General features: G+C 64.8%; 43 protein-coding genes (2 of these 43 cut by a window edge). 22 read left to right on the forward strand and 21 right to left on the reverse strand.

Features of this window, described 5'->3' with window-relative positions; translation table 11 throughout:
* Positions 1 to 906: the 5' portion of an NAD(P)-dependent alcohol dehydrogenase gene (locus MKD49_RS14580; protein WP_039783185.1), read on the reverse strand. It extends 144 nt beyond the left edge of the window; 906 of the gene's 1,050 nt are visible here — the first part of the coding sequence; it begins with the start codon at positions 904 to 906; the stop codon falls past the left edge of the window.
* A 371-nt stretch (positions 907 to 1,277) separates the two neighbouring features.
* Here MKD49_RS14580 and MKD49_RS14585 point away from each other — a divergent pair, with 371 nt between their 5' ends.
* Positions 1,278 to 2,291, forward strand: coding sequence for an XdhC family protein (locus tag MKD49_RS14585; protein WP_252696636.1), 1,014 nt, complete (start codon positions 1,278 to 1,280; stop codon positions 2,289 to 2,291).
* A 104-nt stretch (positions 2,292 to 2,395) separates the two neighbouring features.
* Here the strand turns inward: MKD49_RS14585 and MKD49_RS14590 are convergent, their stop codons facing one another.
* The 5 genes from MKD49_RS14590 to MKD49_RS14610 all read right to left on the reverse strand — a co-directional run bounded on the left by MKD49_RS14590 (position 2,396) and on the right by MKD49_RS14610 (position 9,227).
* Entirely contained in the window at positions 2,396 to 3,754 is a 1,359-nt protein-coding gene (locus MKD49_RS14590) for a cytochrome c (RefSeq protein WP_252696637.1), read from the reverse strand.
* Between the two features lie 18 nt (positions 3,755 to 3,772).
* Positions 3,773 to 6,025, reverse strand: a complete 2,253-nt coding sequence (locus MKD49_RS14595) for a molybdopterin cofactor-binding domain-containing protein (protein ID WP_252696638.1) — start codon at positions 6,023 to 6,025, stop codon at positions 3,773 to 3,775.
* Positions 6,022 to 6,636, reverse strand: a complete 615-nt coding sequence (locus MKD49_RS14600) for a (2Fe-2S)-binding protein (RefSeq protein ID WP_134223783.1) — start codon at positions 6,634 to 6,636, stop codon at positions 6,022 to 6,024. Before MKD49_RS14600 ends, MKD49_RS14595 begins: the two co-directional genes overlap by 4 nt.
* A gap of 264 nt (positions 6,637 to 6,900) precedes the next feature.
* Positions 6,901 to 7,965, reverse strand: a complete 1,065-nt coding sequence (locus MKD49_RS14605; protein ID WP_134134292.1) for an aldose epimerase family protein — start codon at positions 7,963 to 7,965, stop codon at positions 6,901 to 6,903.
* Positions 7,962 to 9,227 (reverse strand): DNA-binding transcriptional regulator, encoded by a 1,266-nt coding sequence (locus tag MKD49_RS14610; protein WP_209569452.1) that lies wholly within the window; start codon positions 9,225 to 9,227, stop codon positions 7,962 to 7,964. Before MKD49_RS14610 ends, MKD49_RS14605 begins: the two co-directional genes overlap by 4 nt.
* A gap of 324 nt (positions 9,228 to 9,551) precedes the next feature.
* On the opposite strand from MKD49_RS14610, the gene xylF reads away from it, so the two are divergent.
* The 7 genes from xylF (at position 9,552) to MKD49_RS14645 (ending at position 18,687) form a co-directional block, all read left to right on the forward strand.
* Positions 9,552 to 10,568, forward strand: a complete 1,017-nt coding sequence (xylF, locus tag MKD49_RS14615) for a D-xylose ABC transporter substrate-binding protein (RefSeq protein WP_034330283.1) — start codon at positions 9,552 to 9,554, stop codon at positions 10,566 to 10,568.
* Between the two features lie 108 nt (positions 10,569 to 10,676).
* Entirely contained in the window at positions 10,677 to 12,233 is a 1,557-nt protein-coding gene (xylG, locus tag MKD49_RS14620; RefSeq protein WP_252696639.1) for a D-xylose ABC transporter ATP-binding protein, read from the forward strand.
* 25 nt (positions 12,234 to 12,258) lie between these two features.
* Positions 12,259 to 13,449, forward strand: a complete 1,191-nt coding sequence (locus tag MKD49_RS14625; protein ID WP_199725046.1) for a sugar ABC transporter permease — start codon at positions 12,259 to 12,261, stop codon at positions 13,447 to 13,449.
* A 76-nt stretch (positions 13,450 to 13,525) separates the two neighbouring features.
* The gene (locus tag MKD49_RS14630; protein ID WP_252696640.1) at positions 13,526 to 14,317 is read left to right on the forward strand and encodes an SDR family NAD(P)-dependent oxidoreductase; all 792 of its coding nucleotides are present in this window, start codon (positions 13,526 to 13,528) and stop codon (positions 14,315 to 14,317) included.
* A 33-nt stretch (positions 14,318 to 14,350) separates the two neighbouring features.
* Positions 14,351 to 16,135: an IlvD/Edd family dehydratase gene (locus tag MKD49_RS14635; RefSeq protein ID WP_252696641.1), complete on the forward strand. Its 1,785-nt coding sequence runs from the start codon at positions 14,351 to 14,353 to the stop codon at positions 16,133 to 16,135.
* A gap of 1 nt (position 16,136) precedes the next feature.
* Positions 16,137 to 17,063 (forward strand): amidohydrolase, encoded by a 927-nt coding sequence (locus MKD49_RS14640; RefSeq protein WP_252696642.1) that lies wholly within the window; start codon positions 16,137 to 16,139, stop codon positions 17,061 to 17,063.
* 118 nt (positions 17,064 to 17,181) lie between these two features.
* Positions 17,182 to 18,687 (forward strand): GGDEF domain-containing protein, encoded by a 1,506-nt coding sequence (locus tag MKD49_RS14645; protein WP_252696643.1) that lies wholly within the window; start codon positions 17,182 to 17,184, stop codon positions 18,685 to 18,687.
* Here the strand turns inward: MKD49_RS14645 and MKD49_RS14650 are convergent.
* On the reverse strand, positions 18,668 to 19,840 hold the full coding sequence (locus tag MKD49_RS14650; RefSeq protein ID WP_252696644.1) for a serine hydrolase: 1,173 nt from the start codon (positions 19,838 to 19,840) through the stop codon (positions 18,668 to 18,670). The two genes, MKD49_RS14645 and MKD49_RS14650, sit on opposite strands and share 20 nt — an antisense overlap.
* 252 nt (positions 19,841 to 20,092) lie before the next feature.
* Here MKD49_RS14650 and MKD49_RS14655 point away from each other — a divergent pair, with 252 nt between their 5' ends.
* Together MKD49_RS14655 and MKD49_RS14660 are read left to right on the forward strand one after the other, a co-directional pair.
* Positions 20,093 to 21,394: a UDP-N-acetylglucosamine 1-carboxyvinyltransferase gene (locus MKD49_RS14655; RefSeq protein WP_252696645.1), complete on the forward strand. Its 1,302-nt coding sequence runs from the start codon at positions 20,093 to 20,095 to the stop codon at positions 21,392 to 21,394.
* A 616-nt stretch (positions 21,395 to 22,010) separates the two neighbouring features.
* Positions 22,011 to 36,836, forward strand: coding sequence for an adhesin (locus tag MKD49_RS14660; protein WP_252696646.1), 14,826 nt, complete (start codon positions 22,011 to 22,013; stop codon positions 36,834 to 36,836).
* Positions 36,837 to 37,060: 224 nt separating this feature from the next.
* On the opposite strand, the gene MKD49_RS14665 is transcribed toward MKD49_RS14660, so the two are convergent.
* Positions 37,061 to 38,158 (reverse strand): hypothetical protein, encoded by a 1,098-nt coding sequence (locus MKD49_RS14665; RefSeq protein ID WP_252696647.1) that lies wholly within the window; start codon positions 38,156 to 38,158, stop codon positions 37,061 to 37,063.
* A 359-nt stretch (positions 38,159 to 38,517) separates the two neighbouring features.
* Here MKD49_RS14665 and MKD49_RS14670 point away from each other — a divergent pair, with 359 nt between their 5' ends.
* Positions 38,518 to 39,189, forward strand: coding sequence for an HAD family phosphatase (locus tag MKD49_RS14670; RefSeq protein ID WP_134224220.1), 672 nt, complete (start codon positions 38,518 to 38,520; stop codon positions 39,187 to 39,189).
* A gap of 10 nt (positions 39,190 to 39,199) precedes the next feature.
* On the opposite strand, the gene MKD49_RS14675 is transcribed toward MKD49_RS14670, so the two are convergent.
* Positions 39,200 to 39,775 (reverse strand): TMEM175 family protein, encoded by a 576-nt coding sequence (locus MKD49_RS14675; protein ID WP_199725047.1) that lies wholly within the window; start codon positions 39,773 to 39,775, stop codon positions 39,200 to 39,202.
* Complete coding sequence (locus MKD49_RS14680; RefSeq protein ID WP_252696648.1) at positions 39,772 to 40,473, reverse strand: YoaK family protein; 702 nt, start codon at positions 40,471 to 40,473, stop codon at positions 39,772 to 39,774. Before MKD49_RS14680 ends, MKD49_RS14675 begins: the two co-directional genes overlap by 4 nt.
* A gap of 314 nt (positions 40,474 to 40,787) precedes the next feature.
* Between MKD49_RS14680 and MKD49_RS14685 the strand changes: the two genes are divergently transcribed.
* The 3 genes from MKD49_RS14685 (at position 40,788) to MKD49_RS14695 (ending at position 42,552) form a co-directional block, all read left to right on the forward strand.
* Entirely contained in the window at positions 40,788 to 41,408 is a 621-nt protein-coding gene (locus MKD49_RS14685) for a response regulator transcription factor (protein WP_121041011.1), read from the forward strand.
* A gap of 489 nt (positions 41,409 to 41,897) precedes the next feature.
* Positions 41,898 to 42,113, forward strand: coding sequence for a hypothetical protein (locus tag MKD49_RS14690; RefSeq protein WP_252696649.1), 216 nt, complete (start codon positions 41,898 to 41,900; stop codon positions 42,111 to 42,113).
* 10 nt (positions 42,114 to 42,123) lie between these two features.
* The gene (locus MKD49_RS14695; RefSeq protein WP_252696650.1) at positions 42,124 to 42,552 is read left to right on the forward strand and encodes a hypothetical protein; all 429 of its coding nucleotides are present in this window, start codon (positions 42,124 to 42,126) and stop codon (positions 42,550 to 42,552) included.
* A gap of 12 nt (positions 42,553 to 42,564) precedes the next feature.
* Here MKD49_RS14695 and MKD49_RS14700 read toward each other — a convergent pair whose 3' ends face one another.
* The 5 genes from MKD49_RS14700 to MKD49_RS14720 all read right to left on the reverse strand — a co-directional run bounded on the left by MKD49_RS14700 (position 42,565) and on the right by MKD49_RS14720 (position 47,404).
* The gene (locus tag MKD49_RS14700) at positions 42,565 to 43,434 is read right to left on the reverse strand and encodes a helix-turn-helix domain-containing protein (RefSeq protein WP_252696651.1); all 870 of its coding nucleotides are present in this window, start codon (positions 43,432 to 43,434) and stop codon (positions 42,565 to 42,567) included.
* A gap of 149 nt (positions 43,435 to 43,583) precedes the next feature.
* Entirely contained in the window at positions 43,584 to 44,117 is a 534-nt protein-coding gene (locus MKD49_RS14705; protein ID WP_252696652.1) for a Dps family protein, read from the reverse strand.
* Between the two features lie 5 nt (positions 44,118 to 44,122).
* Positions 44,123 to 44,950 (reverse strand): alpha/beta fold hydrolase, encoded by an 828-nt coding sequence (locus MKD49_RS14710; RefSeq protein ID WP_252696653.1) that lies wholly within the window; start codon positions 44,948 to 44,950, stop codon positions 44,123 to 44,125.
* A gap of 135 nt (positions 44,951 to 45,085) precedes the next feature.
* On the reverse strand, positions 45,086 to 45,508 hold the full coding sequence (locus MKD49_RS14715) for a DoxX family protein (RefSeq protein ID WP_121041017.1): 423 nt from the start codon (positions 45,506 to 45,508) through the stop codon (positions 45,086 to 45,088).
* Positions 45,509 to 45,520: 12 nt separating this feature from the next.
* Positions 45,521 to 47,404: an amidohydrolase gene (locus tag MKD49_RS14720; RefSeq protein WP_252696654.1), complete on the reverse strand. Its 1,884-nt coding sequence runs from the start codon at positions 47,402 to 47,404 to the stop codon at positions 45,521 to 45,523.
* A 294-nt stretch (positions 47,405 to 47,698) separates the two neighbouring features.
* Between MKD49_RS14720 and MKD49_RS14725 the strand changes: the two genes are divergently transcribed.
* From MKD49_RS14725 to MKD49_RS14745, 5 genes are all read left to right on the forward strand, one after another.
* A complete protein-coding gene (locus MKD49_RS14725; protein ID WP_039783146.1) occupies positions 47,699 to 48,388 on the forward strand; it encodes a hydrolase in 690 nt (229 codons plus the stop codon).
* Positions 48,389 to 48,472: 84 nt separating this feature from the next.
* Positions 48,473 to 48,640, forward strand: a complete 168-nt coding sequence (locus tag MKD49_RS14730) for a DUF1427 family protein (RefSeq protein WP_252696655.1) — start codon at positions 48,473 to 48,475, stop codon at positions 48,638 to 48,640.
* 13 nt (positions 48,641 to 48,653) lie between these two features.
* Positions 48,654 to 48,896 (forward strand): DUF1427 family protein, encoded by a 243-nt coding sequence (locus tag MKD49_RS14735; protein WP_034334045.1) that lies wholly within the window; start codon positions 48,654 to 48,656, stop codon positions 48,894 to 48,896.
* An 18-nt stretch (positions 48,897 to 48,914) separates the two neighbouring features.
* Positions 48,915 to 49,310 carry a response regulator transcription factor gene (locus MKD49_RS14740; RefSeq protein ID WP_227022537.1) on the forward strand — a complete coding sequence of 132 codons (396 nt, stop codon included), beginning with the start codon at positions 48,915 to 48,917 and terminating at the stop codon, positions 49,308 to 49,310.
* A 65-nt stretch (positions 49,311 to 49,375) separates the two neighbouring features.
* Positions 49,376 to 50,932, forward strand: coding sequence for a sensor histidine kinase (locus tag MKD49_RS14745; RefSeq protein ID WP_252696656.1), 1,557 nt, complete (start codon positions 49,376 to 49,378; stop codon positions 50,930 to 50,932).
* Positions 50,933 to 50,944: 12 nt separating this feature from the next.
* Here MKD49_RS14745 and MKD49_RS14750 read toward each other — a convergent pair whose 3' ends face one another.
* The 4 genes from MKD49_RS14750 to MKD49_RS14765 form a co-directional block, all read right to left on the reverse strand.
* Positions 50,945 to 51,847 (reverse strand): AraC family transcriptional regulator, encoded by a 903-nt coding sequence (locus MKD49_RS14750; RefSeq protein WP_252696657.1) that lies wholly within the window; start codon positions 51,845 to 51,847, stop codon positions 50,945 to 50,947.
* A 111-nt stretch (positions 51,848 to 51,958) separates the two neighbouring features.
* Positions 51,959 to 52,597, reverse strand: coding sequence for an FMN-binding negative transcriptional regulator (locus tag MKD49_RS14755; RefSeq protein WP_252696658.1), 639 nt, complete (start codon positions 52,595 to 52,597; stop codon positions 51,959 to 51,961).
* Positions 52,598 to 52,642: 45 nt separating this feature from the next.
* Complete coding sequence (locus MKD49_RS14760; RefSeq protein WP_252696659.1) at positions 52,643 to 53,227, reverse strand: nucleotidyltransferase family protein; 585 nt, start codon at positions 53,225 to 53,227, stop codon at positions 52,643 to 52,645.
* Positions 53,228 to 53,234: 7 nt separating this feature from the next.
* On the reverse strand, positions 53,235 to 53,684 hold the full coding sequence (locus tag MKD49_RS14765; RefSeq protein WP_252696660.1) for a PACE efflux transporter: 450 nt from the start codon (positions 53,682 to 53,684) through the stop codon (positions 53,235 to 53,237).
* A gap of 149 nt (positions 53,685 to 53,833) precedes the next feature.
* On the opposite strand from MKD49_RS14765, the gene MKD49_RS14770 reads away from it, so the two are divergent.
* The gene (locus tag MKD49_RS14770) at positions 53,834 to 54,745 is read left to right on the forward strand and encodes a LysR family transcriptional regulator (RefSeq protein ID WP_034331312.1); all 912 of its coding nucleotides are present in this window, start codon (positions 53,834 to 53,836) and stop codon (positions 54,743 to 54,745) included.
* Between the two features lie 273 nt (positions 54,746 to 55,018).
* On the opposite strand, the gene MKD49_RS14775 is transcribed toward MKD49_RS14770, so the two are convergent.
* Positions 55,019 to 55,990, reverse strand: a complete 972-nt coding sequence (locus MKD49_RS14775; protein WP_252696661.1) for a 3-hydroxyacyl-CoA dehydrogenase NAD-binding domain-containing protein — start codon at positions 55,988 to 55,990, stop codon at positions 55,019 to 55,021.
* A gap of 178 nt (positions 55,991 to 56,168) precedes the next feature.
* Here MKD49_RS14775 and MKD49_RS14780 point away from each other — a divergent pair, with 178 nt between their 5' ends.
* Both MKD49_RS14780 and MKD49_RS14785 read left to right on the forward strand, forming a co-directional pair.
* A complete protein-coding gene (locus MKD49_RS14780) occupies positions 56,169 to 56,327 on the forward strand; it encodes a hypothetical protein (protein ID WP_209583395.1) in 159 nt (52 codons plus the stop codon).
* Positions 56,328 to 56,339: 12 nt separating this feature from the next.
* A complete protein-coding gene (locus MKD49_RS14785) occupies positions 56,340 to 56,969 on the forward strand; it encodes a hypothetical protein (protein ID WP_252696662.1) in 630 nt (209 codons plus the stop codon).
* Between the two features lie 113 nt (positions 56,970 to 57,082).
* Here MKD49_RS14785 and MKD49_RS14790 read toward each other — a convergent pair whose 3' ends face one another.
* Positions 57,083 to 57,671, reverse strand: the 3' portion of a protein-coding gene (locus MKD49_RS14790; protein ID WP_084319776.1) for a porin. 482 nt of this gene lie beyond the right edge of the window; 589 of the gene's 1,071 nt are visible here — the last part of the coding sequence; its start codon lies beyond the right edge, outside the window; the stop codon is at positions 57,083 to 57,085.

Here is a 57,671-nt window from a genome sequence, read left to right on the forward strand (position 1 = left end):
CTCCTGGGTTTCGGGGATGCCGCCGATCAACGAACCGGCCAGCGAACGGCGCTTCATGATGAGGCTGAAGACATTCGGCGACGGGTGCGGCGTGGCTGGTGCGCCGACCAGGGTCATGGTGCCTTCACGCTTCAGCAGCGAGAGGAAGGCATCGAGATCGTGCGGTGCCGCCACGGTGTTGAGGATGAAGTCGAAGCTCTTGGCATGCGCGGCCATCTCTTCGGCATTGCGCGAGACCACCACTTCATCGGCACCCAGGGCCTTGGCATCGGCACGCTTGGAATCCGAGGTGGTGAAGGCCACCACGTGCGCACCCATGGCGTGCGCAATCTTGATGCCCATGTGGCCGAGGCCGCCGATACCAACCACACCGACCTTCTTGCCGGGACCGGCACCCCAGTGGCGCAGCGGCGAATAGGTGGTGATGCCGGCACACAGCAGCGGGGCCACGGCGGCCAGGTCGGCTTCCGGATGGCGGACCGTCAGCACGTAGCGCTCGTGCACCACGATCTGCTGCGAGTAGCCACCCATGGTCCAGCCGGGGGCGTCATCGGTCTTGCCGTTGTAGGTGCCGACCATGTTGTCGCAATAGTTTTCCAGGCCTTCTTCGCAATCCGGGCAGGTCTGGCAGCTGTCGACGATACAGCCCACGCCGACCAGGTCACCGACCTTGAATTTGCTGACGTGGTTGCCGACAGCGGCGACACGGCCCACGATCTCGTGACCGGGGACACAGGGGTATTGGGTGCCAGCCCATTCGGAACGGACCTGGTGCAGGTCGGAGTGGCAGATGCCGCAATAGGCGATGTCGATCTGCACATCGTGCGGGCCGGTGGCACGGCGGGTGATTTCCAGATGTTCGAGTGGCTTGTCGGCGGCGTGTGCGCCATAAGCGTGGACTGGCATGGGGATCTCCTCAGTAAACGGGCCAATAAGCTGGCGTTGAGAAAGAACAGGTCAGGGGTGGGCAACCTGTCTTGAAAATGGATGATTGTGGCGTCTTGCAGCGCGCGAAGACAGACCTATTTCGCGATGATTCTTGCCTGAAATTCCGGGACCATCGCGAAGACAAGCGCGTCATTCCCGCGACATCCGCTTCCGTGTGCCCCGGCAACACGGCGCTCGCACACACTGCGTGCGAGCTTGCAGATTCTGCCTCATCATTGGTACCGGGATTAGCGGGACCGGGCTTAATTGGTCTATAAGCCCGGCTAATTAGTTCCTGTGCCGATGTCATGGCAGACTGGACCTCCGATCGAACGTAAACTGATGCCGCAATGAACGATACTTCCGACCTCAAGGTCTTGCGCGCCCTGCGCGAATGGCGGCGCAATGGGCGCAGTGCGCTGCTGGCCACCGTGGTTTCGACCTGGGGCTCGTCGCCGCGTCCGGTCGGCTCGCAACTGGCCATCCGTGACGATGGCCGGCTCATCGGTTCGGTCTCCGGCGGCTGCATCGAGGATGACCTGCTGTTCCAGTACCTGCGCCAGCGCCCCGCCACATGGGGCCAGGCAGGATCACCGCAACAGGTGCGCTACGGCATCGATGCCGATGAAGCGCATCGCTTCGGCCTGCCCTGCGGTGGCACGCTGACGCTGCTGCTCGAATTCGATCCTGCGCTGAACATGCTGGACGAACTGGTGAGTACGCTGGAACGTGGCCAGCTGGTCTGTCGCCGCGTCGATTGCCATGATGGCAGCAGCCGCATCGAGGTCAGCGAGTCACCGGCCGAACTGCTGTTCGATGGCAATACGCTGCGCCATACCATGGGGCCGGATTACCGGATGCTGTTGATCGGTGCCGGCATGCTGGCCGAATATCTGGCGACGATGGCGCTCTTCAACGGCTTTGCGGTGACGATCTGCGATCCGCGTTCGGAATACCTGGGCAGCTGGTCGGTGGAGGGCGTGCGCATCGTCACCGACATGCCCGATGATGCGGTGCTGGATTTCCGTCCCGATCAGCGCAGCTGCGTCATCGCCCTCACCCATGATCCCAAGCTGGATGACCTGGCACTGCTGGAAGCGGTGGCCAGTCCGGCGTTCTATGTCGGCGCCATCGGTTCGCGCCGCAACAGTGCTGCGCGCAAGGACCGCTTGATCACCCACTTCGAGCAGACCGAAGAAAGCCTGGCGCGCCTGCGCGGGCCCATCGGGCTCTATATCGGCAGCAAGACGCCTTCCGAGATCGCGGTGAGCGTGATGGCCGAGGTGCTGGCCGTCAAGAATGGCGTGGCCTTGACGCCGGTGCATTCGGTCGCGGCCATGAAGACGGCCGGTACCGCGTTTTAAGTTTTCATCCTCCGCGCCAGCTTTTCCTCTTTCCTCCCGTCATGAAAAAAGGACCACTGCCTGCAAAGGTCAGCGGTCCGAACGGGACTTCATGAAAAAACGATTCAGCGCATCTGCAAGACGATGGGATTGCTGCTGGCCGGATTGGTACGGTCGCGCAGAGTCTTGACGTCGTCCACCTTGACCGCACCGCCATGATTGCCCCAGCTGCTGCGAATGAAGCTGAGCACGTCGGCAATCTCGGCATCGCTCAACTGGCTGCGGAAGGGCGGCATGCGATACGAATCCGGTACGCCATCAGCCACCACGCGCACCGAGCCATTCAAGGTCACGTTGATGGCCGAGGCATCCTCCTTGGCCAGCGAGGAGACGGCACCGGCCAGCGGCGGAATCCACGGCGCACGCCCGCGACCATCGACCGCATGGCAGGCCGCGCACTTGGCCATGTAGGTGCGTGCAGCGGGGCTGTCCAAGCGTTGTGCGGCCAGGGCGGTGGTGGTGCCGTTATCGTATTTCCACGGTTCCCCATCGCGCTTGGGATCGCCCGGCAGCGACTTCAGGTAACGGGCGATGGCCTGCAGGTCGGAGTCGCTCAGGAATTGCGTGGAGTTGTTGAAGGCATCGGCCATGGAACCGAACACCACCGCGTGCTGGTTGCGGCCGGTCTTGAGGAATTGCACGACCTCGGCTTCACTCCAGCGGCCGATGCCGGTGTTGACGTCGCCACGCAGGCTGGGGGCATACCAGCCATCGAGCAGCGCACCGGACAGGTACAGCGGATGGCCGCCGTCCAGCCCCTTCTCGTTCATCGCCGGGCCGCGCGGCGTATGGCAGCTGCCGCAGTGGCCCGCGCCCTGCACCAGGTAGGCACCGCGATTCCAGAGGGCATCCTGTTTCGGATCGGGCTGATAGGGATGCGGACTGGTAAAGGCCAGGTTCCAGAACGCCAGCGGCCAGCGCATGTTGAGCGGCCAGGGGATGTCGCTCTCCTGGTTGGCCTGCACCACCGGTTTCACGCCATGCATGAAGTAGGCATAGAGCGCGCTCACATCCTCATCCGACATCTTGGCGTAGGACGGATAGGGCATGGCCGGATAGAGCCGGTGCCCATCGCGTGCCACACCGTGACGCAGCGCGCGGTCGAATTCGGCCAGGCTGTAGTCACCGATGCCGCTGCCGCGGTCGGGCGTGATGTTGGTGGCGTAGATGGCACCGAGCGGAGTGGCCATCTCCAGGCCACCGGCGAAGGGCTTGCTCTTGGGGGTGCTGTGGCAGGCCACGCAATCGGCCTGGCGCGCTACATACTCGCCGCGCTGGATCAGCCCGGCGGAGGGTGGCGGCGGCGCAGCGGCGCCGTCGAAGGGCGAGGCCGGGGTGCGCAGGGCGACCCAGGCTGCGGCGATCAGCAGCGCGGCGAGGATCAGCAGGAAGACGCGCAGCTTGCCGTTTTTTTGATCAGTCATGGATGCGTCAGTCTGCCATCAGGCCTTGAAGGTGTAATGCGACAGCGGCATGCTGCGAATGCGCTGGCCGGTCAGGTGCGAAACCGCATTGGCCACCGCCGGCGGCACGGCCGGCAGGGGCGGCTCGCCGATGCCGCCCATCTTGGCACCGCTCTCGATGATCTTCACATGCACGCGCGCCATGCGCTGCGGCGGCAGGATGGGATAGAGATCGTAATTGCGCGCCACCCGTGCGCCCTCCTTGTAGACCACTTCTTCCAGCAGCACCTGCGACAAGCCCAGCGTGACGGCTCCGTTGACCTGGGCCTCGACAATGGCCGGGTTGACGATGCGGCCCGGATCGATGGCTTCCCAGATGTCATGCACGCGCACCTGGCCGTTCTCGATGGAGACTTCGGCAATGGCTGCGGTCTCGGTACCGAAGGCTTTGGCCATGGCCACACCGCGCGCACGGCGCGTGCCGTCGGGGGCGGTGAAAGGACCGCGCTTCCATCCACCGGAGAGATCCACGGCCGCCTTGAGCAGCGTGGTCAGGCGATCATTTCCCTGCAGCAGGCGCAGGCGCACATCGAGCGGATCCTGGCCGCCCTTGTCGGCGATCTCGTCGAGGAAGGCTTCGTAGAAAAAGTCATTCATCGAATTGCCGACCGAGCGCCAGTAACCGACGATGGGCGGATTCTTCACGAAACGCTGGCCGATGCGCTTGTGGGCAAACTGATAGGACTTGCCGGCCAAACCTTCCAGCGCAGTGGGGTCGATCTTGTTGCGCTTGTTGGCAATCGATTCGGTCGGCCCTTCGGTGGCGCTGATGGCTTCGATGGCGATGGGGAAACCCTTGTCATCAAGACCGGCACGGAATTGCACCACCGCCATCGGACGCATGGTGTCGCGGGCGAATTCTTCCTCGCGGCTCCAGATCACCTTGACCGGGCGGCCCACGGCCTTGGCCAGCTGGATCGCCTGCGGGAAGGGCATGGCCGTCTCGTACAGGAAGTGCCGGCCGAAGAAGCCGCCCAGCAAGGGCGAATGGATGGTGATCTTCTCCGCAGGCAATCCGGTCTGCTTGGCGATGGCGGCCTGGAACATTTCCGGGGCCTGGTTGGGCAGCCACATCTCCAGCGTGCCATCGGCATTGAAGCGGGCCGTGGCCGAAGGCGGTTCCAGCTGGGCATGATTGAGGTACTGGCTGCGGTAGCTGGCTTGCACCACGGTCTTGGCACCGGCCAGGGCCTTGGTCACATCGCCTTCGGTCTCGGCTTCATCGACGGCCGCAGTGGACTTGGCCAACTGCTCGGCAAACCCTTCGGTGGAAAAGTCGGCCGGCACATAGCGGCGATCCGGTGCCGGGCCGGGGTCGCTCCAGTCCACCTGCAGCGCTTCCACCGCACGCTTGGCATTCCACCAGCGCTCGGCCACGACGGCGACAGCGCCCGGCAGGCGATGCACCGAATGCACGCCGGTCATCTTGCGTACCTCGGCTTCATTGCGGATGCTGCCGACCTCCAGGCCCAGGCGCGGTGCGTGTTGCACGGCGGCCTGCAGCATGTTCTCGACCTGCGTGTCGATGCCGTATTGCGCGCGGCCCGTGGATTTGTCCAGCACGTCGAGCCGGGCCGACGGCTTGCCGATCCAGCGGAATTGTTTGTCGTCCTTGAGCTTGATGGTCTCCAGCGGCGGATTGGGCAGGTCCAGCGCCTTGGGTGCGAGTTCGCCGTAACTGATCGAGCGGCCGCTGGCCGCATGCACCACACGGCCGGGCTCGGTGGTGAGGCTGTCCAGCGGCACCTGCCATTGATTGGCGGCCGCCTGCAGCAGCAGGTGGCGCGCCAGTGCGCCCACACGCCGCATGGTCGGATAGCTGGTACGCACCGACATGCTGCCGCCGGTGATGCGGATGCCGATGTCCATCACTTTGTACTGGTCATTGGCGGGCGCGTTGTGGACCACGAAACGTGCGGGGTCGGCATCGAGTTCTTCGCCGACGATCTGCGCCATGGCCGTGAAGATGCCCTGCCCGCCTTCGACGAAGGGACTTTGCAGGTGGATGCTGTTGTCGGGTCGGATTTCCAGGAAGGCCGGCACGCGCGTGCCGGGCGCTGCCGGCGCGGCATTGGCCTGGGCGCGTGCATTGCCGGCCGGCAAGGTGAAGCCGACCACCAGCGAACCGGCGGCGGTGCCGGCCGAGGCCAGCAGGAAGCGGCGGCGCGAGACGTTGACCGGCTCACCATCCGGCAGCAATTCGTTCAGTGGAAGATCGTGCGGCTGGTTCATGCTTGCTCCTTGCCGGCCTTGGCCTTCTGGGTCTTGCTCCACTGGATGGCGGCGACGGCCCCCACGCCGACCACAGCGGCAGCGGCCACGGCGGCCTTGTTGACGCCATCGGCGCCGGCCGGTGCAGCGGGCGTGGTGGCCGCAGCAGCGGCTGCAGGTGCGCCCGTGCCGCCGGAGAGCTCATGCATGGCGGCCTTGATGGCGTTGTAGGTGCCGCAACGGCAGAGGTTGACCATGGCGCCGACGATCTGTTCGTCGCTGGGCTGGGCCACCTGTTTCAGCAAGGCGGTCGCAGCCATCACCTGGCCGGACTGGCAATAGCCGCATTGCGGCACCTGGTGCCGGACCCAGGCATCGACCACTTTCTGGCCGACCGGATCGGCGGTGACCGCCTCGATGGTGGTGACCTTGCGTCCGGCCATGGCGCCGACGGGCATGACGCAGGAGCGCAGCACCTCGCCATCGACCATCACGGAACAGGCCCCGCACTGGGCCAGGCCGCAGCCGTATTTGGTGCCGGTCATGCCGAGTTCATCGCGGATCACCCACAGCAGGGGGGTCTCGGCATCGGAGGTGATCTGGTAGGTCTTGTCGTTGATCTGGAGTTCCATGGTTCCTGCCATCGGGGTTGAGAACGCAAGCCAGCGCGGACGGGCGCTCTGGAGGGGAAGTGAAGGACGCAGCAAGGCGACACTAAACAATATCCCCGCATGATGGAGCATCACGCGGGGACTGATTAGCTGAGCCGGGCTTAATGGGGATATTAGACGAGCTAATGAATTCTCGTCGGGAGATGAAGGAATTTACCTTAGGGAGGGGGGCAAGTCAGAGGAAGGGCGGCGAAATTTTCGGGGGTATTCACGCCTCCCTCCTGGTCAGTCCCGCACCCCCAGACGATACACCGTGGTCTGCCGATACACCTGCCCCGGCCGCAGGATCACCGCTTCGCGCAGCGGCGTGTTGACCTGGTCCGGATAGGACTGCGCCTCCAGGCAGAAGCCATCATGGATGGCATACGGCTGCTCGCCCCGCCCCTGTACGCCGGAAAGGAAATTGCCGCTGTAGAACTGCAGCCCGGTCTCGGTGGTGGAGACGCGCAATTCACGCCCCGACCCCGGCTCGTAGACGCTGGCCACTTCGCGCAGGGTCTGCGCCACACGGCTCTGGCCCGGCTGCGGTTCGTGTTCGCTGCGCAGGCAATAGCAATGGTCGAAGCCACCGGCCAGCTTCAGTTGCGGATCCGGCCAGTCCAGGCGTGGACCGATGGGGGCCGGCTGGCGGAAATCAAACGCACTGCCGGCCACATCGGCGCGGCCTTCCGGAATCAGCCTGGCATCGACCTGCAGGTAGCCATCGGCCTCGATGGCGATGATGTGGTCGCGGATGTCGGAGGTGCCGCCATTGAGGTTGAAATACGCATGCGAGGTCAGGTTGATGGGCGTGGCCGCATCGCTGGTGGCGGTGTAATCGATGCGCAACTGGCCCTCGTCATCCAGGCGGTACAGCACCGACGCCATCACCGTGCCCGGAAAACCCGCCTGCCCGGCCGGCGAGACCAGCATCAGGCGCAGGCCTTCCGGATCGGGCTGCACCTGCCAGCGCTGGGCATGGAAACCTTCGCGGCCGCCGTGCAGGTGGTTCTCGCCTTCATTGCAATCGACCTGGTGCGCCACGCCGTCGAGTTCGAAACGGCCGCCCGCGATGCGGTTGCCCCAGCGCCCGACGATGGCGCCGAAATACGCCGGGTTGTGCGCGTATTGCTCGACCCGCTCAAAGCCCAGCAGGACATCGGCCTCGCGGCCATAGCGATCAGGTGCCCACCAGTTGACCATGGTGGCCCCCAGGTCGCTGATGGTCACGCGCATGCCGGTGTGGTTGCGCAAGGTGTAGAGACGGATGCCGTCCGCAGAAGTGGTGTGGGAGAGGGTGAAGTGCGTCATTTTGTGGTGGTAAGAAGGGAGGGCCCCGTGGTTTTCTTCTTGGGCCGGACGGCAGGGGCGGACGGTGCAGCCGAGCGCTCCAGTCCGGCGGCGAATTGTTCCTGGTACTCCCTGGGCGTGCAGCCCAGTTCGCGTTTGAAGACGGCGTGCAGGTATTGCACGGTGGTGAAGCCGCAGCTGACGGCGATCTCGGCCGCATGGCTGCCGGCCTGCTCCAGCATGCGCTTGGCGGCTTCCAGCTTGAAGCGGAGGATCTCGTCATGCACGCTGCGGCCGAGCTCGCGGCGGAAATACCATTCCAGCGACGAGCGTGAAATGCCCACGTAATCGGCCACCTGGTCAGTCTTGATGCCCTGGCAGGCGTACTGGCGGATGAAGTGCAGCGCCTGCATCACGTGCGGATGGTTGCGCACCTCATGGCGGCTGGAGGCCAGCACATTGATGCCGACCGGCGGCACCATGATGCGCGTGTCCGGAAAGCGCGCCCCGTGCAGCATCTGGTGCAGCAGGTGCGCAGCGGTGCGGCCCATCTCCACGCTGCCCTGGATCACCGAACTCAAGGGGATGCGCGTCAACACGCGGGCCAGCGGATCATTGTCGATGCCGATCAGCGCCACCTGCTCCGGCACCGCGATGCCGGCGAACAGGCAGGCCTGCAGCAACTGCCGCGCCCGCGCGTCGGTGACGGCGATGATGCCCACCGGCTTGGGCAGGCTGCGCACCCAGGCGATCTGCTGCTCCACGGCGGCGTCCCAGGATTGCGCACTGGTGCCCACGCCGCGATAGATGTGGCCGGTGATGCCATCAGCACCGGTGAGGTCGGTGAAGATGCGCTCGCGCTCCTGCGCCCAGCGGTTGCAGGGCGACTCGGGCAGGCTGAACAGGGCGAAATGCTGCAGGCCGGCTTCGATCAGGTGATCGTAGGCCAGCTTGACCATCTTGTAGTTGTCGGTGGCCACATAGGGCCGGTTGGCCGGATATTGCGAGGGGTCGGCATAGGAGCCGCCGATGGCCACCACCGGCAGCTGCACGCCTTCCAGCGCGGCGGTCGTCACCGGATCGTCGAAGTCGGCAATGATGCCGTGCCCGGCCCAGCGCTCGATACCCTGCGGGCGGCAGCGGAAATCCTCCTCCAGGTACAAGTCCCAGGAGGCACGGGTGCTGCTGATGTATTCGCCGATGCCGGAAATGATTTCCCGATCGAAGATCTTGTTGCCATTGAAGAGCAACGCAATCCGGTGCACCGTGGGGGTTTTTGCCACGCTGTGTCTCCTGGTTGCCGGCGTCGTCAGGCGCGCCGTTCTTGTATTCGTCGAATTGTAGCGAGCCATCGTCGAAATGACGGATATGTGCTCCTGCAACAAAAAGAATCACTAAGCCGTTTGGTGAATTTCGTAATTGTAGAGGGGATTGGCCCGGCGCTAGTATCCCCCTCGCACCATCATGCGGCGTAGACCATTCCTGACAAGCTCGGCCCCACGCGCCCTTGGAAGCGATTGCCCCAAAACGGGCCACCGGTTCCACCCGGTCACGCCGCTTCAAAAATCATAATCAATTCAAATTCAATTCAAATCGGAGACTGGACTATGAAGGCAATGCTGAAGAAGACCGTATTGGCGCTGATGACCGTGACCACCCTGTCCATGGTGGCCGGCAGCGCCATGGCCGACGCCAAGAATCCCAAGATCGGTTTTTCCATCGATGACCTGCGTGTGGAGCGCTGGGCGCGCGACCGCGACTTCTTCACCGCCGCCGCTGAAAAGCTGGGCGCCAAGGTCTATGTGCAATCGGCCGATGCCAGCGAGCAACGCCAGATCTCCCAGATCGAGAACCTGATCTCGCGCGGCGTGGACGTGATCGTGATCGTCCCCTTCAACGCCACGGTCCTGACCAACACCATCAAGGAAGCCAAGAAGGCCGGCATCAAGGTGCTGTCCTATGACCGCCTGATCCTGAATGCCGACGTCGACGCCTACATCTCCTTCGACAACGAGAAGGTCGGTGAAATGCAGGCCGAGGGCATCCTGAAGGTCAAGAACAAGGGCAACTTCTTCCTGCTGGGCGGCTCGCCCACCGACAACAACGCCAAGATGTTCCGCGAAGGCCAGATGAAGGCCCTGAAACCCTACATCGACAAGGGCGACATCAAGATCGTCGGCCAGCAATGGGTCAAGGAATGGAATCCGACCGAAGCCCTGTCCATCGTCGAGAATGCGCTGACGGCCAACAACAACAAGATCGATGCCATCGTGGCCTCCAACGACGGCACCGCCGGTGGCGCGATCCAGGCCCTGGCAGCGCAGAAGCTGGCCGGCAAGGTGCCGGTCTCGGGCCAGGATGCCGACCTGGCTGCGGTCAAGCGCGTGGTGGCCGGTACCCAGACCATGACCGTCTACAAGCCCCTGAAGCAGATCGCCACCGAGGCAGCCAACCTGTCCGTGCAACTGGCCCGCAACGAGAAGCCGACCTACAACGCCCAGTATGACAACGGCTTCAAGAAGGTCGACAGCCTGCTGCTGAAGCCCATCCTGCTGACCAAGGAAAACGTCAAGGTCCTGGTCGATGACGGCTTCTACACCCAGGCCCAGATCGACGGCCGTTGATTCCTGAGTGACGAACGCCGGCTCCCGCAACGGTAGCCGGCGTCGCTCTCTGCGCCCCCGGCATGGCCGCCGGGCGCAGGCTCCAGAGGCTTCTTGGAAAGAACAGGCATGTCCGAGTATCTGTTAGAAATGAAAGGCATCGTCAAGAGCTTTGGCGGTGTGCGTGCCCTGGACGGCATCGACATCAAGATCCGCCCCGGCGAATGCGTGGGCCTGTGCGGTGAAAACGGCGCGGGCAAATCCACCCTGATGAAGATCCTCTCCGGCGTCTATCCCCATGGCACCTGGGATGGCGAAATCCTGTGGGACGGCAAGCCGCTGCAGGCCCATTCGGTGCGTGACACCGAAGCCGCCGGCATCGTCATCATCCACCAGGAACTGATGCTGGTGCCCGAGCTGTCGGTGGCCGAGAACATCTTCATGGGCCACGAGATCACCCTGCCGGGTGGCCGCATGAACTACCCCGCCATGTATCGCCGCGCCGAAGAACTGATGCGCGAGCTGAACATGCCCGACATCAACGTGGCCCTGCCGGTCTCGCAATATGGCGGCGGCCACCAGCAGCTGGTGGAAATCGCCAAGGCGCTCAACAAGGATGCGCGCCTGCTGATCCTGGACGAACCCTCGTCCTCGCTGACTGCCTCCGAAATCGCGGTGCTGCTGAAGATTATCAAGGACTTGAAAGCGCGCGGCGTGGCCTGCGTCTACATCTCGCACAAGCTCGACGAAGTGGCCGAGATCTGCGACACCATCTCGGTGATCCGCGATGGCAAGCACATCGCCACCACGCCCATGCAGGACATGGATGTGGACAAGATCATCACCCAGATGGTCGGCCGTGAAATCACCGCCATGTACCCGGAGCGCAATCACGCCATCGGCGAAGTGGTGCTGGAAGCCCGCAACATCACCTGCTACGACATCGACAATCCGCGCCGCAAGCGTGTCGATGACGTCTCCTTTTCGGTGCGCCGGGGCGAGATCCTGGGCATTGCCGGACTGGTAGGTGCAGGACGCACCGAACTGGTCTCGGCCATCTTCGGCGCCTATCGGGGACGTTACGAGGGGCAGGTGCTGCTCGAAGGCAAGCTGGCCGATACCGGCTCGCCCCTGAAGTCCATCCGCCAGGGCCTGTGCATGGTGCCGGAAGACCGCAAGCACCATGGCATCGTGCCCGATCTCGACGTCGGCCAGAACATCACGCTGACCGTGCTCAACCGCTTCTCGCGCGGCACCCGCATCGACAGCAGCGCCGAACTGAAGACCATCCAGGGCGAGATCAGCCGCCTGCGCGTCAAGACCGCCTCGCCCTTCCTGCCCATCACCGGACTCTCGGGTGGCAACCAGCAGAAGGCGGTGCTCTCCAAGATGCTGCTGGCCCAGCCCAAAGTATTAATTTTGGACGAACCCACGCGCGGCGTGGATGTCGGTGCCAAGGCCGAGATCTACCGGCTCATTTCGGAGCTGGCCAAGCTGGGCCTGGCCATCATCATGGTGTCCTCGGAACTGGCCGAAGTGCTGGGCGTGTCGGATCGCGTGCTGGTCATCGGCGAAGGCAAACTGCGCGGCGACTTCGTCAACGACAACCTCAGCCAGGAGACCGTGCTGGCCGCTGCCATCAACCAGCCCGTCCCGCAAGCGTCGCCACGCGCGGTGGCGGTCTGACACAACATCACAAGGTGAATTCGGTATGACTACAAGCAATCTGAGCAGCGCCGCCGGCGGTGCCATGGGTGGAGCAGGCGGCATGGCCAACCTGAAGCTGGTGTTTCGCCGCTACAAGATCATCGCGCTGTTGATCGCCATCGCCATCATCTGGGGCTTCTTCAGCTTCATGACCGATGGCGGCTTCCTCACGCCCCGCAACCTGTCGAACCTGCTGCGCCAGATGTCGGTAACCGGCATCCTCGCCTGCGGCATGGTGCTGGTCATCATCGCCGGCGAAATCGATCTCTCGGTGGGGTCGCTGCTGGGCCTGCTGGGCGGCATCGCCGCGCTGCTGGACGTGAGCCATCACCTGCCGCTGGCGCTGAACCTGGTCCTGGCGCTGGGCTTCGGCCTGGGGCTGGGCCTCTTGAACGGCTACCTCACCGCCTACCTGGGCATCCCCTCCTTCATCGTCGGCCTGGGCGGCATGCTGGCCTTCCGCGGCATCCTGCTGGGCATTACCGGCGGCCTCACCATTGCGCCGGTGTCGGACAACATGGTCTATCTCGGCCAGGGCTACCTGCCGCCGCAGATCGGCGTGGCGCTGGGCATCGCCTTGTTCGTGCTGGCGGTGGCGCTCACGTGGATGAGCCGCGTCAACCGCAGCCGTCACGGCCTGCCGCTGGCGGCCCTCTGGCGCGATGGCTTGAAGGTGCTGGTGATCGGTGCGGTACTGCTGGCCTTCGTGCGCACGCTCAACAGCTATGACGGCATCCCCGTGCCGGTGCTGCTGTTGCTGGGGCTGCTGGGCCTGTTCAGCTACGTGAGCACGCAGACCGTTTTCGGACGCCGCATCTATTCGGTGGGCAGCAACATGGAAGCCACCCGCCTGTCGGGCGTGAATGTGCAAGCCGTCAAGCTGTGGGTATTCGGCATCATGGGCCTGATGTGCGCACTGGCCGGTCTGGTCAACACCGCCCGCCTGGCCGCAGGCTCGCCGTCGGCGGGCAACATGGGCGAACTCGATGCGATCGCGGCCTGCTTCATCGGCGGCACTTCCATGCGCGGCGGCTCGGGCACCATCTATGGCGCGCTCATCGGTGCACTGGTGATGGCCAGCCTCGACAACGGCATGTCCATGCTGGACGTGGGTACCTACTGGCAGATGATCGTCAAGGGCAGCATCCTGGTGCTGGCCGTGTGGGTCGACGTGAGCACCCGTTCGGGCCGCTGAGCGCAACACTGAACAAATTGTTTATATCATTTCCGGGCCGCATCTGCGGCCCATCCTATCCTCTGGAGCATCAAGCATGACCGCAGCTACCCCCACCGTCTTCGAACACGCCCTCTATCGCAGCCTCGCCGGCAAGCGGGTCGTCATCACCGGCGGCGGCAGCGGCATCGGTGCGGCGCTGGTGGAAGCCTTCGTCGGGCAAGGGGCGCAGGTGTGCTTCCTCGATATCGCCACCGAACCCTCGGAGGCCCTGGTGGCCTCGCTCAAGGACGCCGCCGTGTCCCCGCGCTTCTTCCCCTGCAACCTGATGAACCTGGAAGCCCTGCGCGCCACCTTCACCGAGATCGAGACCGTCATGGGCGGCGTCGACATCCTCATCAACAACGCCGCCAATGATGACCGCCACAAGAGCGAAGACGTCACCCCCGCCTACTGGGATGAACGCCTGGCCGTGAACCTGCGCCACCAGTTCTTCTGCGCCCAGGCGGTGCTGCCGGGCATGCGGGAACGCAAGGCCGGGGTGATCCTCAACTTCGGTTCGATCTCATGGCACTTGGGCCTGCCCGACCTGACGCTGTACATGACCGCCAAGGCCGGCATCGAAGGCATGACCCACGGCATGGCGCGCGACTTCGGCCGCGATGGCGTGCGCGTCAATGCCATCATCCCGGGTGCCATCCGCACCCCGCGCCAGACGCTGCTCTGGCACACCCCTGAAGAAGAGGCGAAAATCCTGGCTGCGCAATGCCTGCCGGTCCGTGTCGATCCGCATGATGTCGCGGCGCTCGCGCTGTTCCTGTCCTCCGACAGCGGTGCCAAGTGTACCGGCCGCGAGTACTACGTCGATGCCGGCTGGCTGGGCGCGTAACTTATCCACACGCCTTTCGGCCCAGAGGAATCCATGAACAAGCCACACGCCACACCCCGTCGCTTCCGCTCCCAGGATTGGTTCGACAATCCCGATCACATCGACATGACTGCGCTCTACCTGGAGCGCTTCATGAACTACGGCATCACCGCCGAAGAACTGCGCTCGGGCCGCCCCATCATCGGCATCGCCCAGAGCGGCAGCGACATCAGCCCCTGCAACCGCATCCACCTGGAGCTGGCCAAGCGGGTGCGCGATGGCATCCGCGATGCGGGCGGCATTCCCATGGAATTCCCGCTGCATCCGATCTTCGAGAACTGCCGCCGTCCCACCGCCGCCATCGACCGCAACCTGGCCTACCTGGGCCTGGTGGAAATCCTGCATGGCTACCCCATCGATGCCGTGGTGCTCACCACCGGCTGCGACAAGACCACGCCCTCGCAGATCATGGCGGCGGCCACCGTCGATATCCCGGCCATCGTGCTCTCCGGCGGCCCCATGCTGGACGGCTGGATGGATGGCGAACTGGTGGGCTCCGGATCGGCCATCTGGAAGGGCCGCAAGCTGCTCTCGGCAGGCGCCATCGACAACGAGAAATTCCTGGAGATCGCCGCCGCATCGGCCCCCTCCTCCGGCCACTGCAACACCATGGGTACCGCCTCCACCATGAACGCCATGGCCGAGGCGCTGGGCATGTCGCTCACCGGCTGTTCGGCCATCCCCGCCCCCTATCGCGAACGCGGCCAGATGGCCTATGAAACCGGCCGCCGCATCGTCGGCATGGCCTATGAAGACCTGCGTCCCTCAGCGATCCTGACGCGCGAGGCCTTCCTCGATGCCATCGTGGTCAATGCCGCCATCGGCGGCTCCACCAATGCCCAGCCGCACATCATGGCCATGGCGCGCCATGCGGGCGTGGAGCTGCATTCGGAAGACTGGATGAAGTATGGTTACGACGTGCCGCTGCTGCTGAACATGCAGCCCGCCGGCAAGTACCTGGGTGAACGATTCCACCGCGCCGGCGGCGTGCCGGCCATCATGTGGGAACTGCAGCAGGCCGGCAAGCTGCGCGCCGAGCGCATCACCGCCACCGGCAAGACCATGGCCGAGAATCTGCAGGGCCGTGCATCGAACGACCGGGAAATGATTTACGCATTTTCCGCCCCGCTGCGCGAACGCGCCGGTTTCCTGGTATTGAAGGGCAACCTGTTCGACTTCGCCATCATGAAGACCAGCGTCATTTCGGAGACCTTCCGCGAGCGTTATCTGAGCACGCCCGGCCAGGAAAACATCTTCGAATGCCGCGCCGTGGTCTTCGACGGCTCGGACGACTACCACGCCCGCATCAACGACCCCGCACTGCAGATCGACGAAAACACCCTGCTGGCCATTCGCGGCGCCGGTCCGGTCGGCTGGCCCGGTTCAGCCGAAGTGGTCAACATGCAGCCGCCCGATGCGCTCATCAAGCGCGGCGTCTCGACCCTGCCCACGCTGGGCGACGGCCGCCAGTCCGGCACTTCCGACAGTCCCTCCATCCTCAACGCCTCGCCCGAGAGCGCGGTTGGTGGCGGCCTGGCCTATCTGCGCGATGGCGACCGTGTGCGCATCGATCTCAACACCGGCGAGTGCAACATGCTCATCAGCGAGGAAGAGCTGGCGCGCCGCAAGAGCGAAGGCATTCCGCCGGTGCCGCCCAGCCAGACACCCTGGCAGGAAATCTATCGCAGCACGGTCGGCCAACTGGAGACCGGTGCCTGCATGGAGCTGGCCCTGAAGTATCAGGGCGTGGCGCAGACCCTGCCACGGCACAATCACTGACATGCTGACCCTGCATCGTGAATTGCGCATGCCACCGGCCCCGGTGAGAAGGATCAAGGGGCCGATGCGCATCGACGCGCACCAGCACTTCTGGCGCTACCGTTCCGAGGATTATCCCTGGATCGGTACCGGCATGGACCTGCTGGCGCAAGACCGCCTGCCCTATCAGTTCCAGCCCCTGCTGGACGCCCAGGGCCTGCATGCGTCGATCACGGTGCAAGCCCGTCCGGGCCACGAGGAAACCGGCTTCCTGCTGGAGATGGCGCGGCGCGATGCGCGCATCGCCGGCGTGATCGCCTGGGATGACATCGCTTCGCCGCAACTGGCCGAGCGCATGGAGCAATGGGGCCGGCCCAAGATGCTGGGGCTGCGCCATCCGATGCAGGACGAGGATGACGCCGCGCAAGCGCTGGCCCAACCGCAGTTCAATCAAGGCGTGCGCTGGCTGCAGGAGCGCGACTATGTGCTGGAGGTGCTCACCCATGAACGCCACCTGCCGCAGTTGCGCCAGCTCTGCGCCTTGCATGACCAGCACTGGGTGGTCCTGAATCACCTCGGCAAGCCGGCCCTGAAGGAATTCCGCAAGGGCCGCGCCGCCTATGAGCGCTGGCGCCAGCAGTTGCGCGAACTGGCCGCCATGCCGCACGTGGCCTGCAAGATCTCGGGCCTCTTGACCGAAGCCGACTGGCTGCGCGGACTCTGCACGCGCGACTTCGATCACATCGTGCAGTGTCTCGATACGGCGCTGGAACTGTTCGGCCCGCAGCGCCTCATGTTCGGCTCCGACTGGCCCGTCTGCCTGCTGGCCGCCTCCTATGCAAGGGTGGTGGCGGTGGTGCGGGAATGGGCCGCGCGCCGTCTTTCTCCAGCGGACCAGGACGCCCTGTGGGGCGAATCCTCGGCCCGGATTTATGGCCTGATGCCATAAGGTTTTCCCCGGCTGCCTTTTCATTGCCAAGCGGTTTTCACGGTGCGATATTGCGCCAGGGAACGCTTTGTCATGACAAGGTACGGGGAGACAAAAAATCAAACGCCTCAAACGCAACATGACCCTGCTGGTCGGCTCGCTGACACTGATGGCAGGGGTCATCACCAGTGTGGTGCTCTACCAGAGCTACAAGCAGGTAGAACACATTTCGGTCAATCACACCCTCAACGTGGCGCGTATCGCACAGCGTTCGATCTCGCGCAACATGGAGCTGCTCTCGCTGGCGCTGGACAGCCTGGCGTGGCGCTATCGCCATACGCAACTGCATCGCATGCCGGCCCAGCAACAACTGGAATTTCTGCTGGGCGAAAAGATCGAGGCCGGCTACATCGCCGCCCAGGGCATCATCGACGCCGATGGTGAACGCGTGGTCGGTTCCCCCGTGCTGGACGAGATCATGCCGGGCAATTTTGCCGGCCGCGATTTCTTCGACGGGCCACGACGGGACGCGCGCGCCACCCTCTTCATTTCGTCCCCGCAAGCGGTACGGCTGGAACGGCGCGCCCAGGTGATCGTGCTGTCCAAGCGGCTGGTCCATGTCGACGGCAGTTTTGGCGGGGTGGTCTTCATGGTGCTCTACCTGGATTATTTCCGGCAGCTGTTCGAGGCCATGTCATTGGAAAAGAATGCGGTCATGTCGCTCTACTCGGTGGAGGGCGTGGCCTACATGCGCCTGCCTTATGACGAGGCCTTCATCGGCTCCCGGGTGGAAAATGCCCCGCAGCTGCAAAAGCTGCTGGCGACCAGCGCCCCCGCTGAAGGCAGCTATTTCACGCGCTCGCAGCAGGATGGGGTGCAGCGGCTCTACACCTACGTGCGCGTGCCACAGACGCGCTGGGTGGTCTTCATCGGCCACACCAAGGCGGCGCTGTTCCGTGAATGGATGCGCATGTTCTATGCCGTGGTCTTCCTGATGGCGCTCTTCAGCGCGGCGGCCTTCTACCTCATCAGCCGCGTGCGCGAGGAATTGTTCCGCCGCAGCAAGCTGGACCAGCAACTGGAGGAGCAGGCCCGCACCGACAAGCTGACCAGCCTGCTCAATCGCCGCGCCCTCGACGACGCCTTGCAGGAAGCCTGGCACAAGTGCCAGCGCAATGAATCGGCGCGCTTTGCGGTGCTGTTTGCGGATGTGGACTTCTTCAAGCTCTACAACGATACCTACGGCCACAAGGCGGGCGACTATGCGCTGGTGGCCGTGTCCCGCTGCATCAAGGCGGCGGTCTCCCGGCATTGCGACCGGGCCGGACGATATGGCGGGGAAGAGTTCGTGGTGCTGCTCGATGAAGCCGATGCCGAGGGTGCAGTGCATGTGGCCAAGCTGATCATTGCGGCGCTGCAGGGGCAAAAGATCCCGCATGAGCGCAGCCCCTTCGGCCGGCTCACCATCAGTATCGGCGTGGCATGCCTGGAGCGCGGCATTCATCGCAGCATCGAGGAAGTGGTCAAGGCCGCCGACGAGGCGCTCTACCAGGCCAAGCGCGAAGGCCGCAACCGGGTGCGGCTGTTCCAGGCGCCGGCCGAGATGACGCCGGCCGGTTGGCAGTTCAGTTCAGCGAACAGTTGAGCCACTTGGCGATGCGCACACCATCCAGGCGCGAGCCATCGGCAGTGCCGCTGCCCAGCATGGTGACGATCACCGGCCGGCGGTCATGCACGAGCAGGCGCAGCACCATGTTGTGGCCGGACTCGTTGATGAAGCCGGTCTTCTGCACGGTGGCATTGACCTGGCCGTAGCGGATCAGGCGATTGGAATTGATGTACTGCAGCTGGCCACGGCCGATGTTGATGATCTTCTGCTTGTCCAGCGAATCATTGCGGATGAGCTGGTAGCGGTTGGCCGCCTTGACCAGTTCGGCCAGCTCGCGCGGGGTCGAAACATTCTCGGGCGACAGGCCGGTACCGTTCTCGAAATGGGTATGCGGCATGCCCAGTGCCTGGGCGCGTGCATTCATGGCGGCGATGAAGGCCGGACGGCCGCCCGGATAGTCGCGGCTCATGGCGGCGGCAGCGCGGTTCTCGGAAGACATCAGGGCGATGTGCAGCATGTCGGCACGCGACAGGCTGGCCCCGACGTTCAGGCGCGAATGCGTAAATTTGAGGTTGTCCAGGTCATCCTCGGTCACTTCCAGGCGATTGGCCATGGGCAGCGACTTCTGATCCAGCCAGACGATGGCCGTCATCAGCTTGGTCACCGAGGCGATGGGGGCGACCGTATCGGCGTTGCGCTCGAAGAGCGGCGTATTGGTTTCTTCATCGAGCACGTACACCCCGCGCGAGAAGATGTGGCGGCGCGAGGCTTCGGTGAAACCGCAGCGCGGCAGCAGCTCGGGCTTGGTGTTGGTGGTGATGGCCGTTGCCGGGGTGGCCGGACTCGCCACGGCGGCGGCGCCCGCGGTCGCTCCGGCTGCCGCAGCGGCCGCAGCCGCACGGCCACGACGGCGGCCACGCGCCGGGGTGCGCGCCTTGGCAGGCAGAGCGGCCTTCTTGCGTACGCTGCGATTGCGGCCCTTGGCACCGCTGCTGGCGGCCCGGTGCTTGCCGGCCGTGGAGCCCGCGGCCTGGGCCTCGCTGACCTTGCCCGAGATTGCGGTGAGCGCCAGCAGCAAGACGCTGCACATCAGGAGACGGACCACCATGCCGGCCCGGCGCAGGCCAGGCAGAATCAGCAGAGAAAAGCGTAAATCATTACCGGAACGGGACTGCTGCATGCGAAACATCGTCGAAAACCTTGTCGGTGCGATCATCCAAGACCGGCCATGATACGGAAACTTGGCTTTCAATGCAGCAACCTTCACTGCCGTACAGCCATAAGTGAACAAGATGACAAGACGACAAGTCCCGAGGAGGCCGCCGCCGCGAGACATAATTTGCTTCCCTGGCTGCAACCGGGCGGCGCATAATCTGTCCATTCCCGGCCGGGGCAGGCTGCTTCCGGCGCACTCCGTCTGACTGAATCAACGATTTTCTTCATGTCCAATCTCATCGTACACGGTGGCCGCCCGCTGCGCGGCAACATCACCCCCTCCGCCAACAAGAATGCCGTCCTCCCCATCCTCTGCGCCACCCTGCTGACCGACCAGCCGCTGCGGCTGATCGGCATCCCCGAGATCACCGACGTCAAGAAGATCCTGGAGATCTTCCGCGTGCTGGGCAGCGAGGTGAAGGTGGACTATGCCAGCGGCGTGCTGGAACTGCATCACCGCGCTACGCACTTCGATCCCAAAGTGCACCACCTGCCGGAGGAGATGCGTTCCTCCATCATGCTGGTACCGCCGCTGCTGGCGCGCTTCGGCGTGGCGCGGCTGGAGAACGACGTCAAGGGCTGCACGCTCGGCGTGCGCGAGATCGATCCGCACGTCGAAGTCTTCCAGCGCTTCGGAGCGCGGGTGGAGAGCAGCCCGGATTCGCTGATCATCCGCACCGGCGGCCGCATGCAGGCCAATCATCACTGGCTGGACTATGCCTCGGTCACGACGACGGAAAACTTCGTGCTGTGCGCCGCTGCCGCCGAGGGCGAATCGGTGCTCACCAATGCCGCCTCGGAACCGCACGTGCAGGAATTCTGCCGCTTCATGGTGATGATGGGCGTGCAGATCGACGGCCTCGGCACCTCGCGCGTGACGGTGCGCGGCGGCCAGCAGCTGGGCGGCGGTGAATTCCGCTTCGACGAGGATTTCCACGAGATCGCCACCTTCCTCGCCATGGGCGCCATCACCGGTGGCCAGGTCCGCGTGCGCAACAGCGCACCGGAACAGTTCCCGCTGATCGACCGCACCTTCGCCAAATTCGGCGTCGAAGTGGTGCATGAGAACGGCTGGTCGCACACGCGCCAGAACGGGCCGCTGAAGGTGGTCAAACCCTTCACCAGCAACATCCTCACCAAGGTGGAAGCCGCGCCCTGGCCTTATCTGCCGGTGGACCTGCTGCCCATCTTCATCGCCCTGGGTGTCAAGGCCGAGGGCAACACCATGTTCTGGAACAAGATCTACGACGGTGCCATGGGCTGGAGCAGCGAACTGTCCAAGTTCGGTGCCCACGTGTTCCTGGGCGATCCGCATCGCCTGATCACCTTCGGCGGCCTGCCGCTGTCGCCGGCTTCGGTGGAAAGCCCCTACATCATCCGCGTGGCCATCGCGCTGTTCATGGTCGCCGCCAGCATCGAGGGCCGCTCCGAGATCCGCAATGCGCTGCCGATCCGGCGCGCCCATCCCAAGTTCGTGGAGAACCTGCGTTCGCTGGGAGCGGTGGTCGATTGGGTCGAGGAAGACTGATCTCCACGGTTCGACCTTGCAGGGGAAGTGCCCGGCGCAAGCTTCCCCTGCCACTCTCCGATTTCCATCCCGCGATGTTCCCTGCGCACCCGCCGGGTCCTCCCTCCTTTCCCTTGCGATTGCGGCTGTCCTCCCGGGCGCTGTGCATTGTCCTCAGGGCCAGTTTTCTTCTTCCTTTCACAGTTTGTGTTGGCTGCCGCCAGTCCTGCGTCGGCACACTTTTGAAATTGCCCAAAACACCTGCTTGTTGATCAAATAAATCGAATTATTTCGACAGCCCTGCGCCGACCCGGCACGGATAATTTCTGCCGTCAATCTACGCCGTGGCGGAAGTACTGGTCATGCATGGCGGATGCGGTCGAGCCACCCGAACACAAGACAAGGCCGACCGGCCCCCGGCAGGAACCGCTTCAGCTCCCTCCACCGAGACAGGCTTCGCCCCACTGATCCGAACGCAGATGCTTGCGCCGGCCAGTCCTGTCTCCTCCGCAATGATCGCCATGCCTGCCGGATCGGCAGTGCCGTGGCCTCTGTCGTCCTGCGGCTGGCGTAGTCGTGATCAACATGCATGCCGGATGACGCGATCGGGTATGCCTTCAACGATAAAGCAGCCACCATGAGCATTACCGTACTGAATCTGACCGAAGCCAGCGCTCTGCTGCGCACCATCAACAAGCGCGACATCAAGGATGTGCGCGCCATCGATCTCGACCTGGCCCTGGTGCTGGAGAGCGGCCACAAGATCATCATCAGCCGCGGTGCCGTGGCGGCGGTGAATTCACCACAACTGATGCTGGAGTTCGCCGACGGCGATGTCGCCCTGGGTGACGTGTTCGAGAAGCTCAACCACATCGAGGTCCCGGCCGATGCTGCCGTGACCGTCACCTCCAAGGAGATCACGCGCTATGGCATCAAGCGTGTGGTCAAACCCAAGGTCGCCAGGAACAAGCAGGATCAGGAAGCGGACAAGGACAAGACCGACGAGGAAACCGCGGCCTCCCCCGATACCGACGAGGCGCGCCCCGCCGAAGCGCTGGCCGGCAACGACGGATCCGGCAGCAGTCGCAGCGGCGACTCGGGCGGTAGCGACCTCACTGCGCGCAAGTTCACCAGTGGCAAAGGGAGCAGCTCTTCGCTGGCGATACAGGATGTGGCCGATGCCCCGGCCGATATCGGCAGCAGCAAGGGTGGCATCTCCTGGCCGGTGATTGCCGGCGGCCTGGGCCTGCTGGCAGCGGCAGGGGGTGGCGGCGGAGGCGGCGGTGGCGGCGGTGCTGCCGCGTCCGGTGCTGGTGCTGGTAGTGGCATTGCCGCCACCCTGTCCGGTGCTGCAGCGCTGGGCCCGCTCAACAATGCCACCATCACCGCCTATGACGCCGAAGGCCGGGTGATCGGCAAGGCGGTCCCGGTCATCAATGGCCGTTACACGCTGGTGCTGGACCAATCCGGCTACAAGGGCCTGATCTTGCTGGCCATCCGCGACAACACCCCCGGCGTGGCCGACAACTATGCCGATGAAGCCAGCGTGCGCATGACCGACCTGGGCAACACCGTGCTGCGCGCCGTGGCATTGGCCGATGGCAGCAATCAGATCATCAACGTCACGGCCTTGACCGAACTGGCCGCGCTCAAGGCGGGCCTGGGTACCGGCCAGACCAACCTGGCGGCCGCACAGGTCGGCGCGACCACGGTGACCGGCGCGAATGCCGCCGTCAGCAACCTGTTCAAGGTCGACATCCTCTCCGGTGACGTGGCCCCGGTGACCACCACCGATGCGCAAGGCGCGGCCGTGATCAATCCGGCCTTCCTGCAGTCTGCCAGCGTGACCGCGCGCAACTACGGCATCGCGCTCAAGGCCATTGCCAACCTGGTCCAGACCAACAAAGAACGCTATGCCGACAACGGCGAAGCCATCCGCAAGCTGGCCGATGCCCTGCAGTTCACGGATGGCTTGCAGAGCCGGCTCAAATGGAAAGACGGCACTACCCAATCCGACCTCTTCGGCGAAAGCCTCAACGCGCGCGCCAACGATCCTGCCCGCAGCCAGGGTGAGCGCGACCAGGCACGCAGGCTCTACGACCAGCTGCAAAAGCTGCCCAACGGCAGCAGCATCAACGACTTCCTGCTGGACAACCACATCGCGCTGTCCGACCCCGCCATCCTCATCAAGAACACCACGCCCGGCGGTCCGCCGTGGCAGGCACCGGCCAACAGCGGCACGGTGATCCTGAATCAGGAAGCCCTCGGCAACGGTGGCCTGGCGGTCCGTGCGCCACCGCAGTCCAAGGTGGAAGTGACCTTCATCGGCCATGACGCACAGGGCAAGGAGGTCCGCGTGAAGCTGCCGGTGAGCACCGCCGACAGCAGCGGCATTGCCGTACTGCGGCCCAACGAGGCCGCCATCGAGCTGCTCAAGCAGGTGACGCGCGAACAGCCCGTGACGGCCCAGGTGGCCGTCAGCGATGGCGACAACAGCCGCAGCGCGAACAACCTCTGGCAGGGCAACGCCGATGTGCGCATCGACATCAAGACGCCACCCGGCCTCACCGATTTCGCCAGCAACAAGATCATGCTGGCCAACGATTCCTTCTACACCGGGGGCGAGGGCAACGATCCGCTGCGCACCACGCCGCAAGGCAATGACGACCTGCTCACCAGCGACGCTTCCGTGCGGGTGGTACTGGGCAATGCGATCAAGTCAAGCGAACGTCTGCAGTTCGCCGTCGCCACGGCCAAGAGCGCGGACGGCCAGCCGATCTACGGCAACTGGATCGATCCGGTCGGACTGGCGGTAGACCGCATCGACAGCGGCGGCCAGGTGCACTACCTGGCCCGCAATCTGGTCAGCACGGACGGGCCGGTCTGGGTCAAGGCGCGCGTGGTGCAGATCGGTGCGCAGTTCACCAACGGCTTTGGCGGCTCGCGGGAGCTGGATACCCCGCTGCAGTTCACGCTGGACAAGACCGCGCCGATCAAGGTGCAACTGGTCATGGCCGAGAACCGCGATGATGGCGTGAGCAACAGCGACGGCATTTCCGGCCAGAGCCAGGTGACCCTCAATCCGGTGGCCGCCTTCGAGACCGGTGCTGAAGTCCACCTGCGCCTGGCCACCGCTGTCGGCACCAGCAACACCACGCTGCAGGTGCTGCGCGCCGATAGTACGCGCGTACCCGTTGACCCTGGCACGTGGATACAGTGGAAAGCCGGCGACAGGCTGCAGCTGATCGGCGAATCCCGCACCTTCAATGGCAAGGCGCGGCTGGAGGTACGCCAGATCGATCAGGCGGGCAACTACACCGACAGCATCCAGACCTTCATTGCCGATCGCAGCCAGGTCATCGAGCAGATGGTGCCGCTGGCCAACCGCGAGAAGGCGGTGATCGAGGCCAAAGCCGCCGTGGTGGCGGCGGTGCAGGCAGCAGACCTGGCCACCGGTGCCGACAAGGCCGCCAAGCAAACCGCCCTGGCGACCGCGCGCACTGCGCTGCAGACCGCACAAGCCTCGCGTGAACAGGCGCTGGAAGAGGCCAGGATCGCCCTCACCAAGAGCGATGGCAGCACGCGCCTGGCCGACCTGATCGGCAAGCCCGTCGATGCCGCCTACCTGCCGGCCATCCTGCGCGCAGTGGCGGCCACCGCCGATCCCGACAAGGTCAATGAGGCGCGCGGCCTCACTGACCTTGTCGATAGCACCATCGTGGCCGCCAACCAGGCCCTGGACAAGGCCAAAGTCTATGGCGACAACGACAGCAATCCCGCGCCGACCTCGGCCGACTTCGAACACATGGGCATGGCCGGAACCGATCAGCAAGGCACGCTGACCCTGGCCAATGCCGCCCTGAAGACCTTGCCTGCGGCACGCAGCAACAGCATCGCCGCCATCCGCGACATCGTCCAGGCCGCTGCGCGCGTGGCAGCGCTGGCCGATGGCACGGCCGGCAATACCACCGACGCCAACCTGCCCGACGCCGCCACCTATGCCACGCTTGGCGTTGCCACCGCGCTGACCCCGGCCGCTGCGCGCGTGCTGGGCCAGGTGATCGACGGCAAGGCGCTGCATGAAGTGGCCACGACCGCCATGATCGAGAGCCTCGCCAACGCCGCGCTGCGCGTGACGCAATTCGCCGCCGACACCGATCTGGCCTCGCCCCTGACTGCGCAAGATTTCAGTACGCTGGGCATCTCCGGCGTGACCGCCGACAACGTCGGCCGCCTGGCCGACCAGCTGCGCGCAGTGCCGCCCTCGCTCATTGCCGACGGTAAAGTCAGCGGCGTGGTCGACACGCTGAACGAGATCCGCGCCATCGTCGCCCTCGACCTGGGCACGCTGCAGACGCTGATGAATTACGCCCAGGGCATCACGCCCATCGATCCCGCCACCCCCACCCTCGCCGAACCCACGCTGGCCCAATACGCACATCCGGACCTGGCCGCCGCCGGTGCCCAGGTCACGGCTGACCGGCTGCCAGCCATCAACAGCGCCCTGCGCGGCGTGGGCGTGGCCGGTGTCGATGCATGGAGCAAGGTCGCCGGGCTGGTGAAGTCCTACACCCTGATCCTGAATGCGGCCGATGGCGCCGCCAGCGGCACCCCTGCCACCCTGCCCACGGAAGCGGACTTCCAGCGCGTCGGCGTCAAGAGTCTGCAGAACCGCTTCCCCAGCGGCAGCGGCGACGCTGCACGCAGCAATGCCGTCAAGCTCCTGGCGCAGGCGGTGGACCGCAGCACTGCGGCCGAAGTCGACACCAGCGCAGAACTGGACACGCTGGCCGACATCGCCAGCCGCATCATCCGCATTGCGGCCGGCCAGCCGGAGACGGTGACGGCCGACGAGTGGAAGCGCCTGCACATCGGCCGCAACTACACCGCCGAGGAACTGCGCGTGGTACTGCCGGCCATTGCCGGCACCGCCGACGATGGCAGCGAGGTCAATACCCCGGCGACCCTGGCCGCGCGTGCCAGCAATGCCATGGGCAGCGCCGAGCGCATCCGCAAGTACGCCGGCAACGAGCCCGGCGCGACGGAACCGCTGCTGGAGGATTACCGGAATCTCGGCATCACCGGCGTGGACGACGTGCTGATGGTGGCCAGCATCAACTCGGTGCTGGATTCAGCGACCATCAGTGCGCCCGACGTGCATCTGCCGGGACAGGTGCAGGCCATCGTCACGGCCTATGGCAGGATTCTCGGCCAGATCGGCAATGCCGACGGCACCCGTGCGCAGCCCGGCGCACCTGACTTCGAGGTGATCGGCGTCACCCCGCCGCAGTCACCAGCCAGCCTGGCCCTGCTCAATTCGGCCCTGGCCCGTGGCGGCAAGCAGCGCGCCGACATCGATACCGTCTCCGAGCTGAAGGACCTGATCCGCGCCAGCGATACCGTTCTGCATATCGCTGCCGGCAATCTGAGCGACCTGCCCGGCACTCCGGCCACGCATGCCGCCACCTTGCAACCCCTCCTCGCCAAGCTGGGCGTGACCGGCCTGCAGCCGGAGAGCATGCCGGCCGTACTGGCGGTGTTGAAGGCCAGTGCCGATGATGGCAGCGGCGTCGATACCCTGGCCAAGCTGCAAACCCTGGCCACCAGCACCAGCACCGCCCAGAACCGCATCCACGCCTATGCCGACGATGCCAACCAGCCCGCACCGGTGCTGGCCGATTACACGGGCATGGGCGTCACCGGCGCCGATATGGTCGGCGTCAATGCGCTCAATTCGCTGCTGGCCGGTACGCGCATCGGCAAGGCGCAGGTCGCCACACCCGAGCAGCTGCAAGGCATCGTCGGCAGTTTCGACCGCATCCTGTCCGAGGCCAATGAAGCCTCCGTTGCCAACCTGGACCTGGTGCCCGACGCCACGCCGGGCAGCGATCCGCTGCTGGGCGACTACAACAAACTGGGCCTGACCCTGTGGGGCCTGACCGATCCGGCCGGTCCCAGTGACAAGACCACTGAACACCTGAGCCTGCTCAACGATGTCCTGCATCGCAAGAGCCGCGACCAGGTCGACAGCCTCGGCAAGCTGGAAGCCCTGGGCGCTGCCGTGGCCCTGTTCATCGATGGCCAAGGTGTGAGCACGCTGGACGCCACCGGGCGCCAGAAATGGGCCGAGGCCGCCAGTCTGCTGGGTGTGCGCAATCTCGTCACCAGTGGCGAGGGCGAGAACCTGGAGGCACTGATCCAGGCCCTGCGCAATCGCACGGCCAGCCAGATCGATACGGTGGAGGAGATCCAGGCACTGCTCGAAGGCAGCAACGACGCACTGGACAAGATCATTGCCTATGCCAGTGACAGCCTGCTCAACCCGGCCCCCACGCTGGCGGACTACACCGCCACCGGCATCACTGCCGGCAGTGGCGCTGTGGCGATAAATGTGAACAATCTGGCCAGCATCAACGCTTCCGTGGCCAAATTGAATGGTCCCGATGTCAATTCGCGCAGCAAGCTCAGGAACGTGGTGCAGGCCTACAACCTCATCCTGACGGCCGCCGACGGCACAGCCGGCGACGGTTCCGGCAATGCGCTGCAAGCCAGCCACTACAGCACCATCGGCGTGAACCTGGCGAGCCTGGCGCGCTCGTCCGCCAACAGTGCCATTGATGCCGACAAGCTGGCGCTGCTCAACAGCGTGGTCGGCGCACAAAACACGGTCGGCGTGAGCACGCCGGAGCGTCTGGAAAACCTGGCGGCCACGGTCAGCGACCTGATCCGCCTGGCGCGCGAAAGCGCGGACGATCCGCTCTCGGCGCAGAAGGACAGCACGCTGAGCCTGGTCCGCCTGCAAACCCTGGGCCTGGGTGCCATCACCAACGAGGCCACGCGCAGCGCCTTCCTCAATGCCGTGCAGTTCAAGGGCAACAGCGTGGATCCCGCCACCGGCGCGCCACGCTCGCAGGACAATGCTGCCACCCACGATGTGAGCGGCGTCAACAGTGTGGAAAAGCTGGCTGCCATCGCCACCAGCTATGCCACGCTACTGGCCTGGGTCAACAACGGCGGCACCAGCGCGCCGACGCAGGGGGACTACCAGACCATCGGCATCCAGCTGCCCACCACCAATCCAACCTCGGCGCTGCTGCTCCTGAACAGTGCCCTGCACGCCCAGCCGGACGCCAGCCGCATCAACACCATCGCCGGCCTGAACCGCATGGCGCTGGTGGTGGAACAGCTGATGAAGGCGGGCAGCATCGGGCCGCTGGGCGGCGCTGCCGAGGGCAGCATTTCTCTCACCGTGGAGGACCTGCAATGGCTGGGCGTGACCGGCGTCAGCTCCGACAACCTGGGCTTCGTGCTCAGCAAGCTGCAGAGCCTCACTGATCCCGGCAGCGTGCTGGTCTCGCTGGCGGCGCTGCAGACGCTGGCCACGGCGGCCATCAACGCGCGCGAGCATCTCGTCAAGCTGGCGCAAGACAATGCCGGCGCACTCGCCACGGCAGCCGAGCTGGAAGCCATCGGCCTGACCTTGCCGGTCAATGGCGCGGGCAGCAACGCGGAGTATCTCAAGCTCTTCAACGATGCTTTGAAATCCCCCGCCATCGATGGCAGCCGCGCCAATACGCCGGCACTCCTGCAGGCCATCATCGGTGCCGCACAGCGTGTGGTGGACAGTACCCTTGACCATGCTCCGGCATCGCCCACGCGCCCGATCCCGGCCGAGCTGATCGCGCTCGGTCTGCCGCCCGCTGAAGTGGCGAGCATTCCGGCGGCGAACATGACCCTGCTGATTGACGCCATCACTGCCCGCAACTTCAGCAACCTCGGGGTGGACCACACCGGCACCGCGCTGGCCCTGCCGGCCAAGCTGAGCCACCTGCTGAGCGTAATCGCGTCGGTCCGCAACAGCGCTGCCACCGGCCTGGCCAGCACCGACCTGAGCGCGGCACACCTGCAGGAACTGGGCCTGACCCTGACCACCTACAACAACGCCGCCGGCACACCCGGCCATCACCTGCCCGCGATCCTCTCGGCCATTGCCGCCAGCGGCAGCGAGGTCGGCAGTCTCGCTGCCTTGCAGACCCTGGCCAGCCGCGCGGCCAGCGCCCAAGACAAGATCCTGCATTACGCCGATGAAACCGGTTCGCCAACCGCCCCCGCACCCACCGCCGAGGACTATCGTGCCATCGGGCTGGCACGCCTCGAGACCGATGCCACCGGTGCCCGCATCGCACTGGTGAGCCCGGAGCGCGTGGAGGCCATCAATGCCGCCCTGCATGCCAGCGGCATCGGCCCCGACCGGGCCGATACCCCGGCGGGCATCAAGCGCGTCGTGACGGCCTACAACGCCATCCTCGACAGTGCCAACGGCACCGCAGGCGATACCGCCGTGACGCTCACCGGTGAGCACTACCGCGACATCGGCGTCACCATTGCGGGCGTGACCGCGCCCAGTGGCGGTGGCAAGGATGGCGCCATCCTGTCGCTCTTCAATTCGCTCATCGACAGTCTCTCCGCTGCCGATGTGGCCACGCCGGCCAGGATCGAAGCCCTGGGTGCCACCGTGGGCAAGCTCATTGGACTGGGCGGACAGCCCCGCACGCAGCCGGTCAGCAATGCGCCGGCCAGCGGTGAGTTGGCCCGGTTCGGTATCCAGTCCCTGAGCGACGACGAACGCGATGCTTTCATCGCCGTCTTGCAGACCAAGGCCGTCACCGACTTCGACACCCTCGGTGAAGTGCAGGCCCTGGCCACCAGCGTGCGCGCAGCCTATGCCCGCGTGATCGCCTATGCCGAAACCAACGGCGGCACCGCCCCCACCGTGGCCGATTATCAGGCCCTGGCCATCACCGGCATCAGCGACAATGCCGGCCACCGCGACGCCGTCAATGCGGCCCTGGCCACCACTGCCGTCAAGGGCAGTACGGTGGCCAAGCTCAATGCCCTGCAAGCCGTGGTCGACAGCTATCGCCTGCTGCTGCAGCAAGCCGACGGCACGGCCGACAATACCGCCACCGCCGCCTTGGCCAAGCTGGAACACTTCGAGAACATCGGCGTGGACATGGCGCTGCTCAAGCAGCTCGATGGCAGCGCAGCGGGAGCCACCCGCAATGCGGTCCAGCTGCTCAGTTCGCTGGTGGACAGCCGCAGTGCCGCCGCCGTCGACACGCCGCAGGAACTGCAGCAATTGGTCAGTTTGGTGCACAAGCTGGCGCTGGCCGAACAGGGCCTCGACACCTCCCCGCTGCTGCCGGCCGACTTTACCCTCATCGGCATGCCAGTGAGCGATGCCGCCGTGGTGGCGCAGATTCGCGCCCAGCTGGCACTGCTGCCCGATAACGGCAGCGGGCTCAACACCTGGAACCAGTTGCGCACGCTGCTGCTGAGCGTGACGGGCGTACCGACCTGGGACGTGGTCGCGGGCGATGACATCATCAACCTGGCCGAACGCACGGCGGGCGTCACCTTGAGCGGCAGCGCCGGACAGAACGATGTGCTGACTTTGTTCTACCCGGATGGCACCGTCATGAAGAGCGGCATCACTGCCCATGATGCCGGCAGCGGCAAGTTCACCTGGAGCTACACGCTCACGGCCGAAGACTGGACCAAGCTCGGTGCCAACAGTGCCGATGGCGTGGCGCGCACGCTGCAGCTGCAAGCCCGCAATACCAGTACCGGCGTGGATTCCATCAAGGTGGCCCACCAGGTGACTATCGACACGGTGGCTCCCCCGGCCAGTCTGGTGCTCACGCTGGAACAGGACACGGGTGTCTCGGCCACTGACGGCATCACCAGCAACGGCAAGGTCAAGGTCACGGGCGTAGCCGCCGATGCCCAGTGGGAGTACCGCATCGGCAGCACCGGCGATTACCAGGCCGGCATGGGTGACAGCTTCACCGTCACCGCGCAGGGCGCACAGACGGCCAGCGTGCGCCAGTTCGACCAAGCCGGCAACCGCAGCGCCGCGCAGACCCTGAACCTGACCCTCGACAGCCAGGCCCCGGCGGCCCCCGTCATCGCGCTCGACAGCGTGGGCGGGACCGTCAACGACCTGCCGGTGACCAACAATGACACCGTCAAGGTCAGCGGCCTGGAGCCGGGTGCGCGACTGCAGTGGCGCCTGAACCGCAACGACTATGCCGACAACCCGGCCTGGACCGATGCCAGCGGCACCACCATCAATCCGATCGGCCTGGCCCCCAGCCAGGTCAGGAACGTCTATCTGGAAGTACGCCAGCTGGATGTGGCCGGCAATGCCGGCAGCGTCAGCCGCCTGGGCTTCACCCTGGACACCAGCCCCCCGCCCGCACCCGGCCTGAGCCTGGTCGGAGCACGGGGTGACGCGGCCAGCGGATTGTTCAGCAACAGCGGCGTGATCGATATCGCCGGCCTGGAACCGCTGGGCCGCTGGGAATATTCGCTCAACGGTGGCAGCAGCTTCGTCGCCGGCAGCGGCAGCCGGCTGACACTGCCGGCAGGCGACGGTGCCAAGACGGTCATCGTGCGCCAGTACGATCTGGCCGGCAATCACACCGACAGCCCGCCCCTGGCCTTCACCCTCGACACCGGACGCCCGCCGGCCCCCACGCCGGTCCTGCGGCTGGACTCCGGTGCGCTGGCCAACGACGGCATCACTACCGACGGCACCGTGCGCATCGACAACCTGGAAGCCGGCGCGATCTGGGAATACAGCCTGGATAACGGCACCACCTGGTCCACCACGGGCATCACCGGCAACACCGTCAGCTTCACCGACAACGGCACCCGCCGCAGCCTGCAGGTGCGGCAGACCGATCGCGCCGGCAACGTCAGCGATCCGAGCGCCAAGCTGGAGTTCACGGTGGACAACACGCCCCCGCGTACACCCCGCCTGGCAATGGTCAACAACAGCAGCGGCGATGAAGCCTCGCACCTGAGCAATGACGGCCGCATCGACGTGCTGGACCTGGACCCGGAGACGACGTGGCAATACAGTACCGACGGCGGCTCCACCTGGACCAACGGCAGCGGCAACCGCTTCACGGTCAGTGGCGATGGCGCCAAACGCCTGCAAGTGCGCCAGACCGATGCGGCCGGCAATACCAGCATCAGCAGCGTGCTGTCCATGCAGCTCGATGCCACGGCCCCAGGCAAGCCGGGGCGGCCGTCGCTGGTTGCCGATACCGGACGCGACGGGACTGATCGCACCACCAGTGATTCGCGACTGCAAGCCCCGGCGGCCACTGAAGCCGACCTGCGCTTCGAGTACAGCCTCGACGGCATTGCGTGGAGCAGCTTCAACCAGCCCATTCGCGGCACCAGGGACGGCGGCAGCGATGGCGACAAGACGGTGAAAGTGCGCAGCATCGATCGCGCCGGCAACCGCAGCGACGCCAGCGACGAGTTCAGATTCACCCTGGACACCGTCGCGCCGGCCAAGCTGGTGCCGACCCTGTTGAAACCCGTCAGCGGTGGCAGCACCACCGACGGCACGATCCTGATCGGTACCCAGGAAGCCGGTTCGGTATGGGAATACAGCCTGGATCGCGGCGCGACATGGCAAGTGGGTAGCGGTGACCGCATCAAGATCAAGGGCCGCGATGAAGGCAGTACCGATGGCGTCAAGAGCGTACAACTGCGCCAGACCGATGCGGCCGGCAACGCCAGTGTGAGCGAGGTGCTGGAGTTCAATCTGCAGACCAAGCTGGATGCACCCGGTGTCACGGTACTGAACACGATCCGCACCCTGCCCGACGGCACGGCGCTGCTGGATGCCGCCGACACTGCCCCGTCCGCAGGCAACAAGATGGTGCTGGAAGTCAGCGGACGCGCCGGCATGACCGCCATCATCAGCCGTGACGATGGCAGCGAAGTGGGCCGCACGATTCTGGACGCCAGCGGCAAAGGCCGGGTCGAAGTCGGTCGCACGCTCACCATTGCCGGATTCAAGACGGTGACGGGTGCCATTACCACGGCCAATGCGGTCTATCAACTGGTGCACTCCACCGAGGCCATCGTCAAGCTGCGCGGAGCCACGCCTTATTTCAGCGCAGCCTTCTCTGAAAGCGGCATGCCGGTGGTCGACATGAGCAAGCCGATCTACCGTACCGGCACGGGCGACACCGACTGGTACGTGTGGTCGGCCCTCGGCGGCGGCTACGTGATCTCGCGCCGCGGCGACAGCAGCGAGTGGTATCGCGAGGCACCGTCCTCGCAGCCGGCGCTGACACCGGAGGCCGTCAAGAGCTGGGTGGCCGTCGATCGCAGCGCCAGCCTGGTGGCCGAGGAACAGTTGCGCAACAGCGGCGTGAGCTCGCACCAGCGCACGCTGGGCGGCGTGAGCCTGGTCAATGCCAACGGCTGGAGCGAAACGCCCTGGACCTACAAGGCAGTGCAACAGTCCAGTCCGGAGAACCGCAGCGATCCGGCCCAGATCAAGGTCAGCATGTCCACCACCACCCCCTCCGCCCTTGACCTGGATGCCGGCACGACCGGCGTACAGAGCAGCGTGCGGCTCTCCGCGACCCGTACGGAGCTGCTCAACGGCTTGCCCCTCCTGGGTGCGGTGGCTGCACCGGCCGGCAGCGCCACGCGCACCATCGAGCTGGTGTACAACAACAAGTCCCTCTTCAGGGACCGGCCCATCAGCGAAAACGACCTGCTGGTGCTGGACGGCACCGAAGTCCGCATGAACGCCAGTCACGCACGCGTGGACAACCTGACCGTGGGCGGTGTGAGCGGCGTGACCTGTGAGGCCACCAAAACCACCAACAACGTCACCACGCTGACGCTGTCCAAGACCTCCGGTGCCGCATTGATCGGGGCCGAAGTGCAAAAGATCCTGGCCACAATCAAGCTGCGCAACTCACTGGACCTGGCCACCACGTTCGAGCCACGCACCCTGGAAGTGAATCTCATCGACCAGGGCGGACGCCGCAGTTATGATACCGCGCGGGTCACCATCCAGTCCGAGGGATATGGCCTGCAGGTCGACCTCAACGCCAGTCAGGCAGGCGTGCAGCGCAGTTCCACGCGCTACCTCAACAGCCAGTTCGTCAGTACCAACGGCCTCACAGAAGGTACCCCCTTCGTCAGGGACATGGTGGCACCGACGGGGACGCCGCAGACCATCAAGCTCAACTTCTTCGGGGTGCATCCCATCAATGAGATGATCTACAGTACCGATGCCGCGGTGGTCACCCTCTCAGAGGGCACGCAGGCCTACTTCGGCTCCATCGCCAACATCTTCAACCTGCACTGGTGGATGACGTCCGAAGGAGCAGTGATCATCAGGAAGAGCAACGGTACCAACTTCTCGGGCGACGAGGTCAAGCGGATCCTGGAAGGCTTGCGCATGGTCGCCAGCACCCGCAACGATGTCCAACGCAGCGTGGACATCACCCTGCTCGGCCCTGAAGATGCGGTCGGCTCCACCTCGCGCGCCACGCTGATCGTGGATACCCGCGCCCCCGACCTCGACCTGGATGCCAGCCAGGCCGGGAATCAGGCCACGGTGAACACCATCGTTCCCAGAGACCAGACCAGCGACGGGGTCAAGCTCTTCAAGGGCGAGGTGACCGCACCCGTGGCAGGCGACACCGCAAAGGTGGTGCTGACACTGCCTGTGCCTGCGGGAACCAGCCCCGCAGGCTCTGAAAAAATTATCCTGAATACGGACAACCGGCTCCCCACCACCACCGACTTCAACGTCACCGGCAGCATCGGCGGGGTGGACGGGCTGGCGATCCGCTACACTGCCGCCACCCGTGAGCTGAGCATCAGCCGCCAGAATGGGGCCAGCCTGCCCGGCAGCCAGGTCAAGGCCATCCTGGAGGGGCTCAGGTACAGCTTCCCGCCCAATACCGATCTCAGCATCGGCCTCAACAACGAACACCGGTTCGAGATCGCGCTGGTCGATCAGGCGGGCAATACCAGCAAGGGCCGCGTGGACATGTCGACCCTCAGGACGATACCGGCCAGCCTGACCGTGAGCGTGGTGGACGGACAGTTCGGCTATGGGCTCATCAAGATGTCCAACGTCTTCGGCGCGCCCGTGGCCCCGCTCAGCTTCCCGGCCGTGCTGACCAAGAGCGAGGAGGCCATCCCGATGCTGCCTGCCGGTTTCACTGCGGCCACCTTGCTCTCCGCGCTGCGCGGCATTTCCGCCGAATGGGGCGGCAAGGGCGTCTCCGGCGACGGCAACACCAGCATCGGCAGCCTCAAGAGCTACCAGATGTTCGACAAGCTGGGGACCGGTACCACCTCCTTCAGCCTGCTGCAGCAGGGCAGCAGCCTCGATACGCTGGGGGCCTGGCTGCGCCTGGGCCTGAAGCCTGCCGGCGCGGCCGGGCTCAACAACCTGACGCTGGAAATGCTGGGCGGCTTCAAGCGCAACAGCGTGGACCAGTACAAGGTCCAGCCCGACATGGAAACCGGCCTCAGTGATGTCGGCCTGGCCAACATCGGCTTGCTGTACCAGCTGAGTGTGGCCAACACCAGCAGCCGGCCGGTGATCCACGTCCGGTTCGACAGTTCCAACAACGTAGCGGGGAACGTGATCGAGCTGTATGAAGGTGGCCGGCTGGTGGGCAGCAAGACATTGGTCGCCAGCGATCTCGGGGGAGGACCGAAGGAAGTGGACGTCGCCGTCTTCCAGAGCCTGTCGGCCGGCAGGCATGATCTGGAGGTCCGCTATACCGACACCGGCGGCAACTCCGTCAACAGCAACCTGAGCGTGAACGTGGCAGCCGGTGGCGCACCGGTGACCTTGTCGGACCTGGGCGTGCGCGGCAGCAAGCAGTCCGCCTCCGAGGCACAGTCGCTGGGCCAGTCCGGCGCCTCCTATGCCGTCATCAGCGATGCGGACACCAGCTTTGCCTCCGGGCACGGCAACCAGGGCCCGGTGTTCGTCGGCACGGTCGGCGGCGGCAGCGCATCGGACCGCTATCTGGTCACCATCCAGATGGGCGGCAAGGTCGTGGCCTTCGAGGATGTGGGCGCAGGCAGCTTCGCCATCGGCATCCCGGCCGGCGTGCTGCCACCGGGCTACTACCAGGACCTGAGCATCAGCGCCACCGTGCTCACTCCCGGTGCGCGCCTGGGCCAGACCACCAGCATGCAGGGCCTCAAGCTCGGCTGGTACTGGGCCGCGCAGGCGGGAACCTCCATTGTCGGCGGCAATGGCAACGACGAGCTGGTCGTGGGTGCTGCGGCCGATCCCGAGGCCACCGGCGGCATCCTTGTGCAAACCGGTGCAGGCGACGACAGGATCACCGTGGGCAGCTTCGGCAAGACGAGCGCACTGAGGGCAACCGTTACCGACTTCACGGTCGGCATGGACCGGGTGAAGGTCTTTGGCCAGATCGTGAACCAGGACTTCGTGAAGAACTACGTCACGGCCTCCGATCTCAACGGCAGCACTCAGTTGCAGATCGACCTGGACGGCGCGGGCGCGGGCAAGCTGTATTACCACCTGACCCTGCAGGGCGTGCAGTACAACCCGTCCACGATCGGTAGCATCTTCGGCGTGTAAACGGCAGGTCTCACCAGCCAAAGCACAAGGGCGGCCAATTGGCCGCCCTTGTGCGTTACTGCGTTTGCCTTTGCTGCATTGATGGCTGCGTTCAGAACAGCAGGATCAGCAGCAGGATGATGGGAATCGGAATCCCCAAGAGCCAGAGCAGAATGGCACCCATGTCAGTCTCCTATGAAGGTTGGTGTTCAGGTTCGGCGAAACGTGGCGCGGGAGGGCGCTGTTCAACGCAACTCGGGTTCGCCGACGCGATGGTCACGAAGTTCATGACGCAACACCGGTTCGCCGTAGAGTTCGTTGCGATCACGCAGGCGGCCGCCGTAGGTGGCCAGCAGGCTGGCGACGAAGGCACCGCACAGCAGGGCCAGGAACATCCACAGCGAGGCATAGGCAGCAGCCTTGCGGGCGGCATCAGCAGCTTCCTTGGCCTTGGTGGCAGCCTGGTCCAGATTGCGCTGGTAGGCGGCAAAGGTATCGGCCACGCGCTTCTCGGCATCGGCTTGCGACAGGCCGGTATGGCGTGCCACCAGCTGGCCCAGGTAGCGCTTGTCGTTGTCGGCCAGTTGCTGGTTGGCCAGCGAATAACCGAAGACGCGGACCACTTCCATGCGCTGGGCCGAGGTCAGCTCACGGCCATCGGCGGGAGTCGGTGCAGCCAGCGGAGCGGCGGGAGCAGCGGTGGCGGCATCGCTGCCGGCGGCCGGAGTCACCGGTGCGGCAGGGGCTGCGCTGGTGTTGGCGGTGCCATTGGCGGTGCCGCTACGGAACATGGAATCGATGAAATAACCCGAAGCACGATCAGCCAGGTTGCCAGCTTGTTGCGCGCCCTCCGGCCCCATGGCCGCAGCGGTCGCGGCAGCGCCGGTACCGAGTACGCCACCGGCGGCACCCAGGGTCTTGGCCCCGCCCGAGATCACGCTGCCCACGGCCGAGCCCAGCAGGGCGGCGGTGGCCAGCGAAGCCACGGCCCAGGCCAGCAGGCCATGTGCGGTATCGCGGAAATAGACTTCACGGGTATGCAGGCCAGCCCACTTCACGCGCAGGCGGCCGGCCAGGAAGCCACCGATGGCCGAGGCGGCGATCTGGGTGAACAGCAGCCAGCCGGCCGTGGAATAGCCGATGGCCTTGGCCGAGACGCCCTCGCCGGACCACGGCGAGATCGACGAGAAGCCGAGGCCAAAGCCCAGCATCACCAGGATGAAGGACAAGGCCGCCGCCGCAAAAGCGCCCGCCAGGATGGCACCCCACGAGACGCCGGAGCCGTTGTTGTTGGCGGCCTCGACGCTGGCCGGTGGAAGGGGATGGATGGTTGAGGTGGTCATGAGTCTCCTCGCGATTCTTGATGGATTGATCTCTGCGACTGGCGCAGGGCTGGGGGGCATTGCCACGGAGAGACTGTAGGCGCGCGCTGGCGCGCGCGCCATCGGCGGAGTTCGGCAGGTGGCGTAGGAGAGCAGGGAAGCGCGGAGTCGGCGTACAGGAAAACGTGCAGAATTCCGTACAAAATTCCGTGCCGAATTCACTACAGGAATCAGTACGGAAAAACGTACAGAAAGAGCGGCAGAACAATGCTCAGGACGCAGTACGGAAAACTGCACAGCAGCGCTGCACCGAGTCTTATAGAATGAGCGCCTCACACACCGGCATCCTGCCCTGCCGCCCCAACCTGCTACGGATTCCCATGGCCAACACGCACAGCACTCCGATCACGCATTTCCTGTTCGACCTCGACGGCACCCTCATGGACAGCGATGCCCTGCACCACGCTGCCTTCAACACCATCCTGTCGCGCTGGGGCCGCTCGGTGGATGTGGACTACTACAAGACCCACATCATGGGGGCGTCCAACGCCATGATCTTCGATCACCTGTTTCCCGGCATGCCGGCCTCGGAATACCAGCCGCTGGCCGAAGAAAAGGAACAGCTGTTCCGCTCGCAGCTGGACCAGCAGGTCGCGCCCACGCCCGGCATCGAACGCCTGCTCGACCATATCGCCCGCATCGGCGGACGCACGGCAGTGGTGACCAATGCACCGCGCGCCAATGCCGAGCTGATGTTGAAGGCCACCGGCCTGGCCGGCCGCTTCGATACGCTGGTGATTGGCGATGAGCTGGAACGCGCCAAACCCGATCCCCTGCCCTACCTGACCGCCCTGCAACTGCTGGGCGGCACACCGGACCAGGCGGTAGCCTTCGAGGATTCGAGTTCGGGCGTGAAAGCCGCCAGCAGCGCCCAGGTCTGGACCTTCGGCATGCTGGGTGGACTGGATGAAGCGCGCCTGCGGGCTGCCGGTGCCCACGCCGTGATCCGCGATTTCAACGGTCAGGCGCTGTGGGACAAGATCGGCGGATAAGTCCGCGCCTTCATTGCGAGCGGGCCGCCTCGAAGTGATGGTCCGGCAGGAACCACAGCAGGGCCAGCAGCACGTAGATGGCGGTCGCGCCCAGCGGGGTGGCCAGTGACAGCGGAATGGCCACCGCATAGAGCAGGATGGAGAGCGCATTCTTGCGCCCGTGTCCCAGCATGGCCGCCAGCGAAGGATGCGCCGCTTCACTGTGGCGCAGCGCGCGTTTCAACAGCAGGAAAGAGACCGAACACATCAGCAGCACCACGCCATAGCAGGCCACGGGTGCGCTCTGCCGATGATGGTTGGCCACCCACGAGGTGACGAAGGGCAGCAGCGACAGCCAGAACAGCAGGTGCAGGTTGGCCCACAGCACGCGCCGGTCGACCTGCGTGGCCAGCTGCAGCAGGTGATGGTGGTTGACCCAGTAGATGCCGATGTAGACGAAGCTCAATACATAGCTCAGCAGCGGCGGCATGAGCGGGGCGAGGTCGGCCAGACCGGCGCCCTGCGGTGTCTGCAAGCCCAGCACCATGATGGTGATGGCAATGGCGATGACGCCATCGCTGAAGGCTTCCAGCCGCGACTTGTTCACGACGTGGCCGCCTTGGCCGGCAGCGGCTGGCGAAATTCCCACACCACCATCGCCACCAGGATCAGCACCGGCACGATCAGCCCGGCAAAGCCGATGGCGTGATAGGCGAAGGCGGCGGCGATGGCACCCGCGCCGAACGACAGCACCGGCCACACGAACTTGATGCAGCGCTCGGTGGTGCCGGCATCGGCCGCGCCGCGCAGCATGTCCACCACGTCGATCACCACTTGCGTGACGTTGCCCGTCATCAGCGAGGTCGGTGCCAGATGCGCCAGCAGCAGGCGGCTGATGGCGCTATGCACGCCCATCGATGCCGTGCCCAGCAGCCCGGACGCCATCACCCAGCCCGCCGTGGGCGACTGCACCGGTGCGGCGGCGATGCCGCAGAGCATGAATCCGGTCAGCAACAGCAACTGCAGCAGCAGTGACCAGCCCAGGGCGCGGCCATCGCGGCGCTGGATGGCGGCGATGAACAGGCGTGCCACGGCCACGCCGAGGATGAAGGCCGGGAAGGCCAGGAATTTCAGCAGGATGGACATCTGCGAGGTATCCGCCAGGGCCGCGCCGATGAGGATGAAGTTGCCCGTCACATGGGCCGTGAACAGGCCGAACAGCGCGATGAAGCCCAGCGTATCGACATAGGCGGCGAGGAAGGCCAGTCCGGAGGACTGGAGGCGGTTGCGTTGTGCGGCATTCATGAGGTGTCTCGCTTCCGGAGGGCGGGGGGCAGGCCGCACACCTTAGCACCGCTGCTGCCGTCCGCCCATTATCCCTGTGGATAAGACAAGTCCGGCGAAGCCGCGCCAAACCCTTGCCGATCCGGCAACGATATGCCTTTGATGGATGCAACAAAGGCATTTTCTACAAAAAACAGCACATTTGTACAATCCAAGCCGGGCCTGAATGCTGATGATGCGAAGGACTGCACGGCAAGGCCTGCGATGCCCGAAGAGGGGCGTTGCGAAGGCGTGCCGGTGCAAGGATTTTCGCAACCCGGCAAGACGGATTCATTATGGAAAGTACCGTATACGTCGTCGATGACGATGGCATGGTCAGGACCGCCCTGTTGAGACTGCTGGCCTCGGCCGGCCTGAAGGCGCGCGGCTTTGCCTCGGCCGACGAGTTTCTGCGCGAGTCGCTGCCGGGCACGCCGTGCTGCCTGCTGCTGGACATGAAGATGCCCGGCTCGGATGGCTTCGAGGTGGTACGGCAGCTGGAACAGCGCGGCGATGCCATTCCGGTGATCTTCATTTCCGGCTACGGCACCATTCCCGTGACGGTGCAGGCGATGAAGGCGGGTGCCCATGAATTCCTTACCAAGCCGATCGAAGACGAGCGCCTGCTGGGCGCGGTGCAGGAGGCACTGGCCATTGCCGGGCGTGATCTGCATCAGCGTGTGGAGCAGGCCGCCAGCACTTCGCGGCTGGAAAAGCTGACCCCGCGTGAGCGGGAAGTGCTGGAACTGGCCATCGGCGGATTGCTCAACAAGCAGATCGCCACCGAGCTGGGCATCAGCGAAATCACCGTCAAGGTCCACAAGCGCCGCGTGATGGACAAGATGCAGACCAAGACCCTGGCCGATCTGGTGCGGGCGGCGGAGCGCTTGCAGATTCATTCTGCGCGGCAGCGGTGAGGCTGCCGGCCAGCTGACGGTATCCGCACGAGACGGACCATCAATGACCACCGCAAGAGCGCCCATCGTAGTCGAAGGCCTTCGAAACTGATCCGCTTTTGCGGTATTCCTGAACACATCCCTTCTTCCCATCAGTAACCTGTGCGGCTCTGACAGCAGCCCGGGCGGCCTCCATCGCTACCCGCACAACCACGATGGGCAATCTCAAGAACATCATTGGCACCGGCGGTGAATACCTGTGCGGTATTGAACTCATGCGTCCGGTCATTCCATCGGCTGGCCTGCCTTGCGGTTTCCAGCCGGGAGAAGCCGGCTGCCTGTTCGAGGCACTTCATTTCGGGGGCAAGGAACCGACCTATGACTATGTGGTGTACCTGCTGGATGCGACTGCGCGGCGTCTCGGCCCCTTCTTCTTCCTGCAAGTCAAATCCACGCTCAGGCGCTTACGCCCTGCGTTTCAATGCGAGCGCAGTGAAGCGTGCGCACGCCATGAAGACCCCTTTCTTCGTGGGCATCGTCGATCGCAGCACCGCACGCCGGGAGCGGATCTATGTAAAGGGGATAGATGCACGCCAGTCGAAAGGGATCGCACGTCTTGCGCCACACCATGACCTTGCCGAAGACGCCGTCAAGATTGCCATCTACAACGAAGTTTGCCGCGTCTGGTCGCTGCGCAACAATCCGCCACTGACACAGCTCATCTGAGGAGCCGCCCATGCCACGTTCCCGTCGTCAAGAAATCGCACACCGATTTGCCGAGGGCCTGGTTGCGCAAATGTTGCAGCGATCCGGTAGTGAATTCTTTCACGTGACGCCTTCCCGCCCGGGCGAACACATCGACCTTCTGGTGAGCCAGGGTGACGGCCTGTGCGGCATCGAAGTGCGGTATGCAGAGCGCAGCGAGGGTGTCGAGCAACTCTGGAACGAATGGAAAGACGCCGTTCGCGCATCCGGCAGGAAACGCCGCTCTGCGCTGGCAAGAACGATGAAGGCGATACGACGGGGGACGACGGCAAATCAAGCGGATCCTGATCTCCATCTGGTCGTGGTCACCGGCACGGGAGACAAAATATATACGGACCAGAGCATCGCGCCCTTGTTGACGCCGGATGACCGCACCCATATTTCCGTGCTGGGCGAGTAGGCCTGGCATGGCCTATCCCTGTCCCCTCACCCACCCCATCGGCCCCACCCCCATCACCTGCTTGAACACCCGGCTGAAGTGACTCTGGTCCGAGAACCCGCACTCCAGCGCAATGACCGACATGCTCTTGCCCTCCTCGCGCAGCAGCTGGCAGGCCAGCGCAATGCGCTGGCGCTGCAGCCAGGCGTGCGGCGGCAGGCCAAAGCTGAGCTTGAAGGCGCGCGAGAAATGCGCGCGCGACAAGCCGCACTGCGCCGCCAGCTCGGCCAGCGTCAGGCGCTGTCCCAAATGCGCCAGCATGTAGTCCCGTACCCGCACCTGCTGCCATCCGGCCAGGCGGCCGCTGTTGCGCGCCAGCGGCTGGCCGCCATAGTGCCGGGCCAGATGCGTGTGCAGGGCCAGCGTCACGCTGTCCATGAACACCGTATCGCCATCATTGGCCGCCTCGCCCAGCATCGGCAACATCGCCTGCACCAGGTGCCAGATCACCGGGTCGCGCACCGCCTGGCGCTGCTGCAGCCCGCTGATGCGGCGTCCGCCCTCCTCGCTCCATTGCTCGATGGTGGCGCGCGGCAACTGCAGGCGTACGTTGTCGTAGTCCGACAGGTGCTGGCAGCGCCACTGCTCGCGCAGGTCGGTGATGGCCATTTCGCCGCTGCGGTGGCCGCCCGCATGCACCAGCTGCCGGCCGCGCCACAGCTTGTGATGGCGAAAATCCTGCAATTGCACGATCACCGAAAAGGCATCCTCGCCCGGGATGTCGATCACCGGCACCGCCCCGGACGAGACGCCCGTGACCTGCGACTGCGCGGCGCGCGTCAGGCCCAGGCCGTCCTGCAGGCGGAGACGCTTGATGAAACGCTGGGGCAAGGGCTGGATCACGAGGAAAATCGATAAAAGTGAAAGAAAGAAAAACCACCCGCTCCAGTGGCGGCCAACAAGCCGACGCATCCGAAGCTGAGTGAAGGAAAACGCAAAAAAGGCAGAGCCGTCAAGCTCTGCCTTCCGCACCCTGCATCAAGAGGGAGCGCTCACATCGAGGTCCGCCCCGACTCAAACAGGAACCAGGCCCGCTGCTCGGCCTCGTCGATCCAGTTTTCCAGCAGACTGGCGGTAGCCACGTCGCCGTGCTCATCGCACAGCGCATGGGTGGCCATCATGAAACCGACCAGGCGCAGGTTGTCCTCCCGCAGTTCGGCCAGCATGTCGGAGGGCGTGACGAAGTCGGCATCGTTGTCGGCCAGCCGTTGCAGCTTGGCGATATGCCCGCTGGAACGCAAGGTGGTCGCACCGATTTTGCGTACCCGCTCGGCCACCGCATCGGTGATGGCGATGATCTGCCCGGACTGGTCATCCAACAGCAGGTGGTAATCGCGGAAATGCGGCCCCGACATGTGCCAGTGGAAATTCTTGGTCTTCAGGTACAGCACGAAGATGTCCGCCAGCAGCATGGTGAGGGCGCCACCGATTTCCTGCGTGGCCAGCTCCGAGAGCGCGCCAGGTGTGGCCAGCGGCGCCAGGCGGCGCTTTTCCAGCGCTTGGCGTTGGGTTGCATCCAGGCTCATGGTGCTTACCCCTTCAGGAAGGCCAGCAGGTCTTCGTTGATCTGGTCCTTGTGGGTGGCGCACAGGGCGTGCGGCGCGCCGCCATAGATCTTCAGCTCCGCACCCGGCACCATCTCGGCCACCAGCTTGCCGGTGGTCTGGAAGGGGACGACCTGGTCGTCGTCACCGTGGATCACCAGGGTCGGGAAGTTGAATTTCTTGATGTCTTCACGGAAGTCGGTGCCGGAGAAGGCGCTCACGCAATCCAGCGTTCCCTTCAGCGAGGCCAGCATGGCGATGTTGAAGGTCTGCGAGAGTACGCCGGCGCTGACCGCATCGGCCTTGCCCGGACGGTTGGTGCCGAAGAAGACGGCGGCGAAGTCGCTGATGAATTGCGCGCGATCCTTGAGCAGGCCTTCCTTGATGCCGGCAAAGACCTCGGCCGGCACGCCCTGCGGGAAGTCCGGCGCCTGGCCGAAGATCGGCGTCACCGCACCCAGCAGCGCCGCCTTGGCCACGCGCTTGCTGCCGTGGCGGCCGATGTAGCGGGCCACGTCGCCGCCACCCATGGAGAAGCCGACCAGGGTCGCGCCCTGCAGGTCCAGCTTGTCCATCAGCTCGGCCAGGTCATCGGCGAAGGTGTCGTAGTCGTAACCGCTCCAGGGTTGGCTGGAACGGCCGAAACCACGGCGGTCATAGGCGATGACGCGGTAGCCGCGCTCGGCCAGGAAGTTCATCTGGTATTCCCACATGTCGCCGTCCAGCGGCCAGCCGTGGCCGAAGACGACCGGTTGGCCGCTGCCCCAGTCCTTGTAATAGATTTCAGTGCCGTCGCGGGTAGTGATGGTGCTCATGGTGTGACTCCTTGTGAGATGGTGTGGAGAGGCCGTGCAGGGGACAGCAACCGCCCTGCGCATGGCAGAGCGGCCTGACAACGTTGAATCTGCCAATGAAGCTGGAAGAGAGACCGCCGTGAATCGACTTGATTCCTACGGTTGAGCTGCGGCCCGGCCCAGCCGCCACTGGCCCGGACCGCACAGCGCGATGGCCGTGAAGATCACCAGCAGCAGCCAGCCGAACTGCCCTTCCGCGATGCTCCAGCCGGGATGCACCGCCAGCATGGCCACCAGCAGCACGCCGATGATGGGCAGGCAGGCCAGGCGGGTGAACAGGCCCAGTGCGATCAACACCGGACATAGCGCTTCGGCCAAAATGGCGGACCAGAGCGATACCGTCGGGCCGAGGCCGAAGGGATCCTCGATGACGGTCAGCTCATGCGCGTAATGCATGAGCTTGGGCAAGCCATGCACGTAGAACAGCATGAAGCTGCCGGCCACGCGCAGGAACAGCAAACCCAGATCCAGGGGCGGGACCGGCCAACCGGTCCGGCGAGCGGAATGATGCGCTTGCATGATCGGCCCCGCTCAGAACGCGAAGCAGCTGCAACCCAACGCGCCCCAGAAACCGGCGAAGTGGGAAACCGGAACGCTGGACTTGCGCGCCACGTCATGGGAGTGACCATGCACGCCGCACGAACCCGCGCAGGCATGCGGCAGCGCGGTCTTCTGCTGGCGTGCGGCATCGCTGCTGGCGACGGCGCGATAGTGTCCCGGCACCTTGGCCACCGGCGACCACTCGGGCAGCACCGGGATCTCGCCCGGGCCGTGCGCGGAGAACGGACCGGTGCCATAGACCACCTTGCCATCCACCACGGTCATGACCGATTCGATGGACTTGATGTCGTCTTCATGCACGCTGAAGAAATCCGCCGACAGCACGGCGAGGTCGGCCAGCTGGCCGGCCTGGATGCGACCCTTCTTGGCCTGCTCGCTGGAGAACCAGGCGCTGCCTGCGGTCCACAGTTCCAGTGCAGTTTCGCGAGGTAACCTGCCAGTTGACCGGTACAGTTGCGTCCCGCCAACAGTACGGCCGGAGACCAACCAGTACAGTGCAGTCCAGGGGTTGTAGCTGGCCACGCGGGTGGCGTCGGTGCCGGCACCGACCGGCACGCCCATCTCCAGCATCTTGGCCACGGGTGGCGTGTGCTCGGCGGCATCGCTGCCGTAGCGGTCGATGAAGTACTCGCCCTGGAAGGCCATGCGATGCTGGATGGCAATGCCGCCGCCCAGTGCCTTGACGCGCTCGATGTTGCGCTCGGTGATGGTCTCGGCGTGGTCGAACATCCAGTGCAGGCCGTCGAAGGGGATATCGCGGTTGACCTTCTCGAACACGTCCAGCATGCGCGAGATCGATTCGTCATAGGTGGCATGCAGGCGGAACGGCCAGCGATTGGACACGAGGTGGCGCACCACCCGTTCCAGCTCCTCTTCCATGCCGTCGGCGAGGTCGGGACGCGGTTCGAGGAAATCCTCGAAGTCGGCCGCCGAGAACACCAGCATTTCACCGGCGCCGTTATGGCGCAGGAAGTCGTCCCCGTCACCGGGCTTGACCATACCGGTCCACTTCTGGAAATCGGCCAGTTCACTTCCCTTGCTCTGGGTGAACAGATTGTAGGCAATGCGGATGGTCAGTTGGCCGTCGGCTGCGAGCTTGTTGATGATCTGGTAGTCATCCGGGTAGTTCTGGAAACCGCCACCGGCATCGATGGCGCTGGTCACGCCCAGGCGGTTCAGCTCGCGCATGAACTGGCGGGTCGAATTGACCTGGTATTCCTGCGGCAGGGCCGGTCCCTTGGCCAGGGTGGCATACAGGATCATGGCGTTGGGACGGGCGATCAGCATGCCGGTCGGATTGCCGGAGGCATCGCGCACGATCTCGCCGCCCGGTGGATTGGGCGTGTCCTTGGTATAGCCCACTGCTTGCAGCGCGGCGCGATTGAGCAGCGCGCGGTCATACAGGTGCAGCACGAACACCGGGGTATCGGGTGCGGCCGCGTTCAACTCTTCCAGCGTGGGCATGCGCTTCTCGGCGAACTGGAATTCGGTCCAGCCCCCGACCACGCGCACCCATTGCGGATGCGGCGTGCGCGCCGCCTGGTCCTTCAACATGCGCAGTGCATCGGCCAGCGACGGCACGCCTTCCCAGCGCAGTTCCAGGTTGTAGTTCAGGCCGCCACGGATGAGGTGCAGGTGCGAGTCGTTCAGGCCGGGGATGACGGTGCGGCCGCCCAGGTCGATGACCTGGGTGCTGGCCTGCTTGAGACGCATCACGTCGGCGGCGCTGCCGACTTCGATGAATTTTCCGCCGCCGATGGCAACGGCTTCGGCGATGGGGTTTTGCTTGTCGACGGTGTGGATCTTGCCGTTCAACAAAATCAGGTCAGGGGTGACGCTGGCTGCGGTGGTCATGGAGGCTCCGGGCATGGGCTGCAACGATGAAGAGGGCGGATTGCGCAAGTTGTGGCGTCGCGGGCGGCGAACCGTCCATCTCATGCGCTTGTGTTGGTGCTTTTGTTGGTGATGGCAGTGTGCAAAAACGCGCTGCCAGCGTCTAGCTATACGAACAGATAATGGCAGCGCCCTGCCCGCTTGCCTATGATCGCCTCCGGCAGCCTCACTCCCCTGCCACGCCGCTGCGCACCGCCTCTCCCCGGCCAAGGCAGCGGCTGCCGTCTCCCTGTTCACTCCACCTACGGAACCATCATGACCACCAACACCAAACTCGACGTCCTGACCCCGACCAACTGCCAGCTCATCATCATCGACCATCAGCCGCAGATGGCCTTCGGCGTGCAGTCGATGGACCGCCAGGCACTGAAGAACAACGTCGTCGCCCTGGCCAAGTCGGCCAAGGTCTTCAACATCCCTACCGTCATCACCACCGTGGAAACCCAGGGCTTCTCCGGCTACACCTATCCGGAACTGCTGTCGGTCTTCCCCGAGCACGACATCCTGGAACGTACCTCCATGAACTCCTGGGATGACCAGAAGGTGCGCGACGCCCTCAAGGCCAACGGCAAGAAGAAGGTGGTCGTGGCCGGCCTGTGGACCGAAGTCTGCAACAACAGCTTCGCCCTGTGTGCCATGGCCGAAGGCGACTACGAGATCTACATGGTGGCCGACGCCTCCGGCGGCACCTCCAAGGAAGCCCACGACTACGCCATGCAGCGCATGATCCAGGCCGGCGTCATCCCCGTGACCTGGCAGCAGGTGATGCTGGAATGGCAGCGCGACTGGGCCCGCAAGGAAACCTACAACGCCGTCATGGACATCGTGCGCGAACACTCGGGTGCCTACGGCATGGGCGTGGACTACGCCTACACCATGGTGCACAAGGCCGAGCAGCGCCCGCACGGCAACCAGAAGATCCTGGCACCGGTGCCGGCCAAGTAAGCCAGTCCGGTCACCGACGCCGCCGCGCTCCTGCCCTGCATCGGCGGGGCGCGGCGGCGTCCCATCTTCACGAGGAGCCGGGCCATGTCCGCTTATCTGATTTCCCTGGGGGCCGGCATCCTGATCGGTGTCTTCTACGCGCTCTTCAAGGTGCGCTCACCGGCACCACCGGGCATTGCCCTCATCGGCCTCTTGGGCATGGTGCTGGCCGAGCGCCTGGTCAACGGCCTGGGCCCCCTGCTGGGCCACTGATCCCGGAGTACGCATGAAACCTTACCTGATCTCCCTCCTGATGGGCCTGCTGGCCGGCCTGATCTACGCGGCCCTGCACGTGCAGTCACCGGCACCGCCCATCATCGCCCTGCTCGGCTTGCTGGGCATGCTCATCGGCGAACAGCTGGTGCCCATCGTGCGCCGCAAGCTGGCCGGCGAGCCGCTGAGCGCAGCGTGGTTCCACCGCGAATGCATGCCCAAGATCACCGGCACACCGCCGCCGGACGCCAAGTGAGCCACCGGGCAGACGATGATGAGCGAAGGGGAGACAACGCCACCATCACACCGCCCCATCGCGGTGATCGATGACGATCTCGGGGTCCGCGCGGCCCTGTGCAACCTGCTGGATTCCGCCGGGCATCGCCATTGCAGTTTCGATGGCGGCGAGGATTTCCTCACCAGCACCTGCCTGCCGGTAGCCGCCTGCGCCATCGTGGACCTGAACCTGCCTGGAATGAGCGGCTTCGAACTGGCCGAGCAGCTGCGCAGCCTGCGGCCGGACCTGCCGGTGCTGTTCATCTCGGCGCAGGTCACGCCGCTGCAGCGCCAGCGCGCCACGGCCATGGGCATGGCGCTGCTGGTCAAACCGGTCGACGCCGATACCCTGCTGGTGCTGCTGACGTCCACCCTGCTCTACGGCCCGCCCTGAACCGCGCGTGTCGGCAATGCGGCACAATGCGGCCTTGACCTCATCATCCTTGCCTGGAGATCCCCTTGCCGTCCGACCCGCGCCCTGCCGACGACGATGCCCTGCTGCACGCCCTGCGCGAATTGTCGGCGCTGCTCGACCCGGTCCTGCTCAAGCCGGCGCTCACCCGCGCGCTCTGCCATCTGGCCGGTGCACGGCGCTGCCTGCTGGTGCGGCATGAGGCCGGCCTGACGCTGATCGAGGCCGAGGCCCGGCGCGATGGCATGGATGTCTGCAACAGCCAGGATCACTGCATCGCCGGGCCGGACGATCTGCACACGGCCGCGCTCACCCTGCGCCTGAGCCATCGTGGCCAGGCGCGTGGCGAACTGCTGCTGTATTACGACGCGCCACCCGCTGCGGCCATGACGCGCTGCGCCCATCACCTCGGCGCCCACGCCGCCGTGGCCCTGGCCAATGCCGCCGACCATGCGCAGGCCTTGCTGGAAAAGGAACAACTGCTGTGCGCCGAACGCGAACTGCGCACCAGCCAGGAACTGCTCAAGCAGGGCGAACGCTTCAACCACGCCGGCAGCATGCGCTACCTGGTGCGCGAAGACCTGATGTTCTGCTCCGATGAACTGTGCCGCATCTACGGCCTGCCGGCGGGCCGCAACTGCATCACCTATGACGAGTTCGCGTCCATCATGCATCCCGATGACCGGCAGGAAGTGATCGAGACCGTCAATGCGGCCGTCGCCATGGGCGGCACCATCCGCGTTGAGCACCGCATCTGCCGCCAGGACACCGGTGAGGTGCGCTATCTCTCCGGCATCGGCAAGCCGGTATGGGTGGATGGTACCTTCACCGAATACGTGGGGACGGCCACCGACATCACCGTGCGGCGGCAGGCGGAATACGCCATCCGCGCAGCCCAGGTGGACATGGAACGCGTCTCGCGCGCCAACACCGTGGGCCAGCTGACCGCGTCCATCGCCCATGAAGTCAACCAGCCGCTGATGTCCATCGTCTCCAACGCCGGGGCCAGCCTGCGCTGGCTGAACCGGCCCGTGCCGGAACTGGAACATGCGCGCGCCGGACTGCGCGACATCATCAGCGAAGGCCAGCGCGCCGGCGGCATCATCAGCAGCCTGCAGAACCTGACCCGCAATCGCGCGCCGCAATTCGAGCGCCTCAACCTGGCTGCGCTGATCCGCCATACGCTGACCCTGTCACGCAGCGAGCTGGATCAACGTGAAGTGCATCTTTCGCTGTCCCTGCCGCCTGCAGAGGTCCATGTACTGGGGGATACGGTGCAGTTGCAGCAGGTGCTGCTGAACCTGGTGGTCAATGCCATCGATGCCATGGCCGCGGTGCCGGAAAATGCACGCACGCTCAACATTGGCGTGAGCTGCTGCAATGAACAGCGCGTGAAGGTAGAGATACAGGATAGCGGCGAGGGCATCGCGGCCGACGCCATGCCGCACATCTTCGATGCCTTCTATACCACCAAGGAAAACGGCATGGGCATGGGGCTGGCGATCTGCCGTTCCATCATCGAGACCCATCGCGGCCGCCTGCGCGTGGAGGCGGCGCAGCCGCAAGGGACGGTGTTCAGCTTCGACCTGCCGCGCGTACCGTGAGCCGCGGGGCCCTCAGCCCAGCCGGCGGCGCCATGCGCCCGGACTGCTGCCCACGATCTGCGAGAACACGCGGCTGAAATGGCTCTGGTCGTAGAAGTCGCAGGCCACTGCGATCTCGGCCAGCGACAGCCCGCTGTGGCGCAGATATTCGCGCGCCATGTCGACCCGCTGCAGCAGCAGCCACTGGTGCGGCGTGTGGCCGGTACTGGCCTTGAAGGCGCGCAGGAAGTAGCTGGCCGACATGTTGCATTCGCGCGCGATCTCGGGAATGGAGACCTGGTCGCGGTTTTTCTGCAGCAGCATCTGCTTGGCCCGCTCCTCGTGCAGGCGCGACAGCCGCACATGGCGCGGCGCAGGCAGGCTGGCCCCACCATAGCGTTGCAGCAGATGGGTGCCCATGGCCAGGCCGAGCTGGTCGACGAACAGGTGATTGTCGGCATCGGGCTGGGCCAGTGCCGGGGCCAGTGCGGCGGCCAGATGGGCCAGCACCGGATCATCGTGGCCAGTGACGGTGGCCAGTCCCCTGGCCTTGCGTCCGCGCAGATCCTCGTTGACCGTGGCGAACCATGACAGCGGCAACTCCACCAGCAGGAAGTCGAAGGGCGTCTGCAAGTCGGCCCGGTAGTCTTCGGAAAAATCGCGGATGTAGACGGCACCGCGTCCGAACTCGAACTGCGCGCCCTGGCGGCCACGGAAGATGCTGCGGCGGTGCTGCGACGCCATCGAGATGCCCACCAGGAAACCGCGATCGGAGGCCGGCGTGTAGACCTGCGATACCTCACGGCCTTCAACCCGCTTGCGATAGAAGCTGAACTGACTGCCCTGCAGCTCCTGGCTCTGCTTCAGCGCAGTGGACGAACAGCCGAGAGAGTCGCTGCGTGCGGGGGCGGTGGCAAGCGGGGCCTGGGCAGTCATGGGCGACCTCGTGGAAAACTGGAATGCAGGAGGGCATGCGACAACCCTGTCCCGGGATTCTACAGGGCCGCGCATTCCCGTGTGAGGAATCAACAGCTCGCTTGCGCGCGATTACTGTTGCTTGCGGACAGCCTCCTGCAGCATGGCCTCGCCCAGCTGCACATGGCCGCGCTCGGCCAGCGTTCTGCCTGCGCCTTCGATATCCCGCACGTCCTTGTTCTGGCTGAGCTTGCGCTTGCCTTCCAGGCGCGTGATCTCGATTTCGATGCCGACAATGGCCTTGAGCAAGGTATCGGTGTAGTCGGCAGGCGCATCGGACATCTTCCACGGCTTGGCCTCGCCGGCCTCGTGAGTACGGGTCAGGCGCGCCACCACGCCGCGCAGGTAGCGCTCATCATCGCGGATGGTCACGCGGCCATGGGCATGCGCCACGCTGTAATTCCAGGTCGGCACCTGGCGATGCGCCTCATGCTTGCTGGGATACCAGCTCGGCGAGATGTAGGCATCGCCCGCCGAAAACACCACCAGCACCTGATCGCCATCGGTCAGCTCGCGCCACAGCGGATTGGCGCGCGCCACATGCAGATGCAGCATGCCCAAGGCCCCCTGGGCAGGGTCGAGATGGCAAGGAAGATGGTTGGCATCCAGCCCGCTGGCCGTGTGCGAGACCAGCACGCCGAAGGGATGAGCGATGATGAGCTGGTGCAGGCTGGCGGTGTCCTGGTCGGCGAAATGGGCGGGGATATACATGGCGGGCGGCTGGCGTTGGACTGGCGTTGAAGGGAGAGGAGCGCCCTATTCTATTGCATCCTGCGCCGCGACCACCCGCAGTTGCGGCCAGCGCGTCAGCCAGCCGCGACCGTCAACGCGGGCAGCGAACTGCGCCTGCTTGTCGGTGGCAAAGGCACCCGCCGGGCGCAGCAGCCCTTGCCACAAGTCCTGCAAACCGAGCGGGGCGGCGATCTCGATGCGGTCCTCCCGGGTGAGACGCACGGCCACGGCCGTGGCGGTCTCGGGCCAGTAGCGCAGGGCATCGGTGGCGCAGGTGTAGGCGGCATCGCCATTGCGCAGATGCATGCGCGCCTGGTTGCGCACCGACCACTGCGGTCCGGGACAGGCCATCGTCAACTGCGCCTCCAGCGCAAGGTCCTGCTCCGGTGAACAAGCAGCGGGATCGAACCAGATGACGTCGATATCGCTGTGCGGGGCCGTGGCCGGGCGGCCATGCAGCGCATCCCACACGGCATTGCGCACGCAGCCCGCGCCTATCCATGCATCCGGCAGCGCCAGACTGCGCACCGCCTGCAGCAAGGGCAGGCGATGCGCATCGGCGGCGATCAGCTGCTGCAGCCGGGTGGCCAAAGGATCGTCCAGCGCCACCGCTGGCTCAGCGTGCTTGTGCGGTTTGCGGGCTGACCGGCATGGCCGAGCTGGGCAGGCCGAAGACACGGTCAAAGCCGAGATTGAACAGATAGGTGTAGATCATGAAGAACACGATCAGCCCGAAGTCCAGTACCAGCGCTTCCCACAGGCTGATGCCCAGCCACCAGGCGAACAGCGGCACCAGCATCACCACCAGCCCGCCTTCGAAACCGAGGGCGTGCGCGGCACGGCGTGCAAAGTTGCGGCCACGGCGCGGCTGGCGCGCCTCCCAGCGTTCGAACAAACCGTTGAAGATGAAATTCCATACGAAGGCAATGGTCGACGAGGCCACGGCGGCCGCCGATGCATGGCCACTGTCATGGCCCGCGAAGACGCTCAGCCCGACCGTGGTGAAAATGATGGCCAGCCCCTCGAAGAGGCAGGCATAGACCAGCTTGCGTTTGAATCCCTGCATGATGTGCTCCTGAAGACGGCAGCGCGCCAGTCCTCTGGCCGCGCGATGGAAAGCATTCTATGATGAAGTTTTTGATGAATGAAGTCGGCTTCTTTCAGTTTTTCTGACAGGTCGGTGCAGCGATACATACAAGGAACAAGGAACAGACGATGGCTTTCTCCAGTGACAACGTCAGGGTCTTCCTGGCCGTGCTCGACAGTGGTTCATTCTCGGCGGCGGCGCGCCAGCTGGGACGCGTACCTTCCTCGGTCAGCATGACCATCAGCCAGCTGGAAGCGGAGCTCGACCTGGTGCTGTTCGACCGCACCGCGCGCGATGCCCGACCGACCGAACTGGCGCGCGCGCTGGAACCGGATGCGCGCCTGCTGGCCAGCACCCTGCGCCAGCTCGACGCCCACGCGCTGGCCATGCACCAGGGACTGGAGCGCAAGCTGACGCTGGCGGTAGCCCCGGAACTGCTGTCGGTGCCCTGGGCCAAGCCGCTGGCGGTGCTGGCGGAAGAATTTCCCTCACTGGAGGTCGAAGTGCTGTCCTCGCCCCAGGCCGATGCCATGCGCATGCTCTATGACAATACGGCACAGCTGGCGCTGGTCTTCGAGCGCCATGCCGGCAATGACCGCGAAGCCTTCCAGGAATTCAGCAGCGAGATGATGGTGGCGGTGATCGCACCCGAGCATCCGGCGCGGCTGCGCAAGAAGCGCAAGCTGCGTTATGAGGACCTGTACGACATCCGCCAGATCGCCGTGGCCAGCCGCGATGCCAGCATCTCGGACCCGCGATTCTTCCTCGCACGCCACCTCTGGCGCACCGACAATCACCTGGCCACGCTGTCGCTGGTGCGCGAGGGACTGGGCTGGGCCTATCTGCCGCACAGCCTGGTGCAGGCACAGATCGAGGCCGGTACGCTGGTGGTCATCGATTTCGACAACATCAGCAACCAGCAGCGCATGTGGGTGGATGTGGTGTGGAACAAGGACCAGCCGCTGGGGCTGGGGGCGCAGCGTTTCATTGCCCTGATGCGTGAAATGGCACCGAGCCGGCGCAAGCGCGCGCACAAATGAATGGGAGCCATCAGAAACCGTTCGAACTGAGCGGCTCCGTCAGGGCCGGCTCGAACGCGCTGCGCGGGCAAATTATCATCACGCTGCACAGCGCCTTCGATACGCGGCGGGGCCGCTACTCAGTCCGAACGGTTGGTTTTTGCACGATGAACACCGATTGAAAACCAATTAAAAATCGATTGAAAATCGATTGAAAACCGATTGAACACTGATCAATTTTCCTAAGTTTTTCAGAAGAGCTACCTTAGAGAAAAAATTCAGAAAACTTAGTTTTCAAGGAATGATTTTTGTCTTGCTCTTGGCCGCCAGCAACTGCACCAGCAGCTGGTCACGCTCGGCAGCGATGCCGGCAGAAGTCTTGCCGCTCATCTGCTCTTCTACCCCAGCGCGAATCTGTGCCTTGAGCGCAGCGGTGATGGAAGGCGCTCCCAGATCGGCCCACCAGCTTTCGATGGGCGGCCCCAAGTGATCCAGCATGTGGCCGATGCCGCCCTCTCCGCCTGACATGTGCAGATTGAGATAAGGCCCCATCAAAGCCCAGCGCAGGCCGGGCCCGTAGGCGATGGCCGTATCGATGTCTTCGGTACTGGCCACGCCCTGTTCGACCAGGTGGAAGGCCTCGCGCCACAGGGCGGCCTGCAGGCGGTTGGCGATGTGGCCCTTGACCTCCTTGCGGACATGAATGGCCTTCTTGCCGATGGCGGTGTAGAAGTCCAGCGCAGCCTGCACCGCCTCCGGTGCGGTCTGCGCACCGCCGATCACTTCCACCAGCGGGATCAGGTGCGGCGGGTTGAAGGGATGGCCCAGCACCACCCGGCCGGGATGGCGGCAGGCAGCCTGCACCTTGCTCATCAGCAGGCCCGAGGAACTGGAGGCCAGGACCACATGCGCCGGCAACGCGGCATCCATGCGCCGGAACAGATCGATCTTGAGGTCTTCGCGCTCGGGGCCGTTTTCCTGCACGAAGTCCGCACCCTCGAGCGCCTCTTCCAGCGAGGCCGAGAAACGCAGGCGCTCAGGGGAGGCACCGGGTGCCAGCCCCAGCAACTCCAGGCTGGGCCAGTGGCGCGCCACGGCGGCACGCAACTTCACTTCCGCATCCGGCATCGGGTCGGTGGCCGAGACCTCCAGCCCCCGCGCCAGGAAATAGGCCGCCCAACTGGCCCCGATCACGCCGGTGCCCACCACCGCTACCCGGCGCACCTCCTGTTGACCGGCCCGAGCGCCGCTTGCTGATGCTTGCATCTGTGTCTCCTTTGTTGATGGGCTTCAATGAAGCCGGGTTCGTTCTGAATATTCTTGGTAAATCTCGATTTTATTCGAGGTTTTAGTACGAGATTTGCATGGGCATTCGGCTACGATTGGCATCAAAGCACATAAACAAATTCCCGGATATGAATCGGGATCAACTCCGGGTCACGCCATGTTTCTCTATCTTCCTTTCCTGCTGGCCTTTCTCACCGCGTTGGGGATTGCACTCGGCTGGAAATCACTAAGCAACAAGCTATGGTTGGCAAGCACCATCGTCACCCTGTGGTGGTTCAGCCAAACCACCCAGGGTCCCCTGGGTTTCATCCTGTAATGGCACCGTCTCATGGACCGTTCCGTTGTCTTCACTCCACGCGAACCCGTGCTGCCGGGCGGGATTTTCCTCAATTGCCTGTGCCTGCTGGCCATCAGTGGCTACCTGGGCCTGCTGCTGTACCTCCAGTCGATGGCGCTGTTGCCTGGCACCCCGCTACGCCAGCTGCAGTACACCGGCATCATCCTCACCGGCATCGGCTTCCTGCGCAATCTGCGCTTCGGGATCAAGAGTGCGCATTATGGGGTAGCGCTGGTGGGCGCGCTGCTGACCGGGCTGATGGCCTTGCGCCAGATCTCGCTGGAAGCCCTGGCCGGGCAGACGCCCACGGGACCGCTGTTGCAAGGCATGCATTTCCATACCTGGATGGCCCTGTTTTCAGTGACCGCAATCCTGACCATTGCCGCCCTGCTGGGTGTCAAAAGTGCCGAATACCCGGCGACGCTGCTGCTGCTGCAAAGCGCGGAAAAGGAAAATGAACCACGCCGCATCCCTTGGGGCAGGATAGGCGTGGGCACCATCTTCGTGCTGCTGGCCGGTGCGCATCTGGTGGCCAGCATGAGCGGCTGCGGCCGGCTGGTCTGTGACGAGGGGCTGATCGATCTCCTGCAATTGCATTCGCCCCCCACGCCCAAGCCCTGAAAAAAAAACGGCGCACGCCTGCCGTCAGCAGGGGTGCGCCGGTCAATGACGGCTCAAGACTATCGTGGCCCGCACGCCAACCACGCGCGCCGGGCCAGGGGACTACACGGACATCAGAAGCGGTGCTGCATGCCCAGGGTCATGCCGAACTGGCTGTTGGAGAAGCCGACGTCATCGCGCGACAGGCCCACCAGCTGGTTGTTCTTGGCCTTGGCATAGGCCGTGCTCAGGTACAGGTCGGTGCGCTTGGACATCGCGTACTTCAGGCGCAGCGAGTACATGATGGGATCAGCATCGTTGGCCACGTTCTTGATGTTCTGGTAGTAGATCGCACCGATCACGCTCATGGCCGGCGTGAACTTGTACGTCACGCCACCCCAGATGAAGTCGCTGCGCTGATCGGCAGCGCCGCTGGCCAGGGTCTTCTTGTAGTAGCGGTAGCCGAGGTTGAACTTCCAGGCATCCGACAGCTGGTAGCCGGCGGCCAGGTGGGCGCTGGTGGCGCGGTCATACGGGGCGTTGGTGGTGCTCACGCTGTTGTTGCGGTCATAGGTCGCGGCTACGCTGAACGGACCCGAACCCCAGCCCAGGCCGACGCCGTACTTGGCACCGTTGCTGGTCTCGCCGGCCACTTCGCCGAAGCCGTACATGGCACCGACCTTCACGCCCGCGAACTCGCCCTGGTACTTGACCAGGTTGGAC

Origin of the sequence: Herbaspirillum sp. WGmk3 (genome assembly GCF_023952535.1) — a bacterium.
GTDB classification, from domain to species: Bacteria; Pseudomonadota; Gammaproteobacteria; order Burkholderiales; family Burkholderiaceae_D; genus Herbaspirillum; species Herbaspirillum huttiense.

Bases quoted from the DNA above. Each gene is read 5' to 3' on its own strand.
- MKD49_RS14585 (WP_252696636.1), top strand. From the start codon at position 1,278: ATGAACGATACTTCCGACCTCAAGGTCTTGCGCGCCCTGCGCGAATGG.
- MKD49_RS14590 (WP_252696637.1), bottom strand. From the start codon at position 3,754: ATGACTGATCAAAAAAACGGCAAGCTGCGCGTCTTCCTGCTGATCCTC.
- MKD49_RS14595 (WP_252696638.1), bottom strand. From the start codon at position 6,025: ATGAACCAGCCGCACGATCTTCCACTGAACGAATTGCTGCCGGATGGT.
- MKD49_RS14600 (WP_134223783.1), bottom strand. From the start codon at position 6,636: ATGGAACTCCAGATCAACGACAAGACCTACCAGATCACCTCCGATGCC.
- MKD49_RS14605 (WP_134134292.1), bottom strand. From the start codon at position 7,965: ATGACGCACTTCACCCTCTCCCACACCACTTCTGCGGACGGCATCCGT.
- xylF (WP_034330283.1), top strand. From the start codon at position 9,552: ATGAAGGCAATGCTGAAGAAGACCGTATTGGCGCTGATGACCGTGACC.
- xylG (WP_252696639.1), top strand. From the start codon at position 10,677: ATGTCCGAGTATCTGTTAGAAATGAAAGGCATCGTCAAGAGCTTTGGC.
- MKD49_RS14625 (WP_199725046.1), top strand. From the start codon at position 12,259: ATGACTACAAGCAATCTGAGCAGCGCCGCCGGCGGTGCCATGGGTGGA.
- MKD49_RS14630 (WP_252696640.1), top strand. From the start codon at position 13,526: ATGACCGCAGCTACCCCCACCGTCTTCGAACACGCCCTCTATCGCAGC.
- MKD49_RS14635 (WP_252696641.1), top strand. From the start codon at position 14,351: ATGAACAAGCCACACGCCACACCCCGTCGCTTCCGCTCCCAGGATTGG.
- MKD49_RS14640 (WP_252696642.1), top strand. From the start codon at position 16,137: ATGCTGACCCTGCATCGTGAATTGCGCATGCCACCGGCCCCGGTGAGA.
- MKD49_RS14645 (WP_252696643.1), top strand. From the start codon at position 17,182: ATGACCCTGCTGGTCGGCTCGCTGACACTGATGGCAGGGGTCATCACC.
- MKD49_RS14650 (WP_252696644.1), bottom strand. From the start codon at position 19,840: ATGTTTCGCATGCAGCAGTCCCGTTCCGGTAATGATTTACGCTTTTCT.
- MKD49_RS14655 (WP_252696645.1), top strand. From the start codon at position 20,093: ATGTCCAATCTCATCGTACACGGTGGCCGCCCGCTGCGCGGCAACATC.
- MKD49_RS14660 (WP_252696646.1), top strand. From the start codon at position 22,011: ATGAGCATTACCGTACTGAATCTGACCGAAGCCAGCGCTCTGCTGCGC.
- MKD49_RS14665 (WP_252696647.1), bottom strand. From the start codon at position 38,158: ATGACCACCTCAACCATCCATCCCCTTCCACCGGCCAGCGTCGAGGCC.
- MKD49_RS14670 (WP_134224220.1), top strand. From the start codon at position 38,518: ATGGCCAACACGCACAGCACTCCGATCACGCATTTCCTGTTCGACCTC.
- MKD49_RS14680 (WP_252696648.1), bottom strand. From the start codon at position 40,473: ATGAATGCCGCACAACGCAACCGCCTCCAGTCCTCCGGACTGGCCTTC.
- MKD49_RS14685 (WP_121041011.1), top strand. From the start codon at position 40,788: ATGGAAAGTACCGTATACGTCGTCGATGACGATGGCATGGTCAGGACC.
- MKD49_RS14690 (WP_252696649.1), top strand. From the start codon at position 41,898: ATGAAGACCCCTTTCTTCGTGGGCATCGTCGATCGCAGCACCGCACGC.
- MKD49_RS14695 (WP_252696650.1), top strand. From the start codon at position 42,124: ATGCCACGTTCCCGTCGTCAAGAAATCGCACACCGATTTGCCGAGGGC.
- MKD49_RS14705 (WP_252696652.1), bottom strand. From the start codon at position 44,117: ATGAGCCTGGATGCAACCCAACGCCAAGCGCTGGAAAAGCGCCGCCTG.
- MKD49_RS14710 (WP_252696653.1), bottom strand. From the start codon at position 44,950: ATGAGCACCATCACTACCCGCGACGGCACTGAAATCTATTACAAGGAC.
- MKD49_RS14715 (WP_121041017.1), bottom strand. From the start codon at position 45,508: ATGCAAGCGCATCATTCCGCTCGCCGGACCGGTTGGCCGGTCCCGCCC.
- MKD49_RS14720 (WP_252696654.1), bottom strand. From the start codon at position 47,404: ATGACCACCGCAGCCAGCGTCACCCCTGACCTGATTTTGTTGAACGGC.
- MKD49_RS14725 (WP_039783146.1), top strand. From the start codon at position 47,699: ATGACCACCAACACCAAACTCGACGTCCTGACCCCGACCAACTGCCAG.
- MKD49_RS14730 (WP_252696655.1), top strand. From the start codon at position 48,473: ATGTCCGCTTATCTGATTTCCCTGGGGGCCGGCATCCTGATCGGTGTC.
- MKD49_RS14735 (WP_034334045.1), top strand. From the start codon at position 48,654: ATGAAACCTTACCTGATCTCCCTCCTGATGGGCCTGCTGGCCGGCCTG.
- MKD49_RS14740 (WP_227022537.1), top strand. From the start codon at position 48,915: ATGAGCGAAGGGGAGACAACGCCACCATCACACCGCCCCATCGCGGTG.
- MKD49_RS14750 (WP_252696657.1), bottom strand. From the start codon at position 51,847: ATGACTGCCCAGGCCCCGCTTGCCACCGCCCCCGCACGCAGCGACTCT.
- MKD49_RS14755 (WP_252696658.1), bottom strand. From the start codon at position 52,597: ATGTATATCCCCGCCCATTTCGCCGACCAGGACACCGCCAGCCTGCAC.
- MKD49_RS14765 (WP_252696660.1), bottom strand. From the start codon at position 53,684: ATGCAGGGATTCAAACGCAAGCTGGTCTATGCCTGCCTCTTCGAGGGG.
- MKD49_RS14770 (WP_034331312.1), top strand. From the start codon at position 53,834: ATGGCTTTCTCCAGTGACAACGTCAGGGTCTTCCTGGCCGTGCTCGAC.
- MKD49_RS14775 (WP_252696661.1), bottom strand. From the start codon at position 55,990: ATGCAAGCATCAGCAAGCGGCGCTCGGGCCGGTCAACAGGAGGTGCGC.
- MKD49_RS14780 (WP_209583395.1), top strand. From the start codon at position 56,169: ATGTTTCTCTATCTTCCTTTCCTGCTGGCCTTTCTCACCGCGTTGGGG.
- MKD49_RS14785 (WP_252696662.1), top strand. From the start codon at position 56,340: ATGGACCGTTCCGTTGTCTTCACTCCACGCGAACCCGTGCTGCCGGGC.